Annotated in this window: 51 protein-coding genes (1 of these 51 running past the window's edge); 22 read left to right on the top strand and 29 right to left on the bottom strand. The window is 42.6% G+C overall.

Going from position 1 to position 57,671, the window contains the following annotated elements; translation table 11 throughout:
* Window positions 1–1,248 precede the first annotated feature (1,248 nt).
* The 17 genes from B143_RS0106495 to ndk form a co-directional block, all read right to left on the bottom strand.
* Window positions 1,249–2,232, bottom strand: a complete 984-nt coding sequence (locus B143_RS0106495) for a toxin-antitoxin system YwqK family antitoxin (protein ID WP_008315648.1) — start codon at window positions 2,230–2,232, stop codon at window positions 1,249–1,251.
* 30 nt (window positions 2,233–2,262) lie between these two features.
* On the bottom strand, window positions 2,263–3,696 hold the full coding sequence (locus B143_RS0106490) for an HlyD family type I secretion periplasmic adaptor subunit (protein WP_008315649.1): 1,434 nt from the start codon (window positions 3,694–3,696) through the stop codon (window positions 2,263–2,265).
* Window positions 3,697–3,708: 12 nt separating this feature from the next.
* Window positions 3,709–5,850, bottom strand: a complete 2,142-nt coding sequence (locus tag B143_RS0106485; protein WP_018122655.1) for a type I secretion system permease/ATPase — start codon at window positions 5,848–5,850, stop codon at window positions 3,709–3,711.
* 198 nt (window positions 5,851–6,048) lie between these two features.
* Complete coding sequence (locus B143_RS0106480) at window positions 6,049–7,611, bottom strand: Tn7-like element transposition protein TnsE (RefSeq protein WP_008315651.1); 1,563 nt, start codon at window positions 7,609–7,611, stop codon at window positions 6,049–6,051.
* Window positions 7,608–9,164 carry a TnsD family Tn7-like transposition protein gene (locus B143_RS0106475; RefSeq protein WP_008315652.1) on the bottom strand — a complete coding sequence of 519 codons (1,557 nt, stop codon included), beginning with the start codon at window positions 9,162–9,164 and terminating at the stop codon, window positions 7,608–7,610. Before B143_RS0106475 ends, B143_RS0106480 begins: the two co-directional genes overlap by 4 nt.
* 2 nt (window positions 9,165–9,166) lie before the next feature.
* Entirely contained in the window at window positions 9,167–10,843 is a 1,677-nt protein-coding gene (locus tag B143_RS0106470) for an AAA family ATPase (RefSeq protein WP_008315653.1), read from the bottom strand.
* An 18-nt stretch (window positions 10,844–10,861) separates the two neighbouring features.
* Complete coding sequence (locus B143_RS0106465; protein WP_018122654.1) at window positions 10,862–12,964, bottom strand: Mu transposase C-terminal domain-containing protein; 2,103 nt, start codon at window positions 12,962–12,964, stop codon at window positions 10,862–10,864.
* Window positions 12,948–13,763 (bottom strand): heteromeric transposase endonuclease subunit TnsA, encoded by an 816-nt coding sequence (locus tag B143_RS0106460; RefSeq protein WP_008315655.1) that lies wholly within the window; start codon window positions 13,761–13,763, stop codon window positions 12,948–12,950. The genes B143_RS0106465 and B143_RS0106460 overlap by 17 nt, the downstream gene beginning before the upstream one ends.
* 151 nt (window positions 13,764–13,914) lie before the next feature.
* Window positions 13,915–15,705: a glutamine--fructose-6-phosphate transaminase (isomerizing) gene (gene glmS, locus B143_RS0106455; protein ID WP_018122652.1), complete on the bottom strand. Its 1,791-nt coding sequence runs from the start codon at window positions 15,703–15,705 to the stop codon at window positions 13,915–13,917.
* Window positions 15,706–15,726: 21 nt separating this feature from the next.
* Window positions 15,727–17,178 carry a ribosome biogenesis GTPase Der gene (der, locus tag B143_RS0106450; RefSeq protein WP_018122651.1) on the bottom strand — a complete coding sequence of 484 codons (1,452 nt, stop codon included), beginning with the start codon at window positions 17,176–17,178 and terminating at the stop codon, window positions 15,727–15,729.
* Between the two features lie 3 nt (window positions 17,179–17,181).
* A complete protein-coding gene (gene bamB / locus B143_RS0106445; RefSeq protein WP_018122650.1) occupies window positions 17,182–18,330 on the bottom strand; it encodes an outer membrane protein assembly factor BamB in 1,149 nt (382 codons plus the stop codon).
* Window positions 18,331–18,365: 35 nt separating this feature from the next.
* Complete coding sequence (locus tag B143_RS0106440; protein ID WP_018122649.1) at window positions 18,366–18,983, bottom strand: YfgM family protein; 618 nt, start codon at window positions 18,981–18,983, stop codon at window positions 18,366–18,368.
* Window positions 18,984–18,998: 15 nt separating this feature from the next.
* Complete coding sequence (hisS, locus tag B143_RS0106435) at window positions 18,999–20,276, bottom strand: histidine--tRNA ligase (protein WP_018122648.1); 1,278 nt, start codon at window positions 20,274–20,276, stop codon at window positions 18,999–19,001.
* Window positions 20,277–20,278: 2 nt separating this feature from the next.
* Window positions 20,279–21,283: a helix-turn-helix domain-containing protein gene (locus B143_RS0106430; protein ID WP_018122647.1), complete on the bottom strand. Its 1,005-nt coding sequence runs from the start codon at window positions 21,281–21,283 to the stop codon at window positions 20,279–20,281.
* 27 nt (window positions 21,284–21,310) lie between these two features.
* Entirely contained in the window at window positions 21,311–22,042 is a 732-nt protein-coding gene (locus tag B143_RS0106425) for a tetratricopeptide repeat protein (RefSeq protein WP_018122646.1), read from the bottom strand.
* A 51-nt stretch (window positions 22,043–22,093) separates the two neighbouring features.
* Window positions 22,094–23,197: a dual-specificity RNA methyltransferase RlmN gene (gene rlmN, locus B143_RS0106420; protein ID WP_018122645.1), complete on the bottom strand. Its 1,104-nt coding sequence runs from the start codon at window positions 23,195–23,197 to the stop codon at window positions 22,094–22,096.
* A gap of 24 nt (window positions 23,198–23,221) precedes the next feature.
* Entirely contained in the window at window positions 23,222–23,662 is a 441-nt protein-coding gene (ndk, locus tag B143_RS0106415; protein ID WP_008315664.1) for a nucleoside-diphosphate kinase, read from the bottom strand.
* Window positions 23,663–23,890: 228 nt separating this feature from the next.
* On the opposite strand from ndk, the gene uvrD reads away from it, so the two are divergent.
* From uvrD to B143_RS0106395, 4 genes are all read left to right on the top strand, one after another.
* Entirely contained in the window at window positions 23,891–26,074 is a 2,184-nt protein-coding gene (uvrD, locus tag B143_RS0106410) for a DNA helicase II (protein WP_018122644.1), read from the top strand.
* Window positions 26,075–26,144: 70 nt separating this feature from the next.
* Window positions 26,145–26,579: a DUF1090 family protein gene (locus B143_RS0106405; protein WP_018122643.1), complete on the top strand. Its 435-nt coding sequence runs from the start codon at window positions 26,145–26,147 to the stop codon at window positions 26,577–26,579.
* Window positions 26,580–26,692: 113 nt separating this feature from the next.
* Window positions 26,693–27,895, top strand: a complete 1,203-nt coding sequence (locus B143_RS0106400) for an MFS transporter (protein ID WP_018122642.1) — start codon at window positions 26,693–26,695, stop codon at window positions 27,893–27,895.
* A gap of 171 nt (window positions 27,896–28,066) precedes the next feature.
* Window positions 28,067–28,447: a YgiW/YdeI family stress tolerance OB fold protein gene (locus B143_RS0106395; protein ID WP_008315671.1), complete on the top strand. Its 381-nt coding sequence runs from the start codon at window positions 28,067–28,069 to the stop codon at window positions 28,445–28,447.
* Between the two features lie 70 nt (window positions 28,448–28,517).
* Here B143_RS0106395 and xseA read toward each other — a convergent pair whose 3' ends face one another.
* Together xseA and mazG are read right to left on the bottom strand one after the other, a co-directional pair.
* Window positions 28,518–29,816, bottom strand: a complete 1,299-nt coding sequence (gene xseA / locus B143_RS0106390; protein WP_018122641.1) for an exodeoxyribonuclease VII large subunit — start codon at window positions 29,814–29,816, stop codon at window positions 28,518–28,520.
* Window positions 29,786–30,547: a nucleoside triphosphate pyrophosphohydrolase gene (gene mazG, locus B143_RS0106385; RefSeq protein ID WP_018122640.1), complete on the bottom strand. Its 762-nt coding sequence runs from the start codon at window positions 30,545–30,547 to the stop codon at window positions 29,786–29,788. The genes xseA and mazG overlap by 31 nt, the downstream gene beginning before the upstream one ends.
* Window positions 30,548–30,662: 115 nt before the next feature.
* Between mazG and yoaA the strand changes: the two genes are divergently transcribed.
* Together yoaA and plsY are read left to right on the top strand one after the other, a co-directional pair.
* Window positions 30,663–32,603, top strand: coding sequence for a DNA repair helicase YoaA (yoaA, locus tag B143_RS0106380; protein ID WP_018122639.1), 1,941 nt, complete (start codon window positions 30,663–30,665; stop codon window positions 32,601–32,603).
* A 25-nt stretch (window positions 32,604–32,628) separates the two neighbouring features.
* Complete coding sequence (gene plsY / locus B143_RS0106375) at window positions 32,629–33,249, top strand: glycerol-3-phosphate 1-O-acyltransferase PlsY (protein ID WP_018122638.1); 621 nt, start codon at window positions 32,629–32,631, stop codon at window positions 33,247–33,249.
* Here plsY and rpoN read toward each other — a convergent pair whose 3' ends face one another.
* Window positions 33,250–34,707 carry an RNA polymerase factor sigma-54 gene (gene rpoN, locus B143_RS0106370; RefSeq protein WP_081601020.1) on the bottom strand — a complete coding sequence of 486 codons (1,458 nt, stop codon included), beginning with the start codon at window positions 34,705–34,707 and terminating at the stop codon, window positions 33,250–33,252.
* Window positions 34,708–34,878: 171 nt separating this feature from the next.
* On the opposite strand from rpoN, the gene B143_RS0106365 reads away from it, so the two are divergent.
* The 10 genes from B143_RS0106365 (at window position 34,879) to B143_RS0106320 (ending at window position 43,798) form a co-directional block, all read left to right on the top strand.
* A complete protein-coding gene (locus B143_RS0106365; RefSeq protein ID WP_018122636.1) occupies window positions 34,879–35,559 on the top strand; it encodes a response regulator transcription factor in 681 nt (226 codons plus the stop codon).
* Window positions 35,552–36,943, top strand: a complete 1,392-nt coding sequence (locus tag B143_RS0106360; RefSeq protein WP_018122635.1) for a HAMP domain-containing sensor histidine kinase — start codon at window positions 35,552–35,554, stop codon at window positions 36,941–36,943. Before B143_RS0106365 ends, B143_RS0106360 begins: the two co-directional genes overlap by 8 nt.
* Window positions 36,944–37,018: 75 nt before the next feature.
* Window positions 37,019–38,059, top strand: a complete 1,041-nt coding sequence (rluB, locus tag B143_RS0106355) for a 23S rRNA pseudouridine(2605) synthase RluB (protein ID WP_018122634.1) — start codon at window positions 37,019–37,021, stop codon at window positions 38,057–38,059.
* Window positions 38,046–38,996, top strand: a complete 951-nt coding sequence (locus tag B143_RS0106350; protein ID WP_018122633.1) for an ABC transporter ATP-binding protein — start codon at window positions 38,046–38,048, stop codon at window positions 38,994–38,996. Before rluB ends, B143_RS0106350 begins: the two co-directional genes overlap by 14 nt.
* Window positions 38,989–39,762, top strand: coding sequence for an ABC transporter permease (locus B143_RS0106345; RefSeq protein WP_018122632.1), 774 nt, complete (start codon window positions 38,989–38,991; stop codon window positions 39,760–39,762). The genes B143_RS0106350 and B143_RS0106345 overlap by 8 nt, the downstream gene beginning before the upstream one ends.
* 31 nt (window positions 39,763–39,793) lie before the next feature.
* A complete protein-coding gene (locus B143_RS0106340) occupies window positions 39,794–40,546 on the top strand; it encodes an MlaA family lipoprotein (RefSeq protein WP_018122631.1) in 753 nt (250 codons plus the stop codon).
* A 2-nt stretch (window positions 40,547–40,548) separates the two neighbouring features.
* Window positions 40,549–41,466: a lysophospholipid acyltransferase family protein gene (locus B143_RS0106335; RefSeq protein ID WP_018122630.1), complete on the top strand. Its 918-nt coding sequence runs from the start codon at window positions 40,549–40,551 to the stop codon at window positions 41,464–41,466.
* Between the two features lie 3 nt (window positions 41,467–41,469).
* Window positions 41,470–42,207 (top strand): 16S rRNA (uracil(1498)-N(3))-methyltransferase, encoded by a 738-nt coding sequence (locus B143_RS0106330; RefSeq protein WP_018122629.1) that lies wholly within the window; start codon window positions 41,470–41,472, stop codon window positions 42,205–42,207.
* A 72-nt stretch (window positions 42,208–42,279) separates the two neighbouring features.
* On the top strand, window positions 42,280–43,248 hold the full coding sequence (gene gshB / locus B143_RS0106325; RefSeq protein WP_018122628.1) for a glutathione synthase: 969 nt from the start codon (window positions 42,280–42,282) through the stop codon (window positions 43,246–43,248).
* Window positions 43,238–43,798, top strand: a complete 561-nt coding sequence (locus B143_RS0106320; protein ID WP_018122627.1) for a YqgE/AlgH family protein — start codon at window positions 43,238–43,240, stop codon at window positions 43,796–43,798. Before gshB ends, B143_RS0106320 begins: the two co-directional genes overlap by 11 nt.
* A gap of 35 nt (window positions 43,799–43,833) precedes the next feature.
* On the opposite strand, the gene B143_RS0106315 is transcribed toward B143_RS0106320, so the two are convergent.
* Genes B143_RS0106315 through nfo form a run of 3 tightly spaced genes read right to left on the bottom strand, consistent with a single transcriptional unit; the run spans window position 43,834 to window position 46,118 of the window.
* On the bottom strand, window positions 43,834–44,508 hold the full coding sequence (locus B143_RS0106315; protein ID WP_018122626.1) for an HAD family hydrolase: 675 nt from the start codon (window positions 44,506–44,508) through the stop codon (window positions 43,834–43,836).
* 9 nt (window positions 44,509–44,517) lie between these two features.
* Window positions 44,518–45,270, bottom strand: a complete 753-nt coding sequence (locus tag B143_RS0106310) for a class I SAM-dependent methyltransferase (protein ID WP_248647511.1) — start codon at window positions 45,268–45,270, stop codon at window positions 44,518–44,520.
* Window positions 45,267–46,118: a deoxyribonuclease IV gene (gene nfo / locus B143_RS0106305; RefSeq protein ID WP_018122624.1), complete on the bottom strand. Its 852-nt coding sequence runs from the start codon at window positions 46,116–46,118 to the stop codon at window positions 45,267–45,269. The genes B143_RS0106310 and nfo overlap by 4 nt, the downstream gene beginning before the upstream one ends.
* Window positions 46,119–46,258: 140 nt before the next feature.
* On the opposite strand from nfo, the gene B143_RS0106300 reads away from it, so the two are divergent.
* On the top strand, window positions 46,259–47,032 hold the full coding sequence (locus B143_RS0106300) for a hypothetical protein (RefSeq protein WP_018122623.1): 774 nt from the start codon (window positions 46,259–46,261) through the stop codon (window positions 47,030–47,032).
* On the opposite strand, the gene nagZ is transcribed toward B143_RS0106300, so the two are convergent.
* The 6 genes from nagZ to rimO form a co-directional block, all read right to left on the bottom strand.
* On the bottom strand, window positions 46,977–47,936 hold the full coding sequence (gene nagZ, locus B143_RS0106295; RefSeq protein WP_248647510.1) for a beta-N-acetylhexosaminidase: 960 nt from the start codon (window positions 47,934–47,936) through the stop codon (window positions 46,977–46,979). The two genes, B143_RS0106300 and nagZ, sit on opposite strands and share 56 nt — an antisense overlap.
* The gene (gene ruvB / locus B143_RS0106290; protein WP_026165744.1) at window positions 47,933–48,940 is read right to left on the bottom strand and encodes a Holliday junction branch migration DNA helicase RuvB; all 1,008 of its coding nucleotides are present in this window, start codon (window positions 48,938–48,940) and stop codon (window positions 47,933–47,935) included. Before ruvB ends, nagZ begins: the two co-directional genes overlap by 4 nt.
* Window positions 48,941–49,378, bottom strand: coding sequence for a D-aminoacyl-tRNA deacylase (gene dtd, locus B143_RS0106285; RefSeq protein WP_008315696.1), 438 nt, complete (start codon window positions 49,376–49,378; stop codon window positions 48,941–48,943).
* Complete coding sequence (locus tag B143_RS0106280; protein WP_018122621.1) at window positions 49,375–49,884, bottom strand: LPS-assembly lipoprotein LptE; 510 nt, start codon at window positions 49,882–49,884, stop codon at window positions 49,375–49,377. Before B143_RS0106280 ends, dtd begins: the two co-directional genes overlap by 4 nt.
* Before the next feature lie 10 nt (window positions 49,885–49,894).
* Complete coding sequence (locus B143_RS0106275; RefSeq protein ID WP_018122620.1) at window positions 49,895–51,982, bottom strand: EAL domain-containing protein; 2,088 nt, start codon at window positions 51,980–51,982, stop codon at window positions 49,895–49,897.
* A 64-nt stretch (window positions 51,983–52,046) separates the two neighbouring features.
* Window positions 52,047–53,363 (bottom strand): 30S ribosomal protein S12 methylthiotransferase RimO, encoded by a 1,317-nt coding sequence (gene rimO, locus B143_RS0106270; protein WP_018122619.1) that lies wholly within the window; start codon window positions 53,361–53,363, stop codon window positions 52,047–52,049.
* Between the two features lie 123 nt (window positions 53,364–53,486).
* On the opposite strand from rimO, the gene gpt reads away from it, so the two are divergent.
* The 5 genes in view from gpt to fabB are tightly spaced (at most 47 nt apart) and all read left to right on the top strand, a layout consistent with a single transcriptional unit that may run on beyond the window.
* Window positions 53,487–53,963 (top strand): xanthine phosphoribosyltransferase, encoded by a 477-nt coding sequence (gene gpt / locus B143_RS0106265; protein ID WP_008315700.1) that lies wholly within the window; start codon window positions 53,487–53,489, stop codon window positions 53,961–53,963.
* Window positions 53,964–53,965: 2 nt separating this feature from the next.
* Complete coding sequence (gene lpxL, locus B143_RS0106260) at window positions 53,966–54,868, top strand: LpxL/LpxP family Kdo(2)-lipid IV(A) lauroyl/palmitoleoyl acyltransferase (protein ID WP_018122618.1); 903 nt, start codon at window positions 53,966–53,968, stop codon at window positions 54,866–54,868.
* A complete protein-coding gene (locus B143_RS0106255) occupies window positions 54,861–55,880 on the top strand; it encodes a glycosyltransferase family 9 protein (protein ID WP_018122617.1) in 1,020 nt (339 codons plus the stop codon). Before lpxL ends, B143_RS0106255 begins: the two co-directional genes overlap by 8 nt.
* A gap of 47 nt (window positions 55,881–55,927) precedes the next feature.
* On the top strand, window positions 55,928–56,443 hold the full coding sequence (gene fabA, locus B143_RS0106250) for a 3-hydroxyacyl-[acyl-carrier-protein] dehydratase FabA (RefSeq protein WP_008315704.1): 516 nt from the start codon (window positions 55,928–55,930) through the stop codon (window positions 56,441–56,443).
* A 17-nt stretch (window positions 56,444–56,460) separates the two neighbouring features.
* Window positions 56,461–57,671, top strand: the 5' portion of a protein-coding gene (fabB, locus tag B143_RS0106245) for a beta-ketoacyl-ACP synthase I (protein ID WP_008315707.1). The gene runs 10 nt beyond the window's last position; the window shows 1,211 of its 1,221 coding nt (coding positions 1–1,211); its start codon is at window positions 56,461–56,463; its stop codon lies beyond the right edge, outside the window.

The raw sequence follows: 57,671 nt of genomic DNA, 5'->3' as shown, positions 1-57,671 counted from the left end.
TCTAACAGTGGTATTTAATATTAAGTTATCTGACTGATCTTCAAGATGATATTTTGCTAATAAATCCAAATACGATAATCTAGCCGAAAAAAAATTCTGGTTAAAAATATTATTATCTGAAAGTTTTAAATCCTTATGAATTCCTTTGTCATCATAATTAATACCTGTAATTATAAAAAAGTTTCCTTTTAATAAGGCATATCGATAACTTAGTAATTCTTTTTGTTTATCAGATAATTCAATTATTCCATCTTGTACTATCAACGTGTCAATTGTATATTCACCACCTTGCACAGCAATTTTGTTAAATAAACTTTCTAGTTTATGTTTATAGTAATAAGCTTGCTCCCTTTTCGGTGGGTCATTAACTTTCTTTTCACCAAAAATTTCTAATAAAGCATTCAACATATTGAAAGGTTCGTTTGAAATAGTACTAATACCAAACAAAAACGATGCATAATCTAGGCCTGTAGCGTTTAAAGATCCTAAATATTGACTTAATTTTTTAGCAGCATCAAATTCTGCCACAGTAATTTCTTTTCCACTCGAATTACCCTCCTCTTTATTCAGTAAAGATAATTTAACCACAAAAGCTGCAAATGGCTCTGTGATAGACCAATTGTCTCCAACATATTTTTGGCTATTTGTATCACTTACAATATCAGTAAGATCTTTTTCTATCCTCAGATTATGATCTAAATAAAATTGTTGTAATTTAACTTCAGTCTCTTTTAGTTGAGCTTCATATTCATCAAGTCTATGCGTGGCTAACATACCGAGTAAAGTTACTGCAACGTTAATTGTTTTTATTATGGGTGTTGATGACAATCCAGGCATGCTAGTGATAATTTCAGCAGACTTTGTTAATACTTGTATAAGTTTACCTTGTGCCCTATAAGATAATTTATAGTTATTAGTATTCTCTGCATCTTTAATTAAAAATACATTTAATTGTGCTACATCATCTAATAATTTCTTAAAATCAAATGCTCCTTTGAGAATAGTTAGAGAATCCGCAATATGCGGCTGCATTTTATACTTTTTGATTATGTCTAACTCTGATAATTCAGCTATATCTTTATACAACCCCATAAGGTCTATAGATAAAGAAAGAATGGCAAACATTCTATCATCCTCTGAAATGCCATTTAATTTTGCCCAGTCATTTAAAGCACCTTTTGAGCCCAAGGCTAACTGCATTAATTCTTGATATGAATTCATCTTATATTACCTTTTTTAATTTATAAATTATATTTGATCAAAATCTTTAAGCGGAGGGACTTTCTGGCACTTCACATCAGGTCTATAATTAACAGCTTCACGACTATGTTGCTCCCTATTGTTTTGCAAAAAAGCTTTACGAATTAGCACGCCATTTTCATCCCATTGTTGACACCAACCATTGGCATATCCAAAATCATCGAAGAGAATTTCGGCATATTTTCGACCAGATTCATACCAATAAGTTGCAATCCCCTGTATTAATCGATCTTTATAATTGGCTTCAAAATATTTTTTACCCGATTTGTACCAATAAGTTGTCTTCTGTTGCTTAGCCTGATACCTATCTTCAAAATACTTGTACTGGGGCTCTCCTGATGGATAATATCCAATAACAACAGTTAAATCTAAATCTGGATCAAAAAATGTTTCATATTTAAGAGTCCCATCTTCACGCCAAGATTTTCTGTACTCTTTTTCAAGTAACCGACTGTTTTTATATGACTCTTCACGCTTATTACCATTGATATACCACTGAGTATTGTGCTCTCCAAACGATCGATTTTCATCAGTGCGATCATATTGAGAAATTGAACTAATTGTATGTTGTGAATTGTCAAAATAATTTTTTCTCTCACCCACTAAAAAGCCATTTCTGTAGGAAGCTTCACTTGAAATTAAACCATTTTTATACCAGAGAATATATTTTCCTTCTTTTCTCCCTTCAAGAAGTACATACTCCTCTTTTTTCTCACCAGTATCATAATGCGTTACAATCTTTTCAACTTTACCTTCGCCTTTAGCAATGCGTTCTAACCGAGCCTCTTCTTCTAATTTACGATTAATGGCATCTTGTCTATTTTCTTCTATCATTTTTCGAATACTTTGATTACGCTCTTGCAATAAACGAGCATATTCACGTTTTTGATAATCTTGATACTGCGAATATCCAAAATATCCACCACCTAACACAGTGATAATTGCTAATCCTATTAAACTTTTCTTCAACATATATTCTTCCTTTCAGTTTTAATTTTATTTCTATAATTCACGCATACTCTCACCCACCTTCGTTTGAAGTGGGCTCAAGAAATAATCTATTACTCGGCGTTCTCTGATCTTAATCTCAGCCGTCACATTCATGCCTGCTGTGAGCGGTATTTTCTTTTCATTAATCATTAAAAAGTCTTTATCCAGTTTAATAATCGCTTGGTACACCAATCCATAATCTTGATGCTCGATTGCATCAAAGCTGATGCTTTTCACTCTACCTGTAATATAGCCATATCGAGTATATGGGAAGCTTTCCACTTTGATCACAACCTCTTGGTTATGTTCAATAAAGCCAATATCTTTATTGGGCACTAATGCTTCCACTTCCATAAAGTCACCTTCAGGCACAATCACCATCAACTCTTCACCATGGGAAACCACACCACCTTCTGTATGAATATTCAGCTGTTGCACTGTGCCATTGGCTGGCGCTTTAATGTGAGCTTGATCCATGCGGTGCTTTGCTCGTTGGCTATCTGCTAGATATTGAGGAACCAGCTCTTGAGCTTCTCGCAAGCCGTTTAATATCTCTTGTTTGAGTTGGTATTCAGTGTATTGACGCTCTTTCTCTAACTGAATTTTCCCTTCATTGATCTCAATGAGCCGGCTCTCTTGCGAAACCAATTCATGTTTAGCATTGATATGATCTTGTCTCTTTTGGTTATATTGATGTTTAGAGACACCTTTACTCTTATTATTGCTGAGCTTTTCATAGTCCTGTAGCTCTTCTTCGATGAGTTCAATGTTTTGTGTGAGCTTTTCCACTTGGGCATTGGTGGTACGATACTCTGCATCTTTCTGACGAATGGCTGAACCATAACGATCATCTTGAGATTGCCACAGCTGATACTGGTTTTGTACCAATTGCTCAGCCTGTTTGAGTTCATCGATTGTGATGCGTTCTGTGGCTTCTTCTGTGATGAGTGGCATTTCTTGATTTTGCAGTGCTTTAATCAAAGCTTCAGAGCGGTATTTTAAAAGCGTTGCCGCTTCTAATGATTGCTCTGCTTTTTCATAATCTTGATCCGCACCTAAGAAATCTAACGTGACTAAAGGGTCATCTTTTTTAACCTCATCACCATTCTTCACATAGATTTTAACAATCCCACCATCTTCTAGGCTTTTGATGGCTTTACTGCGCCCGCTTAATACGGTTTTACCTTGCGCAGTTGCCACAACCTCCATATGACCTAAGATGGCCCATAGAAGAGTGATGACAAAAAAGAGCATGATCAATCGTGCAGCCCATTTAGGTGCATTGGATAAAGGGGTTTCCACCAACTCTAATTGAGCAGGTAGAAATGCACGTTCATCCTCATCACGTTTTGGTGGATCTAATTGTTCTCTGATATTCCAAACGGCTTTCCAAATCTCTTTGTAACGTTTGAACATGGCACCTAAGCCTTCTTTCCATAATCCCATGGTTTAATCTCCTTAGCCATTCTGTAACTGGTGGAGATAGGCGTAGTAACCGTTCTCTTTTTTCAATAAGTCATCGTGTTTACCTTCTTCCACAATGACACCTTTATCCATCGCAATGATTCTAGTTGCCATCCGCACTGTGGATAGGCGATGGGCAATGATCAATACTGTACGACCACGGCAGATATCTTTCATATTCTTCATGATGGCATGTTCAGATTCATAATCTAAAGCACTCGTTGCTTCATCAAAGATTAATATTCTAGGATTGCCAATCAATGCACGAGCAATGGCGATGCGTTGTCTTTGACCACCTGACAGTGTGGAACCATGTTCGCCTACCATGGTGTCATAGCCTTCTGGGAGTTCCATGATAAAGTCATGAGCACCTGCCAATTTAGCAGCAGCCATCACACGTTCTAATGTCATACCAGGATCAGAGAGTGCAATATTATCTTTGACGGATCGATTGAATAATAAGTTCTCTTGCAGCACTACACCAATCTGACGGCGCAGCCATGCAGGATCAGCCAAAGATAGATCATTGCCATCAATGAGCACTCGCCCTCGCTCAGGGACATAAAGCCGTTGGACTAATTTGGTTAATGTACTTTTACCTGAACCTGATCGACCTACGATGCCGATGATCTCACCTGCTTGAATGGTAAGGTTAGTATTTTTTAAAATTTCAGGGCCATCGGGACGATAGCGGAACACGATATTTTCAAAAGTGATGTCACCTTTAATGGGTGGCAATGCCAACTGGCTTTTAGGATTTTCTGTCGGAGTATTTAAAATATCCCCTAAGCGAGCAACCGAGATACCTACTTGCTGAAAGTCCTGCCATAGCTGAGCTAATCTTACAATCGGTGCTGCCACTTGCCCTGCGAGCATATTAAAGGCAATCAATTGACCCACTGTCATTTCACCTTTAATAACAAGTTGAGCCCCTAACCATAGTGTCATCACAGAGACAATCTTTTGAATCAGTTGCACACCTTGTTGACCAATGGTGGCTAAACGCGTAACACGAAAGCTTGAGTGAACATAAGCAGCTAACTGTTTATCCCACTGTGTGGTTGCTTGTGGTTCAACTGCCATCGCTTTAATGGTGCCGACACCACTGACTGATTCCACCAAAAATGATTGGTTATGAGCACTCTTTTGGAATTTATCATGTAAACGCGCACGAAGAACTGGGCTGATGAAAGCAGACCAAATTGCATAACAAGGTAATGAAGCCAAAACCACCATCGTTAACCAAACGCTGTAATAAAGCATCACAGCAATGAATATGAATGAGAACAATAAGTCCAATAAAGAAGTTAAGGCCTGCCCTGTTAAGAAGTTACGGATCTGTTCTAACTCACGAATACGGGCAACAGTTTCACCCACACGGCGTGATTCAAAATAAGAGATGGGCAAAGCCAACATATGTCTGAATAGTCGAGCACCCAATTCAACATCAATACGGCTTGTGGTATGGGCAAAGATATAGGTTCTTAAACCATTCAACACCACATCAAACAATGTAATGACAACTAAGCCAATGACAATGACATCTAAAGTAGTTAAACCACGATGTACTAATACTTTATCCATCACCACTTGGAAAAAGAGTGGCGTCACTAAAGCAAATAACTGTACAAATACAGAAATTAATAGAACTTCACCTAAAATTTTACGGTATTTAATGACAGCAGGAATAAACCATGTGAAATCAAACTTACGGAGTTCGCCTAAAATAGAGGCACGAGAAGCCACAACAATGATGCGACCTTCATAACAAACATCAAACTCCTCACGGGATAACATCTGAGGCTTGCCTGTTCTTAAATCATGAATCAATACTTGTTCATCATCTACCCGGGCAATGATGAAGTGTTCACCATCTTCTCGCCATGCTAACGCTGGGAGCGCTGCTAAGTGTAAGCGACTGTTGAGTTGTTTAATGCATTTTGCTTTAAGTTCGAGGTGTTTAGCCGCTAACAACCATTGCGATTGTGTGAGCCCTTTACCTTCAACATCATACTGATGGCTAATATCTTCTGCATTAACAGCAATGCCATGAAAACCTGCCAATAAAACCAATCCTCGTAATGCCAAATCAATGGGTTGATCTGACAGTGAATCCTCTACTTCTGATACTGACATATTTATTATACTTCCGATTTATATTGAAAAATTTAATAGAATAATGGTCTTTTACTAGTTAAATATTTTTTATAATTATAACTAAATCAATCAATCAATCAATCAATCAATCAACACAAATAATAAGTTTTATTTTTAACAATCAATAATATAATATCTTAAGTAATCACAGAATGTATAAGCCCTATAGTCATACTGCTAAACAATACTCAAAACTTGACATAATCTTCTTTGCCAATTAATAAAATCTTCGCTAGCCTCGGTTAACTCCAAGATGCCTTGAGGATGATTTAAAGTATGAACGGTGCCGAATTTTTCTAAACAACTAACTTTCGGCCATCCTAGCGACTTCTGGACTATAGCTTTCAATATCTCATCAATATTCTCATTCCAAACATTGATATCATCAATCTTTAATATCAAAGTTGATACTGACTTATAGTTATCCCTCGTATCTATTTCTAAGATGATAAATTGAGCAGCACCTGTCTCAACTCTAACCTCAAGCACAGATCGATTATTACCGTCTATCGTTCTATGTAGCCGAGAACGCCCAACAGCAGATAAAAAATATAATTTTTCAGTGCAGTGAATATTAGGTCGTTCTGCAAGTCTTTTAATGAGTAGTTTAAATGCTTCAAATCTTTTCATATAAAGTTCTAAAATATCACTATCATCGTCTAGACCAGAAAAGTCTGCTTGACATGCAGTGCCTTCAATCGTAGCTTCATCTGTACTGACATCTAACTCTACAAATTCACTATGTTCTTCATTTTCTGTTCCTTGTGCACTTGACACTCTTTTTTTGATAACCTTTCGAGTTTCGACAGGACTAGCAAAACTAAAGGAGGTTGTTGGAATATCTATCGTTTTTGACTTAGTATCGATATCTGCTTCTTGTTGATCATCAATCGTAGTACTATCCAATGAACCAGTTGGCCTAGATCCACCACTCGCCCTCCCGCCCGTACCAATTTTGAATTTCTCACTAAAAAAGTGTACTTTTTTAGGCAGGTGAGATGGAATATTGCTGATACTTATAATTTCATAAACATGGTAGTTACCAGTCTTCTTATCCATCCAGCCTCTAACCTCTAATGAAATATTTTCTAATTTCGGAGGATCAAATTGAAAATACCATACCTTTTTATCTTTATTGTCTTTAGCATCTTGTATAAAATACCTAGCGATGCTTTCATACGAACAACGAGCATTATCATCTAGTAATATCCATGCTAATAAACGCCTTTGACCTTCATTCTCAAAAATTTTTAAAGGCAAAGTTCCTATGGGCAATACATTTACTAACACTAAGTCATCTTGTCTATCTTGAACCCAAAATTCTCTATTCAATAGCCCATGATCTATACAGTTTCGCGCAAGATAAGTATTATGGAAAAATAAAACTCGTGCAAACTCTATGTGAGGTATGTGAACGGTTATAGCTGGTTCGTCTGATGTAATATAGTCAAATACAAAGGTATTGCCTATACACTCTGAATCAACATCTATACGCCAATTAGAAGTAGAAATATTTTTCAAAATAAATGGATATCCTCCTTTACGAGATTGCCCATCTGATGGATTTATAATCCTTCTCTTTGCAATAGCTGGTAAATTTGACAACCGAGTATGCAATATCTGATCTTTTCCATCACTTCTTATACATAGCTCAATATTCCACGATTTTAAATCACGAAACTTAAAAATATTAGCAATATACCGTATTTGGGAGTCTTCTGGGCAGCCTTTTACTTTCATATACTCACCTTTTTAATTTGTTGATTCACAATATTATGTACCTCAGCTAAAAATTGATTGGCTTCAGGACTAATTCTCTCATCACTTAATCTAGCTAGTCGTAACACTTCCCAACGCTGTAGATATTCTTTGTTTAAAAAGCTATCAATTAAAACTCGACTTAACCGCCTTATTTGATAATCACTAATATCTTCACTACATTGACCTAAAAATTTGGATACTTTGGGTAGCTTATCCAAATTTTTCTCAATCAGAGAAACAGCACCAATTTGTTGCATCCACCATTTTTTGGATTTACGAGGCAATATTAAATCCATATAAATTTGCTTATCTAGGCTAATCAAAGATTTTACTAACTCAACATCTCGCTTTTCCCAGTCAACTATGAGTCCTTTAGGTATATAATACTGATGATATCTTTTATTAGTCTTCATAAGCCATTGCTGATCATTTCGATACAACCAGGCATACAGTGCTTGATGGGCTTTCCTAGCTTCTTTAACAGAAGACTTATTATTCTCTATCAACTTTAACCAAAGATTACGATTTTCTTCAATCATTGCCATATCAACTTTATGTATATTTTTAGTTTGGTCTTTATATAGAAGCTGTTTAAATGGCTGATTTTTTACTTCAGCGATAATTTCTGAAAAAGTCCATGCCTGACCTTCTAACATAGATTCAATAGCAATAATATGTTCCATATAACTAAATGACTTACGATGCTTTCGAAAAATACCTCGAAGCCAGCCTGTTTCACAATCAAGCTTATTTAAGTTATTTTGCTCTAAAAATTCTAACGACCACCTTTTCTTTACTTTCTCTATAATACGCTGATGATCTATATGTTGAGAACCCTTAATACAATCATAGGAGCGAGCTAAACCTTGATAAAAGGCTGTCCATTGCATTAAATCAGGAGAAACTTGAACACCTAAAGATAATAGTTCAGCTATCTTAGATGTAATAAACAGATCATATTCACTAGCACTCTCTTGCTTATATATTAGACAATTTCTAGTATTAGGTGCAATAAAATCATGCCGAGAAGCTGGTCTATACTCGATTAACGAATCTACTAATTTATTGCCATGTTTGATACAGCAATTAGCTCCTGAAATCTGCCAAATACGCGCCCAATACCATTCACCATGTATTTTAAACTGCTCATCAAAACATTGGGGACAGTAACGAATATACTTTAAGGAAGGAAGCCTAGATGCATTGCGACCAATAGATAAATGTATTGCACCTTGCGAATATCCAGACATCCATTTTAAACACTCCTGCCTTCTATTTTCAGGAATAAATGGAGCGTACAAAAGAAAAAGAGTATGCTGATGTACTAAATGATGTAGGTTAAAAATATTTTGAGGATAATGACTAAGAATCTTAGATAAATGACAAGGCAAATCAACGGTTGCAACCACACCTCTATCTTCAAAAACATCATCTAACAGCTGCTTTGGACTAATCAGCCCTGTCCTAATTTTATACCTTGCAACTGTACTATAGATTAATTCTTCAGGATACGGCATAGGAAGATTGATCATATTTACCCTACTTTAGGTAGCCAATCGTCAATCTCAAAAATTAACGACGTATTATCTCTTAAATACTCATAAAATGGCTCACCTTCTTCTCTTTGAGTAAACTGAAAACGTAAGTCATCAGAATCTAATGTATGCCACTCTTTCTGCTTAATAGGTTTTGAGATTTTTGTCCCCCCTTTTGCCTTCACATTGCTTTTTAATGAAGTAATTTCTATCTTATCTTCTTTCAGCCAGTCTAAAATGATGGGTATTAAATCAGCAATACCTGCTTCAGGCAACTCAAAAACAGCCCTGTTAACTGTGGGAATTAAAAGACGAGAGTCCAATCCCATTTCTACTAACATACGATGTAATCTAATACTTAATTCATGGCCTTGATATTCTGATATCTCATCAAACTCCGCACTTTCTTGGCCTAACTTACTTTGAAGTTGTAATAACTTTTTATCTATATCTGGCACTACCAAATCTGAAAATTGAGCGATTCTATCAGCTCTTCCAGACTTTAAGGCCTCAATCATAGAATGAATAGGCTTCAAATCCTCATCATAAGTTGTTTGCAATAATTTAACAGTAATGCGTTCTATCCCCGAATCAATAGCTCTTAACTGAGCAAGAACAAAAAGCTTAACAACAACATCTAAAATACCTTGAGATAACTCATACCAACGCTCTCTGATCTCATCAGATAATGTAATATCTACTTTTTTTAACCATTGGTATTTCCATAGATTATCTGTAAAACTATTCCATTCGGATTTATATAGTCTACCATCTGGCAAAGTCATATTAGGTTCTTGAGCCATCTGCTCCCAGAAAATAGAGCCAAAACCTACACCACGACGAGCTGATCTTAAATCTCCCTCAAAAATAAATCTAGCTTTGGGGGTCCCCACCATAATCACTGGAAGACCTACAGTATTTACTAGTGTCACAAAAAAATTTAACATTTTTTCAGCACCACCAGATTTATTAACACTAAGATGCTGAATTTCATCTATGACTAAAAGTCCTATGGCATGATGATTAGAGATTTGGCGCATTAAATTGAGTAGGGTTTCTACACTGTGACGCTTTAAGGCATATTTCTGTTCATAATTAGAATCTAAGGCTTGATCAATAGCTCTAAAAAAGTGAAGGCAAAGGCTTTTAAGAGAGCCATCATGAGGACAATCTATTCTTAGGTAAACTATTTGGGTGAAATTAAACTCAGGATGATAAATGACCTGAGGATAAGTTGATAGAATTTTGTTAAGCGTAGTTGTCTTGCCACTACCAGAGCAACCTATAAATGCTAAACTAAGAGCCGTAGAATTTACTTGAGGAAAACAAACAACATCATCTTTGCCTGACATCAAACGTTCATAACCATTCTGAAGTCGAGTATTCAGTGATCCATCTTTAAGATTACGCCCCACATAGCCTTGGCGAATCATTATTGATAATTTTTTCTCAAGATCAATATGTCGGTCAATAGGTTGGAAAAATTTTCCCATCATCTGAGAAATCAAATGGGCTCGTGCAGATGAGGACGCTTGGCAATCAGATTGATTAAAGTCAATATGACCCTTGAGGATTTTAGCCACCTGTACTGGCTCTAAAATATGAGGTAATGCCTCGATAAATGGATTCCCCTTGTAATCACCAAAACTTTCTTTATAAACTGCATTAATCATCATTATCTTGACCTTCTCTAATCAATCATCTTCAGACAAAATATCATGATAAATAGGAAATTTAAGTGCTAAATCTTCATCACTCAAGTCTACTTTATTATCACTATCTACCTTCCTTGTAGATAACCTAATTAACGTCCCTTGTTGACTTTTATTTTTTCGTCTATCTTTACGCTCATCATCTTTTGCTTTCTTCCTATTATTATTAATATTTGCTAACTGATCTGCTTTGGTTTTAACTATTCTTGGCTTGGCATTGATGGCTTCCTGAATGATTTTTTCATTTTCTTGCTCAAGCATTTCCAATGCTAAACTACTTTTAAGTTCCTGATAAGCTGCTGTTTTTTTCTGTTCTTCTTGTATTTGCCACACTTCCCAAAAACTACAACCTTTAAACTCTCTTGAGCGATCAGATAGATGAGCCTTCCAGTAATTAAGACTATTTTGCTCATAAAATATATAAATTGTATCCGCATCTAAAGGATCATACGCAACTTCAAGTGACTTGGGTCTATTAATTGTATTTTTCCGATGTAACCACCCGTGCTCTCTAATTTCAGAGCAAATATAATAATTACCAAAGAGCTTAATACCTAAATCTGAAAATGTAGCTTTCTTTCGAGGTAATAACGCAATATATAAAGCTTTCGCCGACACCGAACGAAGCCTGCCTGTGCGATTCTGTATCCCCCAATTCCATAATTCAATAGGAACTAAGGGTAAATCAGCAGGCATATCACTATCTCTGTCGTAGTAACTTAATTGATGAGTATTGTTATGCATTAAAATTGAATTAATAATAATTTTCTTAAAATCTGAGATTGTTAAAGCAGCATCTAAACGATAATCATTTCCACCCTTTTTTTTCTCTTTAACCCCCGTGACTACTCCAGGAGCAAATGGCTTAAACTTTGCCTGCATGGTTTTAAAATATCGTTCTACAATAGGTTTTAAATCACCACGATAAGGCGGTGTATTTTCTATTCGAACTGAAAAATTCTTTTCCAAGGTCTCAATTTGATGTCCCAATAGCTCACCACGATCTGCAAGAATAGCATCAGGTAAACCTATACATGGCCAATTATCATCTGTGATGTTTATGCCATATTTGCTACAGTAACTTTGTTTATCTGATACCGCCATTTCTAAAGCCTGAATACTTGTAGCATAGGAAGGATTTTCAAATCCAATATAAAAACCTGCTACCATACGACTGAATACATCTGTAACAAAATAAATCACTGGACGACCTACAATGCTCTGTCTATCTGAATCAGATACCAGATAAATATCTGCAATTGTAGCGTCAATTTCATATCGTGAACCAGGGCCGAGAACTTGCATATTAACTGTTGACTTTAACTGCCTCACATCTTTGTTATAGCTAATCTTGTTATACCTAGCTTTAAGTTTCTGAACAGAAGTAAAATTCTTGCTATAAAAGTATTTAAATTGCCAGATGCTAGGAAAATCTTCTTCTTTAGCTTCGGAATTTAGAGAACGATACATTACCTTAAATTTTCGGTATGCATAAACAACGGGAAACTTCTTATCGTTTAATAGGTATTTATTGATGATGATAGAAAAAAGCCTTTCTATATCTTCGTTAATCACAGCAGTCATCCCTTTCTTATAAACTCTAGGCCTACCTAACTCTTTATTTTTGGCAATACGTTTCTTACCTTTTGCCCCAGAATTTTTATAATTTGGAAGTAGTGCATTAGGCACTTGGCCTCTTTGCCAGTACATTCTGATAAGACGGTAAAGTGTTTGATTTGTACACCCATCATTGCTTACAATATTATTAATTAATCGAGATCGTGTCTCTGGTTGATAATACAAAGCATCTGAAATAACAGGTTGTATTAGCTGAAAATTTTTATCTCTTTTAATTTGAGCAGTAGTACCTTCTTTTGGAGACTCTAATAATAAATAACTAAAGGGATCATCTATTAAATAACAGCTTCCATCTTCTATCAATTCAACTAAATTTCTTAAAGAGATTAATTCTGGTAGCGCTTTGGCTTTTTCGATGTCTATCCAAACTAGAGTATCTTCAGACAAGTATTTTAAAATTCTAAAATTTTTACCTTGGTTATTGTAAACATCATTGATTCGCAGCATATCTAAGCTCCTCAGATATCAACTCCCAATAATGAGAGTTACTTATTTGAATATCATTACATTTCAATTTTCTAAAATCTATACGAAGATCAAATGTAAAAAATCTCAACCCTAGTAGAGTTCTTAGCTCTTTTAGAGATTTACCTGCCTCATGGAAGTAAGCAGTATCTATGGTTTTACACAAATCAATAAATTTTTTATCTGGATATTTAGCAAGTTCATTAGCGTAAAAAATTAAATTACCTTGAGCATCAAAGGACCTGTCTTCTCTCACCTCTGGATAAAGCCATTTAATATTATTTTGAATAGCTTTCGGTATATCTTTTTCAGTAACTATCTGCCATGGAATACCTTTAGAATTCCAGTATCGACGTTCTATCTCTAATTTCTCTATGACTCGGGGTTTCTTTAGTTCATTTGCATATTTTGCCTGCAAAACAAGTTGACTAAATTTTTTATCAGAGCTAACAACATAAAAGTCTGATGTCATAACATGAACATTGCCTCCAATTGCAGGATGTTTTACCTGTATGTACTCTGCAATTTCAATAGTCTCATCAAATTTAAGAGGAAATTGCTCTCGGATATCTATAACTTTAGAATTCCACTCGAGAAATAAAAATATTGCTAATTCTAAATCTGACATCAAATGATGAGTACGTCTTGTTTTATGTCCAAAAACACGATGTGATCGGCCTGATGAAGATATATCAGAAATTTTTATCCAAGGTTTATAATCAGCTAGTTCACCTTGACCTCGACCTTCTTTAAGCCACTTTTCTTGATTCTTTGAGAGCATAAAAAAACCTCTTGCCATTATTACAATAAACAATAGCAAGAGGTATTCATTGCGTCAATAGAATGATACTTTATTACCTAAGATGATACTTTATTACTTAAGATGAAACTTTATTACTCGCTTACAACTGAGTCAATAGAATGATATTTTCTTACTCAACCGTCACAGATTTAGCGAGATTACGAGGTTGATCCACGTCTGTGCCCTTAATGCAGGCAACATGATAAGAGAATAATTGTAAAGCAATGGACACCAAAATGGGTGCACTCATTTCTGGCATTTCTGGCAACTCAATCTCATGGCCAAAGCCGATGGTTTGTGTCACAGAACGCTCTTTGAAAATATACAAGCGACCATTGCGAGCATTGATTTCTTCAAGGTTGGCAATCATTTTATCCGTTAACGCATTTTTTGTCACAATGGCAATGACTGGCATATTTTTGTCCACCAACGCCAATGGACCATGCTTTAATTCGCCGGCAGGATAGCTCTCTGCATGAATGTAAGAGATCTCTTTTAACTTCAATGCACCTTCCATCGCAATCGGATACAAAATTCCACGTGCCACAAATAAAGCACTGGTGGATTCTGCAAACTCTGCGCTGATTTTTTCAATCGTTTCATCAAGTGCCAGCATGGATTCTGCATAAAATGGCAATGAGGTTAAAGCATCACTCATCGCATGATCTTTGTGATGAGAAAATGCATCCGCAAGCATCAATAAAACCGTCAATTGCGTGGTGAATGCTTTTGTGGATGCCACACCAATTTCACGCCCTGCATGGGTTAAAATGGTCCAGTTAGACTCACGCGTAATGGCGCTGTCTGCACTGTTTGTAATCGCTAAATACCCTAAAAATGGCTTTTGTTTCGCCAATTTTAATGCCTCAATCGTATCTAATGTTTCCCCTGATTGAGAAATGGAGATAAAGAGCGTATTTTTCGGCGTCACGCTTTGACGATAGCGATATTCACTCGCCACTTCCACATGGCACGCAATGCCAATGGATTCAAACCAATATTTTGCCACCAAACCTGCATGATAACTTGTGCCACATGCGTTAATGTGCACCGCCTCAATTTGATCAGCCATTTGAGCATCACAACCAAGCAATTGCGCTAAATCCACTTTGAGACGATTTTGCAACGTATCACTGAGGGCTTTAGGCTGCTCATAAATCTCTTTGAGCATGTAATGCTTATATAAACCTTTATCGGCCGCATCATCAGAAGCATACAATTGCTTAACTGCACGCTCCACAAAGCGCCCTGCTTTATCTTTAATCACCAACGCATCACGCTTTAATTTCACACAATCAAAATCTTCTAAATAGATGAATTGATTCGTAACAGGCAACAATGCAAAAGGATCAGAGGCAATGAAGTATTCACCAATGCCAATGCCCACCACAAGTGGTGTCCCTTTTTTCGCAGCAATGAGTTCATCTGGCACGGTTGAATCCACCACCGCAATGCTAAATGCGCCCTCAAGCTGCTCAAGCGCCGCTTGCACGGATTCATACAACGACATGCCTTGCGCACGATAATGATGAATCAAATGGGCAATCACCTCAGTATCGGTTTCAGAATCAAACTGATAAGCACTCACCAACGTCGCTTTTAATTCTTGATAATTTTCAATGATGCCATTATGCACCACCGCAATCGTACCGCTGACATGCGGGTGCGCATTGCGCTCATGAGGAATGCCATGTGTGGCCCAGCGCGTGTGAGCAATGCCAAGAGAGCCTTTGATGCCATGCTCAAACACTTTCGCTTCTAATGCAGCCACTTTACCTAAACTGCGTTCACGAAAGAGCTCATCATGATCGATCAATGCGACCCCTGCTGAGTCATATCCACGATACTCTAATCGCTTCAAACCGGATAATAACACAGGGCAAATATTACGCTCTGCGATGGCGCCAACAATTCCACACATAGACTGTTCCTTATTATTGTATTACTTACGTTTTTGTTTCAAATGCTTACCCTTACTATTGACAAGCTTTTGTTTATCGGCCTGCACTTTAGTTTGCGCTTTTTCCACCGCATATGGATTGTCGCCCGAACGGAAGTCTAAACGCACTGGTGTGCCTTCTAGCTTCAATTGTGATAAATAAGTATTGGTTAAATAACGCACATAATCCGGCTTCACATGCGTGATGCGCGAACCATGAATCACGATGCGTGGCGGATTTTTACCCCCTTGGTGCGCATAACGTAATTTTGGCGCTAAACCTTGTACCACTGGCGGATGATGCTTGTGCACAGCAGCTTCTAGAATGTTTGACAATTCATTGGTGGTGAATTTCTTCATGGCATTGTCAAAGGCATTGATGGCCATTTTCAATACTTTATCCACATTTGAACCATGCAAAGCGGAAATGAAGATCGGCTTTGTAAAGTCAATGAAGGCAAACTTACGCGTGAACTCTTGCTTGATCCATTCGCGTTCATCATCCGGCAGATGATCCCACTTATTGACTGCAAGCACCAACGCACGGCCAGACTCTAACACATTGCCAAGTAAGCCCGCATCTTGATCCGATAAACCTTCGTGAGCATCAAACACAAACACCACAACGTTCGATTTTTGCATTGCCTCTAAGCTTTTGATGACGCTGAATTTTTCAATTTTGTCATCAATGCGGCTGCGACGACGAATCCCTGCGGTATCGATCAAGATGAACTCACGCCCTTCTTTCTCGAACGGAATTTCAATGGCATCACGCGTTGTACCTGCAACATCACTGGCAAGCACACGCTCTTCACCTAAAATACGGTTAATGAGTGTGGATTTACCTGCATTCGGGCGACCTAAAACCGCTAAGCGAATCGGACCTAAATCCTCTTCTTCATCTTCATCATCAAACTCTTCGCTTTCAGCTTCTTCTTCGTAGGCTAAATCAGGGTAACGATCAAATGTGGAGTGAACCAAATCCAAAATGCCACGATTGTGCGCTGCTGAAATGGCAATCGGATCGCCCATGCCCAAGGTATAAAAAGGTGCAATGGCTAAATCTTCATCTTTGCCTTCAGATTTATTCACCACAACAACCACAGGTTTATTCGTGCGACGAATCATCGCTGCGATCTCTTCATCATAGCCCGTCACATCGTTGCGACCATCTAAAATAAAATAAATTAAATCAGCATCTTCCACCGCTTTCCACACTTGGCCTGCAATGAGGTTATCCATGTGATTGCTGTCATCACCTGATAAACCACCGGTATCAAGCACAATGTACGGAGATTCTTCAGAGCCCACACGCCCCATGCCGTAACGACGGTCACGGGTTAAACCAGGCTGATCGGCCACAAGCGCATCACGCGTACGGGTCAATGCATTGTATAACGTAGATTTTCCGACATTCGGACGCCCTACAAGCGCAATAATTGGTAAGTCTTTCATAAATTAAATCGTAATACGGTAAACGTTACCGGAATGATCCTGGAAAATCACATCGTTATTGAGCGGCAATACATCCGGCATGAAACCAGATTTCGCCACTTTCGTCGAACCAAGGCGCTGACCTGTGTGTTTATCTAACACATGGACATAACCTTCATTATCGCCCACAACGATGCGATCATTAATCAATACAGGGTTGGTTAAGTGGCGGGCATATAACGCCTCACTTTTCCACTCTTCTTGCCCTGTTCTCTTCGATAATGCACCCACATTGCCATCATCATAAGCAACGTATAGTCGTGATGCATCCACCGCTAAACCTGCATAAGCGCCTGCGGCTTTGGTTGCCCAAAGTTTACGGCCATTGTTCAGAGCAACAGCACTCACACCAGAGCGCGCCACAGGAATATAAGCAATATTTTGGTCAATCACGGGTTCAGCATCGATGTCCACAATGCGTGCCATCGCTGTACCCCCACGGGATTCACCCACTTTTTGACCCCAGACAACAGCGCCTGTGTCCACATTTAAATAGCCAATGAGCCCTAAATCCGTTGGCACCAATAGATGCTTGCCCACTACAACGGGGGCTGCGCCACCACGGAGTGCAATTTCTGGCACTTGTACCATATAAGCCCAAGATTGATCACCTGTTTGTGCATCAAAGCTTTCCACAGAGCCGCCAATTGTACGGATGATCACGCGATTGTCCGCCACCACAGGTGAGGTGCTTGCAGCGCCGTATAAATCAGCACTCCACACTTTTTTACCATCTTGAGCAGACAATGCCACCAACTTACCAGATTGCGTGCCCACAAACACTAAATTGCCATTTGTGGCTGCGCCTGTATATAAGGCATCCACTTTTGTGGACCAGCGTTTTTGACCACTGCTGCTGTCAATGGCAGAAACAGAACCATTGGCATTGGCGACATAAATCACGCCTTGACCATCGGCCAATGTAAAGCGCAAACTTGTTTCTTGTGAATTGCCTAAGCCCGATGCGCTCCAAACGGTGCGCACCATTGAAGCATTAACAGAAGCATCAATGGGCGCTGGCACCGGCGCATTACTTTTGCCCACAAAAAATCCTGAACAACCGGTCATGGCGATGCTGGCCATCAATACTGCGGAAATTTTTAATTTATTCATTGTCAATCCTTCAATTTATCGGCTCAAGATCAGCGTTAGGATTTTGCGCCAAGCTGATTAATTTTTCGTTGAATGATGGGCGATTGTAAAAGTTCATACGCTTTTTGATAGACAGCTCTGGCATTGTCTAAACGTCCTTCTTTCACATACACATCACCTTGTAAGGCTTTCACTAAGCCTTGATAGCTCTCTGTTTGAATGTTGCTCAGCTCATTCAATGCCTTCTCGTAGTCGCCTTGTGCATACAAAGCTTTTGCTAAGCGATAACGGTATAAATCCTTCATCACAGGCTCTTTAATGTTCGCAATTTCAGCCGTTAAGCTTGCAATCGCTTGATCTAACTGATCTTGACTCGCTGCTAAACCCGCTTGCTGCAACACCGCTAATTCCACAAATCCTGTGGCTTTATCTTGCTGCAACGCTTTGAATGCATTGTCATTGATTTTGCCATCACTCAAAGCTTGTTCAAAATGATAATAATAAGCGGCCTCTTTGATCAATTGTTGGCGCTGATGATCACGATAATAATCCCAACCAATAATGCCACCAAATACCACAACCAAAGCGACAAAAATCAGTAGGCCATTGGCTTTTAGCCAATCCACGAGGGCTTCTGCGCGCTGCTCATCTGTCTCAAGTTGATTTAAACTCATCTCGACCCCTTAAAATTATGCTTGAATGTTCTTTAACCAATCGATCACATCACTCATGGCCACTTCTGTTTGCTCACCACTTTGACGCAAATCTTTCATGATCACGATGCCATTGTTGAGCTCATTTTCACCCAAAATCATGGCATAACGCGCGCCACTTTGATCCGCTTTTTTCATTTGTGACTTCATGCCTGCTTCACCGAGCACCGTCGTCACTAAATAATTTGGATACGCTGAGCGAATGTTTTCCATCAAAGGCAAACCTGCTTTTTTCGCATCTTGCCCGAGCAATACAGCCACTAAATCTGTCGTGTGCGTTGCGCTTAAACCTTCCACTTCTTCACACAATAAGTAAAGACGTTCCATCCCTAAACCAAAACCAATGGCAGGTGTTTTATGACCGCCAAGCTCTTCCACCATGCGATCATAACGACCACCACCACAAATGGTGGCTTGGGCACCGAGTTTATCGGTTGTCCATTCAAACACTGTACGCGTGTAGTAATCCATGCCACGTACAATGCGGTGATTGATCACATATTGAATGCCCAATTCATCTAAATATTGACACAATTTTTTAAAGTGTTCTGCTGAATCTTCTGTCAAATGATCCAATAATTTTGGTGCATTGTTGAGCAATGCTTGCATCGCAGGATTTTTGGAATCCAAAATGCGAAGCGGATTCGATTTTAAACGGCGAAGGCTGTCTTCATCTAACAATTCAATGTTGTCTTCAAAATATTTAACGATCACCTCACGGTAACGCTTGCGGCACTCTTCTGTGCCCATTGAGTTGATCTCTAAGGTCACATAATCAGCCACGCCCAATTGTTGCCATAAACGGTTGATCATTGCCAAAATTTCGGCATCTGCATCCGGCGTTTCAATGCCAAAGACTTCAATGTCTGCTTGATTAAATTGACGATAACGGCCATGTTGTGGCTTGTCATAACGGAACACCGAACCGATCTGCCACACTTTTTGCACTTGATTATAAAACAAACCATGCTGAATGCCAGAGCGCACAATGCCCGCCGTCAATTCAGGGCGCAAAGCTAAACTGGTTTTTTCATCACTGTCGGCAAAGATGTACATCTCTTTTTCCACAATGTCAGTCACTTCACCTAAAGAGCGCGTGAATAAACGGGTCTCTTCAACGATCGGTGTGCGAATCTCACGATAACCATACTGAGCAAATAGATGGCGCAATAAACTCTCAATATATTGCCATTTCGCTGTTTGTGTGGGCAATGCATCGTGCATCCCTTTGACTGATTGAATCTTCTGACCCATGATTAACTCTCTTCCTTAGCTTCTAACTTAATTTTTGACACAGTTGTTCGGGCAGTCGGACGATACACTTTTTCATCCACCACCTCACCATTTAAAACCATTTGATCGATCGCTTTGGCATTGCCCATGTGTACAAAAAAGGGCGCTTTTCCTTCAATATGATATGTGGCATTACCTGCGAGCACTTCATTCATCACCACTTTTTGATTTTTATCTTTGATCTGAATCCAACACTCAGAAGGCCCAAGGGTTAAAGACAATGCAGAAAAACCTTCAGGTAACGGAGCTTTTTGCGCTTGATCTACCGCATCTAATGCAGCGTCTGTTTGATTGGCCAACTCAATTTTGCCGGTTTTAATGATTTGATCGAGCTCAAAATCAGACAACGCAGACTTCGTATCAATGGCTGCAACAGGCACGGTTGAAACCGCCGCCACAACGGGCACTTCCACCTCAACTTTTTTAGGGGCGGGCGCAACACGTTCGGTCACGGTTTCTGTGGCGATCGGGGCTTCGATCTCTGAGGTCACCGTTTCAGCTGGCACCTCTGCCTCTGTCTCTTGATAATTGATGATGTGATCGGGTGTTGGTTTAATGTTAAATAATTCTGCTGTTTTCTCACCATATAAGAAATAGGCAGCGGTGCCAATCACACATAAAATCAATAAAATCCACATGTACCATTTGAAAAATGAACGCTGAACCATGCGCTTTTCTTCATTGAGCTGCGCGCGGATCAAACTTTCATTGTGCATATTGTTAGCAAATGGATCGTCAACTTTTGCAAGCAACGCTTCGATCTCATCACGATCAAGCTTTAAATAATCGGCATACTTTCTCACATAGCGCTTAATGTAGATCATCGCACCTAATTGTTCGTAACGTCCATCTTCTAAATCTTGCAGCACTTGAACACGCAGTGAAAGGACGCGGGCAGCATCTTGCAATGAAACATTGCGTGCTTCACGAGCCTCTTTGAACTTGTGCATCAACTCTTCTTTTGCCATAAGGTCTCTTCTTGTCTATACAAACAGTTATGATTGATAACGGGCTAAGACAGATTCATATTTCTCTGTTTCAGCTTTATTACGGGCTTGTTTTGCCGCTTCTAAACCTAAATATACGCTTGCCGGTTCATAGCCATATTCATCATGATAGCGATCAAGGGCAGGAAACACTTCCTGATAGCGTTTAAGGTCTTTAGCCGCCATCGCTTTAAAGAAATAGCTGTCCCCATAATGAGGATTCGCTGCAATGGCTTTGTCAGCATAGAGATTGGCATTGACAGGATCTTTATGCACCAAATAACAAGCCGCCGCACCGCTGCTCATGCCAGCTTTCACTTCTGACATTGCATTGTCTGCAATCTGCGCTAAATGACTCGGTGCATTTTTATCATATTGATTACACTGTAATCGTGCATAGTGTTTAATCGCCATGCGATCGGTTGGGTTGGTCGCAATGGCTTTTGAATAAAAATTCAACGCATCTGTGCGCTTGCCTTGGCGCTCTTGCACCACGCCAAGCATCACAAACAGCTCAGTAAAATTCGGGTATTTAGGCACGAGGGTTAATAATTTTTCTTCTGCCACCGTATATTCTGCGCGCTCGATGTATTGAACGCCCATTTGATACGTTAAGCGATCATTGTCTGGCAAGGCTTCTGCGGTGATGGTTTTCACTCGCTGACCGCTTTGTCCTGTGCCTTGCGTTGTTGTACACGCTAATAATGTCGATGAAAGCAATAACACTGCGATATAACGCATGAATCTACCCCTTCAATATTCTCTAAAGTGATCAATACCCGAAAGATTGTATCAAGAATTTGTTGTTTTTGTGCGCTTTGTTCGGTCGTTCACACGGCCAGCAAGCTGACCACACGCAGCATCAATGTCTTCGCCACGGGTTTTACGAACGGTTGTCACAACGCCTTGGCGCTGCAAAATTTCACGAAAACGGTTGATGCGGTTCATGGATGAACACTCATAACCTGAATTCGGAAATGGGTTAAATGGAATCAAGTTCACTTTACCCGGAATGTCTTTAATGAGTTTTGCTAAGGCAAATGCATCCTCTTCGCGGTCATTGACATCTTTAAGCATCACATATTCCCAAGTGATCTTACGATACGCAGAAGATTCAGTGATGTATGCCTTACACGCTTCTAAAAGTTCTGCAAGCGGATATTTTTTATTAATGGGCACAAGCTCATTACGCAAGGTATCATAAGGTGCGTGCAATGAGATGGCTAAAGAGACATCTGAGACCTCTTTTAAGCGATACAATGCAGGCACAACGCCAGATGTACTGAGCGTCACACGGCGTTTAGATAAGCCAAAACCATAATCATTGAGCATGATGTCAATCGCTTGGGTGACGTTGGTAAAGTTCAAAAGGGGCTCGCCCATTCCCATCAATACCACATTGGTCACACGTCGATTTTGACTCTGCTGCACATCGCCTTCATATTCGCCTAATAAGCGTTTAGCGAGCATCACTTGCCCGACGATTTCAGCGGTGCTTAAGTTGCGGTTAAAGCCTTGGCGCGCAGTTGAACAAAATGAGCACTCAAGGGCACAACCGACTTGTGAAGATACACACAGTGTCCCACGATCATCCTCTGGAATGAACACCATCTCGATGGCATTGCCAGATTCTAATTGAATGAGCCACTTATGTGTACCATCGTTAGAAGGCTTGTCAAGCAAGACCTTCGGCAACTCTAAAACAAGTCGTGACTTTAACTTCTCACGTGTTTTTTTAGAAATATCCGTCATATCATCAATGGAGCTTGCCCCTTTATGATAGACCCATTTCATGATCTGCATGGCACGATAAGGCTTTTCACCAATCGCTTCACAGAGCTCGAGCATTGCTGGATATGTTAAACCATACAAATTCTTTTCCACTTCTTTACTCACGACTTATTTCACTTTACCTAAAAATTAACGATCACAGATTTTAACAGGTGCTACAGCATTTGGGCCGAAGAAATATTCAATTTCAACTGCGGCTGTTTCAGGGGCATCAGAACCATGAACAGCGTTTGCATCAATGCTTTCAGCGAAATCTGCACGGATTGTGCCTGGCGCTGCTTCTTTAGGGTTTGTTGCACCCATGATTTCACGATGTTTAGCGATTGCATTTTCGCCTTCTAATACTTGCATCATTACAGGACCTGAGATCATGAATTCTACTAAGTCATTGAAGAAAGGACGTTCTTTATGCACAGCGTAGAAGCCTTCTGCTTCTTCACGAGTCAAATGAACCATTTTAGCCGCAACGATTTTGAAACCTGCGCCTTCGAAACGGTCATAAATTTTACCGATAACATTTTTTTTAACAGCATCTGGTTTGATGATTGAGAAAGTACGTTCAATAGCCATTTTTACTCCTTAAACCTAAACATAGCTAAACAAATAAATTGTGTGATGTTTTTATGATAAAAACCGAGAAATTCTAACACAAAAAAGCTTCATCACTTCAAATTCGTGCAATTATTTATTCCCACCGCCTCAAAGCGCCGCCTTTTAGCGCACTTTCGTATTTATTCTCATCGCATGGTATCATGGGCGCTGGTTTATTTTTTCTCCCCACTTCTTAAGATCTCTGTTATGTCTATGCTTGAATCGCTAAATAATGCTCAATATGATGCCGTCACTGCCCCTTTAGGTCCTGTTCGTGTGCTCGCAGGCGCAGGCTCAGGTAAAACCCGCGTGTTAGTGGCACGCATTGCATGGCTCATTGAAACAGAACAAACAACGCCGCATGGCATTTTAGCCGTGACCTTCACCAACAAAGCCGCCCTTGAGATGCGCACGCGTTTAGAAACCGTCCTCAATCGCCCGTTAAGAAGTTTATGGCTTGGCACGTTCCATTCATTGTGCCACCGTTTGTTGCGGTTACATCCAACAGAAGCGCACCTTGATCCTAACTTTCAGATCATGGACAGCGATGATCAATTGCGTTTATGTAAGCGCCTATTAAAAGAGCGCAATGTTGATGATAAAATCGTCACCGCAAAAACCTTACAAAGCTTCATCAATCACCATAAAGATGAAGGACGCAGAGCAAGCCATATTGAGCGCGGTCACAACTTTGCCCACAATATGATGATTGATCTGTATGCGCAATATCAATCCATCTGCGCACAATCAAGCTTAGTGGATTTTTCAGAGATTTTGCTGCGCACTTTAGAGATGCTCAGAAGCAATGATGCTTTACTCAAACATTATCAGCAGCGCTTTAAATTTGTGTTGGTGGATGAATTCCAAGACACCAACAGCATTCAATATGCATGGTTAAAACTCTTAAGCGGAGAACATCAACAAATCTTTGTGGTTGGCGATGATGATCAATCCATTTATGGCTGGCGCGGTGCGCGTGTGGAAAACATCCTCAATTTTGATCAAGATTTCCCAAATAGCACCACTGTGCGTTTAGAGCAAAATTACCGCTCCACGTCCACCATTTTAGAAGCGGCAAACCACGTGATCGCTAAAAACAGCGAGCGCCTTGATAAAAAGCTCTGGACAGAAAATAAGGATGATTCCCTCATCACGCAATATGCAGCAATGGATGCCTATGAAGAGGCACAATATGTGGTGGATCAAATCAAAATCGCCACATTAAAGGGCACGCCACGCGCTGAGCAAGCAATTTTGTATCGCTCAAATGCGCAATCACGTATTTTTGAAGAGATTTTATTGCGTGCTAACATTCCATATCGCATCTATGGCGGTTTGCGCTTCTTTGATCGCATGGAGATTAAGGACATCATCAGCTATTTACGCTTGATTGTGAATCCGCATGATGACATCTCCTTTGAGCGCGCCATCACAACGCCCGCTAAAGGCGTGGGCGCTGCAACCATCGAAAAAATCCGTTTAGAGGCAATGCAAACAGAAGTGTCACTCTGGACTGCAATGCAAAATACACTCGAAAGCCAATTGCTCGCAAAACGTGCACAAAACGCGTTGATGAGCTTTAAGCTATTGATTGAAAACTTAGCCGATGCCCTTTCTGATTTAACGTTAGATCAATTCATTCAAGAGGTGATTGATCGTGCGGAACTTGAAGCCCACTATAAAAAAGAGCCCATGGGACGCGGTGCAGATCGCATTGAAAACCTCAATGAATTCATCTCCGCAAGCCGTCAATTTGTGGAGGATTATAACAATGATCCTGCCGCTCAACCTTTGACCATGCACGGTTATTTATCAGAGTTTTTAGGGCGCATCACACTTGATTCCACAGCAAACAGCGATGATGATCAGGCAGACAAAGTCCAATTGATGACGCTGCACAGCTCTAAAGGGCTTGAATTTGAACATGTCTATTTAGTGGGCATGGACGATGGCTTATTCCCAAGCGAAAGCTCCATGAATGATCCTGCCCGCTTAGAAGAAGAGCGCCGCTTAGCGTATGTGGGCATCACGCGCGCAAAACGTTTATTGACCTTAACCACGGCTGCTTCACGCATGATTCATGGCAAAACCATCCATTTGACGCCCTCATGCTTTGTTAAAGACATTCCGAGCCCGTTGGTGCAGATGAAAGGCGCAAAAGTGAGCATCTCTAAACCGATGACGGCGCGTTCAAGCTGTCATACAAGTGCATCACAAGATCAAGCCATGAATGGCTTTGCCCTTGGGCAAACAGTGACGCATCCGGTCTTTGGTGATGGCGTCATCACGAACTTTGAGGGTGTTGGCAATCATGCGCGTGTCACCGTGAATTTTAGAACCGCAGGACAAAAAACCTTAGTGATGGCATATGCAAAACTCACTGCGATTTGATCAACGTCATTGACAAACTTACGTATCTTTACGATATACTGAATGCATCCCTCATTCAAAGGAGTTTGTCATGAAGCGTTTGATCACGTTCAGCCTCATCGGTGCAATGCTCACCTTCAATGCACCGGTGTTTGCTCAAACCCACCCGAGTTGTAAAAAGAAAGAAGACAATCTACAGTTGCAGCTGCGCTATGCAGAAAAATATGGCAACATCCACCGCGCAGAAGATCTCAAGCGTGCCATTTTAAATGTGCGTGAACATTGCGGCAAAGAGAGTTATCAAGAAGATCCTAACTTTGTCCTCAACAATGCCATTTACAAAGAAAACCTCACAAAAAAAATTGATAAACAGCGAGCAAAAGTTAACAGTGCTGCCGATGAGCTTAAAAAAGCGGAGCACTCTGGCAAAGCAAAAAAAATCCGTGAAAAAACCGAAAAACTCAAAGAACGCCAAATGCGCTTAGATCACTATTTGTCGGAATTAGAGAGTTTATCGGGCAGTTAATCAAGCGTTGCATGCAAGAAGCAACTTTCGTACGGTTTCTTCTTGTTTTTGCCCACAATCTATCCTATGCTCCCTACTATTGAATAAAAAACAATCACTCAAAAGTAGAGCATATGGATACCGAACAAGCTGTGGGCTACACCATCAAAGATCCTGAATTTTGGAAGATTTCCATTCTATTAGGCGCAACGTCCATTTTTATTTTTGCCAATCTCTACTCACTGCAACCGATCCTTCCCATTCTTGCGCGAGACTTTGAGGTTTCCTCCACCTACATCAGCCTCACGTTTTCCTTACCCATTTTAGGGCTCATCATTGGACTCAATCTCTTTGGTGCCCTCAGTGATCGCATTGGTCGACGTAATTTTATTTTAGCCTCCATATTTTTTTCATCCATTTTATTGATCCTGATTGCCCGCTCAGACTCTCTACCCTTTGTGCTCTTTTGCCGATTTTTTCAAGGCATGGCAACAGGCGCATTGCCGGCTTCCGCTTTGGCGTACTTAAATGAAGAGATTTGCAAAAATGATCAAAAATTTGCTGTCTCTTTCTACATTGCCGCAAATGCCATTGGCGGCACCTTAGGGCGCGTATTAACGGGCGTGATGACGCACTATTATTCATGGCACACCGCCCTTTTGATCTTTGGGGTGCTCAGTTTAATCACAGCATTGATGATGCTGATTTTACTGCCTAAATCCCAGCGTTTTAGCAAAAGCTCAGGATCATTTAAACACACCTTTGCAGGTTTTGCTTTTCACCTTAAAAATCCTGTGCTGCGCCGCTATTTTTTAATTGGGCTGGTGATTCAACTGAGTTATTCAGGCATTTGGACGTATCTGCCTTTCCATCTAGAAAGCCCACCGTTTTTACTCTCCACTGCTGTGATCAGCTCATTTTATTTAGCGCTATTGTGCGGGATTCCGAGTGCACCGATGGTGAGTTTTATCGCCGCGCGCCAACCCATTAAAGTGGTGTTATCGAGCATGCTGCTGCTCTTATCTTTAGGTGCACTGCTGACGTTGCTTGATTCTATGACTTTCATCATCATGGGACTGGCCATTTTAAGTTTTGCCATGTTCGCTGCCCATTCACTCACCGCCGCCCTCATTAACCTCAATGCACAAGTGTACAAAAGTACAGCTTCTAGCCTCTATTTTGTGGCGTACTACATTGGCGTTGCCATTGGTAGTACACTCTTTGCACCGATTTGGCGTTATTTAGGCTGGGATGGCGTGGTGATCATTGCTGCCATTTTACCTGTGATTTATGTGGTGTGGCTCATCATGGCTTCGCGCCCTTCTCCTTACAAATAGGCGGGATGTGTGCTCAGTGGCACTTTGTCTAAGCTTTGAGATGCCCTGTCAATTGAGATGTCAAATATTGTAAACGCGGCGTAAAACTTATAAAACCCCGTAGGACTTCTTAAAACACAATGCTATAGTACACTCACTGAATCAATCTTAAGTTTCGATACGGAGTAAAGCATGAAGAAGATTGCAATTGTGACATTGATGGCCATGAGTGTATCGGTTGCTTCTGCGCAATATTTTGGTCCCACAGATGGTGAGCCCACCCAAGGCGGATTTAATGGCCCTGCCCTGAGCCAATCGATCACCACTGTGAAAGATGCCATGACGCTGCGCGATGATGCTTATGTGAAATTACGTGGCAAAATCATTAAGCATTCTCATAAAGATAAATACATCTTTAGCGATGATACAGGCAGCATCACTGTCGAGATTGACAAAGACAAATGGCGTGGCCTGACCATCAACGATAAAGATTTAGTGGAAATTGTCGGTGAAGTGGATAAAGATTGGAACTCAATTGAGATCGATGTCGATTACATCACCAAAGTACAATAACACACCAACCTCACACTGTATGATCCTTGTCCGCACGACTTCCCCCGAATAAGTGCGGTTTTTTTTGTCTTTAATTTTTTGGCACAATCGCTTTAACTTCTGAAAGAATCTCGCCATTTGCTAGCCGTGTTACTAAAACATCACCCATCGATGCAGCATTGACATCCTCAATCGCGCGCCCATTGACTTCTGTAATGGAATAACCTCGCCCTAACACTTTCAGCGGACTCAAATTATCGAGCATGCGAGCATTTTTCTGTAAACGCGCTTGATACGTTTTGAATAGATCATCCATGCTTTTAGTCAAGCGTTGATCTAATCTTGCCAATGTTTCTGAATGCCTTTTAAATGGCTGACAGATGAGCTGTGCATTTAAACGCTGACTCAAATGCATCAACGCTGTGCGTTTTTCTGTGATCTGGCGCATGGGATGAAGATAATTCAAGCGCATTTGTAGCGTATCCACCGCTTTATTGGCCAGCGTCAAACGCCCCGCCATCACGCGCTCTAATCGATGTGCTAAATGATCTAATTGCTGAACCACTTCCATTTTAGAGATCGCCGCAAATTTTGCAGCCGCCGTTGGCGTCGGTGCGCGAAGATCCGCCACATAATCTATTAACGTGGTGTCAATTTCATGGCCAACGCCGCTGATGATGGGAATCTTGGACGCAAATGCCGCCCTCACCACAATTTCCTCATTAAAGCACCACAAATCCTCAATGCTGCCACCGCCGCGCACCACCAATAACACATCACAAATATGATCACGGTTCGCGCGCTCAATGGCTGCGGCAATCTTTGGGGCGGCCAAATCACCTTGCACCAAGGTTGGATAAATCACATAAGGAATGTCTCGGCGATGCTCTTTTAACACTTTCAATACATCTTGCAGCGCTGCGGCATTTTCTGAAGTAACAATGCCAATGGCTTTCGGATGCTGCGGCACACTTTTTTTATATTGTGCGTCAAATAAACCTTCAGCCGACAAACGCATCTTTAATGCTTCATAAGCAGCCGCTAAATCTCCTTGCCCTGCTAATGTGATGCGATTGGCCACCAATTGATATTCCCCGCGCGGCACATACACTGTCACTTTGCCGTGAATCTCAAGGGCTGCACCATTGTCAATTAAATGTCCAAAAATGCCTGCTTGTGATCGCCAAATGACGCAACGAATCATGCCGCCATCATCTTTGAGGTTAAAATAAATGTGCCCCGATTGCGCGCGCGTCACATTCGACACTTCCCCCGTCACCAAGCATTGAAAAAAGCCACTTTCTAATTGCTGCTTAATCTGTTGATTGAGGATAGAGACCGTCACGCTTTGTAAAGTCATCATGGATGCACCTGCTTTGATGCTTCCCACAAAGCATCCATCTCTTCTAAGGTTGCATCTGCCATCGGTTGATCTAAATGTTGCTCAATGTAAGCAAAGCGCTGTTTAAATTTATGATTGGTCGTGGCAATCGCTGTTTCAGGCTCAATGCAGGCATGGCGCGCTAAATTGACCACAGCAAACAGTAAATCCCCAATCTCTTTTTGTAAACGCTCAGGATTGTTATTGGCAAGTTCCTCTTTCACTTCATCAAGCTCTTCTTCAATTTTCGCCAAAATGGGCGCAGCATCGTCCCAATCAAAACCCACTTTTGCCGCTTTTGCCTGTAAATCGCGTGCCACTGTTAAACCTGATAAAGATGCTTTGACATCATCTAAAAAGCTCACATTTTCTGCGCGCTCTAATTTTTCTGCTTGCTTAATCGCCTGCCATGCTGCCTTTTGTGCGGCTTCATCTTCATACGTCACGCCCGCAAACACATGCGGATGACGGCGAATCATCTTTTCATTGATGCCACTCACCACATCATTAAAATCAAAGTGCCCAGCTTCTTTGGCAATTTCACTGTGCAGCGCAATTTGCAGCAATAAATCCCCCAATTCGCCTTTTAAGGCTGCGGGATCTTGAGTAATGATGGCTTCGACCACCTCTGCGCTCTCTTCATTGAGGTAGCGAATCAATGTTTCATGTGTTTGAGCACGATCCCACGGGCAGCCATCTGGCGCACGCAAGGCTGCAATGGTTTTTAAAAATTCATTCATCATCCGTATCCTTATGCATTTGGGCATTATACGTCATTGATTCAAAGATTGATGCTCGAAATTCTTGGGAAAGTTCGTATAATGAATCTTTATTTTCCAGCTGTTAGCGAATCGAATGACTGATATTGACGCAATATTTTCCGAGTACGGCCCTCTTGGCACGAACCTTGATCACTACTCTCCGCGTGCGGCGCAAATTGAGATGGCCAAAGCCGTACAACATGCCATCGAAGAAGATGACACCGTGATCATTGAAGCCGGAACCGGGACGGGCAAAACCTTTGCGTATCTGATTCCTGCGCTATTGTCTGGCAAAAAAGTGATTGTTTCCACGGGGACAAAGCATCTACAAGATCAGCTCTATGAAAAAGATTTGCCGCTCCTAAAAAAACTCTTTAAACATGTGCCGGTACAAACTGCGCTGTTAAAAGGACGCAGCAACTATTTGTGTTTATATCGCATTAAAACGATGCGCCAGCGTGGACGCTTTGAGAATAAAAAGCAGCTTGAAGCCTTTTATGACATTGAGCGTTATGCTGGGCAAGATCCAATTGGCGATGTCACCAAAATCGAAAACTGTAATGATCATTCGCTCATCAGCCATGTCACCTCCACAAGCGAAAGTTGTCTGCATTCTGAATGCCCTGATTATGAAGAGTGCTTTGTGTTTAAAGCCCGTAAAAAAGCGATGGATGCGGACATTATCGTCATCAATCATCACCTATTTTGCGCAGATCTTGCCTTAAAGCAAGAGGGCTTTGGGGAATTATTGCCAGAAGCGGACACCATCATCATCGATGAAGCCCATCAATTGGCAGAGATTGCCGGCGTCTTTTTCAGTGAACAAGTGGGCACAAAATCCTTTTTAGATTGGCTTGAAGATTTTAACCGCACCATTGCCGTGGAGGCCAATGACTTTTCTGCCCACGATACTTTAACCGATGCCATTCGTGAATCCATGGTTGGGCTGCGTAAATCTTTACCGGAAGGTTCGCGCCGTTATGCATTGTCTGAGTTTTATCAAGATCCGAAAATTGCCAAGCAATTGGCACACATCAGTGATCAACTGCTCGATTTAGTGGGCATCATTAAACCGCTGCTCATCCGCTCAAAGCCTTTGGCACAGATGGTGGAGCGTGCGGAAGCTTTCTATGATGCTTGGACGCGCATCGCCATCAATTCCCAAGAAAATCCCGATGACAATACTGTGGTGTGGCTTGAAACCTATGCACACCATTTAACCATCGCCGCAACGCCTTTGGACATCTCTGAGATTTTCCAGAGAAACAGCGAAGGCTTAAAAGCTGGCTGGGTGTTCACCTCAGCGACTTTAGCCGTCAATGGTAAATTCTCTTATTTCTGTGGCCCCCTTGGTTTATCCGATCAAAATACATTGTGCCTAAAGAGCCCTTTTAATTACAAATACAATGCGCTCTTTTATCACCCTGAAGCCTTACCTGAGCCGAATCATCCCACTTACATTGAAAAATTTATTGATGCAATGCTGCCTGTGATCACTGCGGCTAAAGGGCGAACGTTCATTTTATTCACCAGTTATCGCGCCCTGAATGAAGCTGCAAAATTGCTGAAAAACTTGGTCAGTTACCCACTTTTTATCCAAGGGGATGCCCCTAAAATCACGTTGATTGATCAATTTAGAGAATCTGGCAATGGCATTTTGCTTGGCACCACAAGCTTTTGGGAGGGCGTCGATGTGCGCGGTGAGGCGCTCTCTTGCGTCATCATTGAAAAATTACCGTTCGCATCGCCTGGCGACCCGATTGAACAGGCCAAAATTGACCTCATCAATAAAAAAGGGCTCAATGCGTTCATGACGTATCAATTGCCCAAATCCATCATCACCTTAAAACAAGGCGTTGGGCGCCTCATTCGTGATACGCAAGATTATGGTTTGTTGGTGATTGCGGATCCGCGCCTTGTGACTAAAAACTATGGTAAACAGTTTTTAGCGAGCTTGCCTGAGATGGCAAAAACGCAGAAAATTGAGCGCGTGGAGAAGTTTTTTGAATACGTTGATAAAAAACGCTTAGAATAAGCAAAATTTCATTAAAGGTTTCGATATGTCCTCTGTCACACTCATGATCACTTATCCATTTGTCATCATCTTATCTTATTTAATCGGTTCGCTCTCTGCCGCAATCATTACGTGCCGCGTGATGGGATTGCCTGATCCGCGTACAACAGGCTCAAACAATCCGGGCGCGACCAATGTCATGCGCATTGGCGGAAAAAAAGCCGCCATCATCACATTGATTGGTGATGCGCTCAAAGGCTTCATTCCGGTTTGTTTGGTGGGCATTTTATTTCCAAACGATTCTACCTTGATGGCATGCAGCGCATTGGCCGCATTTTTAGGGCATTTATTCCCCATCTTTTTTGAATTCAAAGGTGGTAAAGGTGTGGCAACCGCGTTAGGCTGCATCATTGCATTGAGTCCATGGGTGGCATTATGCGCCTTTGGCACATGGATTGTGGTGTTTTTATCCACACGCATCTCATCTTTATCTGCGTTAACTGCCGCAATCTTTGCACCGCTCTATTTATGGTTGTTTGATGCGTCTTTATATGTGGTGCTTGCCGTTGTGGTGATGGATGTGTTGCTCATCATTCGCCATAAAGCGAACATTGAGCGCATTTTAAAAGGCGAAGAGAAAAAAATGAGCTTCGGCCAAAAAAAATAATCACACCAATTGTTTGCGCTCTGTGGAGCTCTTGATGCCTAACACATCACGATATTTTGCCACAGTGCGCCGAGAAATCTCATGCCCGCGAGCGGCTAAAAGCGTTTGTAACTTTTGATCACTCAAGGGCTTTTGTTTATTCTCGCCATCAATCAACTCTTGCAAAATGGCGCGAATGGCAACGCCGGACGCTTCATCATCCGTCACTTGATTGGAAAAAAAGAAGCTCAACGGATAAGTGCCCCGCGAACAAATGAGATATTTACCGGCAACTGCGCGTGAAATGGTGGATTCATTGAGCTCAACAGCCTCTGCAATGGTTTGCATTTTCAGCGCCTTCATCGCGCGCTCACCTTGCAAGAAAAAATCAGCCTGCGCCGTTACGATGGCTTTTGCCACTTTAAGTAGCGTATCAAAGCGATCCTCTAAACTCTTTAAGAAAAAACGTGCCTCCGTCAATTGACCACGCAACAAATCACGCTGGGCAATTTTCGCTTGCTGTGCTAAGCGCGCATATTGCCGATTGATCCGAAGCTTTGGCAGCACTTCCTCGTTTAATGTCACCTCAAGTTCCGCGTGCTTTTGCGTCACGATGATGTCTGGCAATACCGTTTCAATGGCATCGGTGCGATACGCCGCAGCCGGATAAGGATTTAAACCCTTAAATCCTTCAAGCATGGTGATCACATCCGCTTCTGTGCATGCATACGTTCGGGCAATGCGTTTTAAATCATGCTGCAATAACCATTTTGAATGATAGCGCAACACATCAATCGCCATCTCAGCCCATGTCGGCGCGGGGTGCAAATGGCGAATTTGCGCAATCAAGGATTCTTCTAAAGATTGTGCCCCAATGCCGGGCGGATCACACTGCTGAAGATGATGAAGCATCACTTTAAGCTCAGCCACTGTGATGTCTAAATCTGGGCGCGCGACATTCACTTCTGCCAAAATATTTTCAAGCGGTTCTGTGCAATAACCATTGTCATCTAAGGCATCGATCAAGATAAGCCCAAGCCAACGATCCGTCTCTGATAAAGGCAGCAATTGCAATTGCTGCCACAAATGCTCTGCTAAAGAGAGTTCAGCCGCATCATGATCAAACGTTTCATGTTCTGAATGATCTAATAAAGGGTGATCCTCATATTCTGCCCATTCATCAATCATTTCTGTGGGAATGAGCTGATCTAGCTCCACCGAGTGATGCATGCTTGAGTCATTTGTTAAATTATTTTGCTCATTTTTTACGCCAAGATGACCCTGCACAAGGGCGGCATCATCCATTTCAGCCTCTGAATTAACATCTTGTTCTAGCATCATATTTTCGGTCAAAAACGCCTCCACCTCATGCGCCAATTCTAATTGAGAGCATTGTAAAATTTTCAAAGCATTCTGCATTGACTGTGTCAATACAATGGCTTGCGTCTGTTTTTGTACTATACTAGAGCGGATTTTCATATCTATCAAAGCTTATCATAAAACGTTTTTTATCGATTGAATCTATCAACATGATGCGAATTTAGGTACAGCTCCCCTAGATATTATTGTATAGTGAAGTGTTAATAAATACTTTATATTATCCTTGCTTATACTTTTGTTTAACCTTTTTGTGATTTATAGGATTGCAGTGTGAATAATAAAAAATTATTACTCGTCGACGATGATATAGACTTTTCTGAGCTTTTATCCACTTACTTATCCGGTGAAGGTTTAGAAGTTGTCGTGGCCAACGATGGCTTTGATGCTCTCGCAATTGCACAAACTTCATCTTTCGATGTTTGCTTACTCGACGTGATGATGCCAAACCTAGATGGCATTGAAACGCTCAAGCAATTACGCCAAACCTATCCGAACTTACCGGTGATCATGCTCACGGCTAAATCTGAACCCATTGACCGCATTTTAGGTTTAGAATTAGGCGCCGATGATTACATCTCAAAACCCCCAGAGCCCCGTGAATTGCTTGCACGCATCAAAGCCATTTTGCGCCGCGCTCAGCAAAATGCCACCCAAGGCGTTGAGAGTTTTGAGAAAGAAAAAATTCATTGGGACAAACAAAAGCGCATTTTCTACATCAATCAGCAACCGATTGATTTAACAGGCATCGAGTATGAAATTCTCGTGGTGCTTGCAGAAAATCCGGGCGCAGTTGTGCCAAAAGATACAATTTCTATGCAAGCGATGCACAAAAAATTGCCACCGTTTAACCGCAGTTTAGATGTGCACATTTCAAACATTCGTAAAAAAATCATTGAACACGATGTGGAAATTAAAAGTGTTCGCGGTCGAGGCTATCAGTTAAGTGTTTAAGCAGAAATTTTCGGGCTTTAAGGAGTTTTATAAAAGCTTCTTATTCAGAGCATGGTTATCTGTGGTTTTAGTCTACAGCATCATTGTACTGAGCGTTCAGCTCGCCTACATTTACATCTCTGATCAATACAATGATGAATGGAAAACCATTTATCATCAAGAGGTCATTCCTGTGCTCTCTGAGCTCGTGATTGCGGGCAATTATGGCACAGATGGCAATCCTGTGTATCGAGTGGAGGCGCTGGCGAAAAAGTATGATCAATACATTTCTCTGCACCTTTTAGGCCCGATTACGCCTGACAAAAACATTTTAACCACCCACACAGAGCTGTTTCAAATGAGCGCCATTAAACAGAATCAGCTCTTTTACTTCACCGATCAAAATGACAATCTCTATTTGATTGAAGTGAAAAATCCGAGCCACTCTATGCTTTACTTTGGCCTCTCCTTTGAGGGCTTTGTGATCCGTGGCATTCCGATCTTTTTCTTCATTCTCTTTTTCACCTTCTTTTGGGCGCGCCGTTTTTTACTGCCTGTGGCTGAAATGATCCGCGCTTCCCAACAAGTGGGTAAAGGCAATCTGCAGCAAATTGCCCCTGAGAGCATTCAAATTGCCACACCTGAGATTCGTGAGTTGTGCCAAAACTTCAACATCATGGTGCAAAATCTCTCTAAATTACAAAAATCACAGCAAGAGATGATCTCAGACATTGCCCATGAGCTCAGATCACCCCTTGCCCGCCAAAAATTGGCCATCAATTTACTCAAAGAGCGCCAATTTCATAAATACGATTATAAAGAGCTGCTTGATCGCATCGAAAATGAAGGCTCACGCCTTAATGAATTGATCGATGAGATCCTAAACTATTTGCGCCCATTGCAAAACCATCAGCTTTCCCTGATTGATACAGGCGAAGAGGTTTATTTAACCGCGATGCTTGAATCGTTGATTGATGATGCCGCCTTTGAATTCTCAAAACAAAATAAAGGCATCGAGTTTGACCTTGATTTTGACAATCACATGGTGGTGCGCGGTGATTTCTTAAAATTAGAGCGTGCGATTGAAAACATCATTCGCAATGCCCTCTTTCACACCAAGCCTTACACAAAAATCATGGTGACTTTAAAACTTGATCCTGCCACCAATGAGGCCATCATTGAGGTGAAAGATCATGGCAATGGCGTGCCTGAAGAGCACATTCCATTTTTAACCAAACCGTTTTATCGCGTGGACAGCGCCCGCAATAAAAAAGATGGCGGCTATGGCTTAGGGCTCACGATTACAAACGAGATCATCAAACATCACAATGGATCAATCTCCTTTGAAAATGGCACAGTCGATGGCTTAATTGTCACCATTCGCTTACCACTTGTGGAAGATTAAATAAATGCAATAGGCTTTAGGCAGTTTTTTCGGTAGAATATAGACCTTTTTCTATCACATTTTATCGGAAGAACTATGAGCGAACGTTTACAAAAAGTATTGGCAAATCTTGGTTTAGGCTCGCGCCGCACCATGGAGGATTGGATTCGCGAAGGCAGAATCAGTGTCAATGATAAAGTGGCCGCCCTTGGCACCACCGTCGATGGTTCAGAGAAGATCCTTGTGGATGGTCAGCCGATAAAATTGGATGATTCCCCATTCGTGCGCCGTATCATCGCTTACAATAAACCTGTGGGCGAAGTAACGACGCGCAATGATCCTGATGGCCGCCGCACAGTGTTTGACAGCTTGCCGCCCATCAAAAATGGTCGTTGGATCTCCATTGGCCGTTTAGACATCAATACACAAGGCTTATTGCTCCTCACCAATGATGGCGAATTGGCCAACAAAATGATGCATCCCTCAAGCGAAATTGAGCGTGAATATGCCGTTCGCGTGCTTGGCACCTTAACAGAAGAGATGGTGACAAACATGAAAAACGGTGTGGAATTTGAAGATGGCCTCTCTAAATTTGATGACATTCTCTACTCTGGCGGTGAAGGCGCAAACATTTGGTATCACGTCATTTTAAAAGGCGGTAAAAACCGTGAAGTTCGCCGCTTATGGGAATCTCAAGGCTTAACCGTGTCTCGCTTGATTCGCGTGCGCTATGGCAGTTTTACTTTGCCAAAATCATTGCGTGCCGGTCACTCCATTGACTTAGAGATCGATGACACCAAAGCCTTATTAGAAGATGCAGGCATGCAATTTAGAATGGAAAACTTCTACGTTGCCCCTGAAAATAAACGCGGCGCGTATCGTGCTAAACCCAACCGTAAATTTGCCCCCGATCGCCCAATGGGAGATCGCAAATCACGCGGGGAACGCACCGATCGCTCAGCGCGCACAGACAGAAGTGAACGCGCACCGCGCACTGAACGCAACGAGCGTTCATCACGCCCATCCTTTGGGGATGCAAAGCGCTTTGATGGCGCAAAACGTAGCGACAGCAGCCGCTCAGCCCGCCCTGCTCGCGCTTCTAATCAATCAAATAATCGTAGATATGACAGAGATTAATGCAAAGCAACCGGCCCTTGCCATTCGTGGATTAGCAAAAACCTATCACAATGGCAAAGTGGCATTAAAAGGCATCGATTTGACCGTGGCACAAGGCGACTTTTTCGCCTTGCTTGGTCCTAATGGTGCTGGCAAATCCACCACCATCAGCATCATCACAGGTTTACTCGATGCATCGAGTGGTCAAGTGGAGATTTTTGGCCATGACCATAAAAAAGAGATGCGCGCCGCAAAATCCTTAGTGGGTCTAGTGCCACAAGAGTTTAACTTCAATCAGTTTGAATTGTGTGAGGACATCCTTGTCAATCAAGCTGGTTACTTTGGCGTGCCACGCAAAATTGCCAAAGCGCGCGCCGCAAAATATCTCAAGCTGTTAAACCTTTCCGATAAAGCCCGCGTGATGGCGCGCAATTTATCCGGTGGGATGAAGCGCCGCTTATTGATCGCGCGTGCTTTGATGCATGAGCCAAAGCTGTTGATTTTAGATGAACCGACAGCGGGCGTAGACATTGAGATTCGCCGCCAAACGTGGGAGCTTCTTCAAGAGATCAATGCAACTGGCACCACGATCATTTTAACGACGCATTATCTAGAAGAGGCAGAATTGCTCTGTAAAAATATCGCCATCATCAGCCATGGCGAGATCATCGAACATTGCTCGATGGATCATCTCTTGCGCCAGCTTCAATCGGAAGCCTTTGTGCTGAGCTTACATGCACCGTTAAACGAAGTGCCAAAAGCAGCACCGGGCATTGACTTTCGTCTCATCAATGAGATGACCTTAGAGGCTGAAATCACCAAGCCCCATACCATTAGCGAGGTGTTCAACACATTGAATGCACAAAACATTCAAGTGGAAACATTGCGTAACCGTGCCAATCGCTTAGAGGAGCTTTTCATCAAACTGACGGGAAACCATGAGGACAGCCATGAATAAACATGTCAATTGGATTGCCTTCCAAACCATTCTCATCAAAGAGATTTTACGCTTTGTGCGCATTTGGCCACAAACTTTATTACCGCCTGCCATCACCACAGCTTTATACTTTGTGATTTTTGGGAAAATCATTGGTGGAAAAATTGGCGACATGGGCGGCTTTAGCTACATTGAATACATTGCGCCGGGCTTAATCATGCTCACCGTCATCAATAACAGCTATGCGAATGTGGTCTCCTCCTTCTTTGGGGCAAAATTCCAACATTATGTGGAAGAGTTGCAAGTCTCACCTGTGTCTAATTTGCTCATCATTTCTGGCTATGTGGCAGGCGGCATCGCACGCGGTGTATTTGTGGGCATCATTGTGACGATTGTTACACTCTTTTTCACACCGATCTCCATTCAGCACTTTGTATTGACGATCACGGTCTTTTTATTGACCTCTGCTGTCTTTGCTTTAGCGGGCTTTATCAATGCAGTGTTCGCCAATTCATTTGATGACATCTCCATTGTGCCAACGTTTGTCTTAACGCCCCTCACCTATTTAGGCGGTATTTTCTATTCCGTGACATTGTTGCCACCGTTTTGGGAAAAACTCTCCTATTTCAATCCGATTTTATACATGGTCAATGGTTTTCGTTACAGCATGCTTGGCATCTCTGACATTCACATTGGTTGGACTTTAGGCTTACTGAGCCTATTATTGGTGGTATTGTTTGCAGCGGCGAATCATTTGATGAATCGCGGGACTGGGTTAAAATACTAAAAATTTCTAAAAACTTTATTTTGAGCATCCCATGACTAAATTAACAACGCTTCTTCTTGGTACTTTGATCCTCGCAGGTTGTGCAGGCAGCAATCCAGCTGACCCTTATGAAAGCTATAACCGTAAAGTGTACGCATTCAACACCACGGTGGATGAAGTTTTATTAAAACCTGTGGCAACGGGTTACCGTGCAATCACCCCAGGGCTCATGCGTGAAGGGGTTTCAAACGCCTTTAACAACATCACTGAACCGCGCAACGTCGTCAATAACCTCTTGCAAGGCAAACCTGTAGCCGCGCTAGAATCGATGCATCGCTTTGTCTTTAACAGCACCTTTGGGCTGGCAGGACTCATTGATCTGACTCACACCTTTAAATTGCCAGAGTATCAACAAGCGGATTTTGGGATGACGCTTGCCTATTATGGCTGGAAAGACACCAACTATTTCCTCTTGCCATTCTTGCCACCACGCACCATGCGTGATCAAGTGGGTTTTGGGGTCGATGTCTTTGCCACCAATCCAAAAGGCTACTTCATTGACTTTAAAACGGAAGTGGCACTTGCAGCCGTTGATGCCGTCAATGCGCGCTCTGAATTACTATCAGCCGATAACATCTCTAAGAAGATCTCGCTCGATAACTACACATTCCAGCGCGAAGCCGTTTTACAATACCGCAACAATCAATTGCGTAAAGCAGGCATCGACATTCCTGAAAAATCCTATGACGATGATGACGAGGAGTTTTCCATCGCGGACATCGCCCGTCAAAACGCTGAGCAATAATCATGAGCGATTCGATACCTTTACGCCGCCGCATTCGTGCAAAAGTGATCACCGCTTTGCTGCGGTTCTTTGCGCGCTTTTCGCTCAAAAGCCTGTATCGACTCTCTGACCTCATTGCCTTTGGGCTTTATCACATCCCGAATCAAACGCGTAAAATCGCTGCGCGTAATCTACAATTAGCATTCCCTGAATTGTCAGATGCCGAACGCCAAAAATTACTCAAAGAGACGCTTCGCCACAACTCAGCCACCCTCTTTGAGATGAGTTTTATGTGGCTCAATCCTTATGAGAAGATTTTGCAATCGGTGACCAACATCACTGTGCCGCCTGAATTTACCGAGGATCAAGCGCGTTATCCGCAGATGATCTTCATCACGCCGCACTTTGGCTCATGGGAATTGAGTGGCTTATATGCCTCATCCTTGTATCCTTTAGCGACACTTTATCGCCCGAGCCGCCTGTACATTGATCCCATCATCATCGAAGGGCGCGGAAAAAATGGTGCAGTGCTTGTGTCCACCACCACGCAAGGCATTCGCGACATGATGAAAGCCATGAAAAATGGGCGCAGCGTTGGCATTTTACCGGATCAAGATCCCGGGCATGGCGAAGGCATTTTTGCACCATTTTTTAATCTGCCCACCAATACGATGGGGCTTGTTTCTCGGTTGGCCAATCGCTTTGACATTCCGGCCTACATTGTGGCCTCAAAACGCGATTTAGCCACGGGCACGTTCACCATTGAGCTCATTAAAATTGATGATCAATTGCGTGATCCGGATACATTGACCTCCGTCACTGCGCTCAATCACGCCATTGAAACAGAGATCCGCAAAGCCCCTGAACAATATTTGTGGACGTATAAACGCTTTAAAACTGCCCCCGAGGGCGAACCTGACCGTTATCAGCATTTGGATTAATTCATGCGCATTTATACTCAAGAACCGCTAGCACCTCACGCAACCGTTGAACTTAAAGACCCACAATTCAATCACATCGTGCGTGTGATGCGTAAAAAAGTGGGCGATCACCTTGTGCTGTTCAATGGCAAAGGCGGCGAATATCCTGCCGTCATCAGCGACATTGGCAAGCGATCCCTCACTGTGACGCTGCATGCGCACATTGCCATTGATCGCAGCGCACCGTTTGATGTGCATTTAATCCAAAGCTTTGCAAAGTTCGATAAAATGGACTTTGTGTTTCAAAAAGCAGTGGAGCTTGGTGTCAATCGTATCACGCCCTTCATGAGTGAACACAGCAGTTTTAAGCTCAATGACAGCGACAAACAAGAGAAAAAACTCAGTCATTGGCAAGGCATTCTTGAAAGCGCTTGTGAGCAATCTGGCTTAAATAAAGTTCCAATGCTGACGCCTTTTGCGTCCCTTAAAAACATTGAGTCCTTATTGTTAGATCGCCCATATTTAATTCTCTCGCCCACTGCGGAATGTTCCCTTGGCCATTGGATCAAAAATCATCAGACAGAACATGCATTTGGCATCATCATTGGCCCTGAAGGCGGTTTCAGTGAGGCTGAACTTGCCTGGTTATCCTCACAAGACAATTGCCATCCTGTGACCCTTGGCCCGAGAATTTTGCGCACAGAAACCGCCGCCCTCTCTGTCATCAGTAGCTTACATGCACTCTTAGGAGATTGGGCATAACCCTTGTTTTTTCTTCACGCAAGCCCCATAGTATTTGGCAACGGAATTTTATTCTCAATTTAGGAAATTGCCATGAGCTTGCCTCGCATATTCTTCGTCATGGATCCGCTCCATACCCTTAACATTCACAAAGACAGCACATTGTCCATGATGATGGCTGCTCAAGATTTGGTGGATGAATGCTTTTACGTGAATCCTGCCCACATCTTCATTGACGAAGGTGTGGTTAAATCGACCGTTCAAGCCGTTACAATCGATTTGACAGAACACGATTGGTATCAGCTCAAAGAAGCTGAAATCGTGACATTTTCAGATCAAGACATCATCGTGCAGCGTAAAGATCCACCCTTTGACATGCATTACATCTATGTCACTTACCTTTTAGAGCTCGCGCAAAAACAAGGGGTACTTGTTTGTAATGATCCGCGCTCCCTTCGTGATTGCAATGAAAAATTGTTCACTGCATGGTTTGCGGATGTGTGCCCCATTACGCTTGTCACCAGTCAATATCATCTCTTAAAAGCCTTCATTGAAAAACATGAAGACACCATCATCAAGCCCCTTGATGGCATGGGCGGCACGGCAATCTTTAGAATCCAAAAAGATGATCCGAATTTAAATGTGATTTTAGAAACCTTAACTGCCCAGCAAACCACCACAGTGATGATGCAAAAATATTTACCTGCCATTAAAAATGGTGACAAACGCATCCTCATCATTGATGGCGAACCTGTGCCTTATGCGATGGTGCGCATTCCACCTAAAGGCGAAACCCGCGCGAACTTAGCGGTCGGGGGGACAGCGGTGGTTGAAGCTTTAACTGAACGTGACTTTGAGCTCTGTGCGCGCCTTGCACCTGAACTCAAAAAACGCGGTTTAACCTTTGTAGGCTTAGATGTGATTGGCGGTTATTTAACAGAGATTAACGTCACAAGTCCCACGGGCATTCGTCAAATTGAAAATGCCACCGGCATTCCGGTCGGGCGTGATTTAATGACCGTGCTCATTGATCAATGGAAAGCTCAGCGACATGTCAGTTAATTTTCGCGGCCAATTTTTGATCAGCATGCCCCACATCGACGATGAAGTGTTTCATCGTTCGGTGATTTTCGTGCTCGAACATACGGATCAATTTGTGTTAGGCGTCATCATTAATCAACAAAGTTTACTCTCAAAAGATGAGATCTCTGCCCAATATGATCTAGCCATTGACCCTAAAGACATTGATAAATTAAATTTCATTTCAGGCGGTCCTGTGCGCTTAAAAGAGCTGTTTGTGCTCCATGAACACATTCAAAAATGGCACAAAGCTGTCGAAATTGCGCCAGGTGTGGACATTACAACCTCTGCCGATGTACTTGCCACCATCATTGAATCGTATCCTGAGATTTCTCACTCCATCATTGACAGCTATTCTGTGTGGAGCACGGATCAATTCAACGAAGAGTTAAAGCGCAATGTCTGGATGCCGCTGCCTTTTGATAAGCAGTTTCTCTTCTCGCGTGATGAGCGGGAATTGTTATGGAATGATTTATTTGAGAGCTCCGGCGTGAAAATCCAAAGTTTATCTCAAGAAATTGGCACCGCCTAAGAAAAAAGCGAACATCTGTTCGCTTTTTTATCCTCTTACCAATGATAATGCTGCTGAATAAAGTCAGAGGCATGCTTTAAGCTTTCGCACTCTTTGAGCAAAGAGGGACGAAGCGCATCCGGCGGCGGCAACATATCTGGCACCATAATCACCGGTACATTTGCCGCAATGGCAGCTTTAGCACCATTTGTTGAATCCTCAAACATCACCACATCACTGTGAGATTGCCCTAAAAAATCCACCGCTTTATGCACAATTTCTGGGTGCGGCTTTGGATTTTCAATGTGATCAAGCGCATAAATGTGCCCAAAGTGCTCGCGAATGCCATGATGTGTGAGCATCGCATCAATGAAATGGGCATAATTATTTGAAGCGATCACGCACGGAATGTCACGCGCTGCCAAAAATGCCAATAAATCGGTAGCACCGGGCTTAATCGCCACATCGCCAGCCAATAAATATCCTTCGGCAATCGATTGCACTTCACGAATGAATTGATCAACATCCTCAACACTCAAAAAAGGAAAATCTTGCTGATAAATGGCATATAAATCTTGATTCGATGTGCCCAAATAACGGCGATAATAGTGCTCATCATATGTAGTGATGCCATATTTAGGTGCCACCTCAATGCAGATGTCACAATAAAGTTGCTCTGTATTAAACAGCAACCCATCGACATCAAAAATTGCCCCGTGTAATTGTTTCATGTTGACTCCTTAAGGCACATAGACATCAAGGCGCGTATTGGGCGCTTCAACGCTGTAACTGGGTTTAAAATCGCCCAAATATTCTGATTTTGCAGGACGCTTAACCACCACGCGCTGCATACCGCGCCCGCTTTTCAGTAAATCAATGGCCAATGATAATAACTCAGCACTGTCCGGATCATCGCCCACTAAATCACGCACCATGCGTAAATCTAATTTCACCAATGCTGATTTTTTACGGTGCGGATACATCGGATCCATATAGCAACTGTTTGGCAATGGCATGGTGTCATCTTTCAATGCCAATTTTAAATGATCAATCGAGCTCATAGAGTTTAATGTAATGCGGGCAGCCATCTCTGGCATCTCTGTTTGAAGGCTAAAAATCGCCTCAGAGAGCAGAATTTGCAACGTGGGATTGCGCTCAAAGAATGTCACCGTACAACCAGAATATGCCAGCAATCCACCATCGCGCCCAAGACCTGCCGTTAAATCCCACACCGCTTGCCCTTCGCCATTTTTCCACTTTAATGCACGTAAAATGGGCTCTTGCGCTTTATTGAGTTTAGAAAAGCGCCACAATTGCTTTGGGGAGGCAAAATCTACGGTTAATTTCTGTTTCGCTTCATCTTGCCAAAAGAGTGATTGCCCATCCCACACAAAAGAGGGATACGTCAATGGTGCACTTTGCACCGTGTATGTATTGGCCAAATCTGGCATTTGCCCATCTGCTGGCAAAATCAATGCTAATGAATCCATCATGCTTCCTGTGTAAAACTGCGCAATAAACCGATCTCTTGATCCCAAATGTCAGGATTGGTGGTTTCTAAAATTAAAGGAATGCCTTCAAATTGTGGGTGCTGCATAATGTATTCAAACGCCCCTAAACCAATGGTGCCTTGTCCTAAGCTTGCATGGCGATCCACACGGCTTTCAAAGTCTGTTTTCGCATCGTTGAGATGCATCGCACGCAAATATTGATTCCCAACAATCTCATCAAAGGCGGTAAAGGTTTTTTCACACGCTTCAAACGTGCGTAAATCATACCCTGCCACAAAGGCATGACAAGTATCAATACACACGCCCACGCGACTTTTATCTTCCACATGGTGAATGATCTCAGCAAGCTGCTCAAATTCAAAGCCTAAATTGGTGCCTTGCCCTGCAGTATTTTCAATCACAGCCACCACATTTTTGGTTTGATCCAACGCAATGTTAATGGACTCGCCAATGCGTGCTAAACAGTCCGTAATATTGATCTTATTTAAATGGCTGCCCGGATGAAAGTTCAGCAACTCAATGCCCAATTGCTCGCAGCGCTGCATCTCATCTAAAAAAGCATCGCGGGATTTAGTGAGCCCCTCTTCTTCCGGATGCCCTAAGTTAATGAGGTAACTGTCATGGGGTAAAATCTGATTGCCTTTAAAACCGAGTTTAAAGCACTCTTTTTTAAAGTTGGCAATCACTTTTGGCTCAAGTGGCTTGGCCTTCCATTGGCGCTGATTTTTCGTAAATAAGGCAAATGCATTTGCCCCAATATCTTTCGCTCGCTGCGGTGCTAAATCCACACCACCTGATGCGCTGACATGTGCGCCCACAAAATAGGTCATACCTTTCAATCCCATCAACAAAAGTTTACATTTTAATGCAGTTAAATGTTTTTTAAAGCAAAAACTGTCACCAGATCAAAGTATTTTTTTTAATTCTCCGTAAACTAGTGAGCATTGTTACCAAAACGGAGACGATCGCTGTGTTAAAAACAATACATACAAAAGACAATGCCATCTTTGAAGCGCTGGTTGATGAATTAAAAACCCGATCTTACCAAGATTTTTTAGCCATGCCAGAGCGCATGCAGCCATCACCTGAAGGATTGTCTGAACACACCACCATTGAAATCTCGCGCCGTTTTGACCCCATTGATGCTGCATTGCACATTGTGGTGTCACAATTTTTGTGGCTCAGTGAAGAAAATGATCCCACCCTCATTCAAGGCATGCACACAATTGCCGTGCCATTGCCAAATCGAAATCCTGCACTCTTTTATTCAGGGCATTGTAAAACAGAATTCTTTTATGTGCTCAAAGATGATTTCATCACCGATGATGTTTTTGAGCGCAATGAACGCGCTGAAGCGTCTGTCTTAGAGATGGCTGATTGGTTTGGCACCACAGGCTTAACAGATGAAGAAGAGCGTGGCATTGCTGCTTTTATGCGCTATGAATATGGGGATTTATTGATCGATGAAGATGGACTCAAAGCCCATGACTTAGAATTTATGGGCTGCTTTCACCTCAATAAAACTTTAACAAAAAAGCTGAAAATTGAGGCTAAATTCCCGATCACTGCGCTTTATGTGTGGCACTATTATGATGATCATTATGCCTATGCTTATCGCGATCCTGAAGGCGTTTTACACTATGATTTAGGAACGCGCTTTAACCCTGAACAGTTCAAGCGCCTACCCATCAATCCTGTAAATGTGCACGCATCACTTCACAACGAAAACGCACATCCTCACTGAGCACGCGCTCTGTTGTGAGGGATAAAAGATCCTCAATCGCCGCAAAGTCATTGCAGCACAAAATAATGTCAATGCCTGCATCAAAGCAGGCTTGAGCTTTTTCTATGGCACTGCCTAAATGCGCTGCCCCTTTCATGTCTAAATCATCACTAATGATGGCGCCTTCAAAATGCAACACGTCCCGAAGATACGTGAGCCATGTGCGTGAAGTGACCGCTGTATGGGCATCATCCAACGCTGGATAGATGATATGCGCAGGCATCACGCCTTCTATTCCGGCATCAATCAATGTGATGAAGGGCAATAAATCCGTGCGTTCGATCTCATCGAGCGGGCGCTCATCAATGCCAATCCCTAAATGGGTATCCACTGACACATAACCATGCCCCGGAAAATGCTTAGCCACACCAATGGAACCAGCGCGGCGAATGCCTTGATAAAATGCCATCACCAATGCCGCCACCGCATCGGGCTCATAGTGAAAAGCGCGATCGCCAATCACTGTATTGTGCCCATAATCAATGTCACACACTGGCGCATAGCTAAAATCCACATTCACTTGCTTGAGCTCTGATGCCATCACATAACCATAATGCTCCGCTTGCATCAGCGCTGAATGCATATTTTGTGCATACAGCTCTTTTAATGATCCCATCGGCGGTAAACGGCTGAAGCCCTCACGAAAACGCTGAACGCGGCCGCCTTCATGATCCACAGAGATCATCAATTTCGGGTTGATCATTTTGATCTTTGCCGTCAACAAAATGAGCTGCTCTAAGCTTTCATAATTGCGGGTGAATAAAATCACGCCCACCACCAAAGGATGCATGAGCCATGCACGCTCTTGAGTCGTGACGGTTGTACCCTGTAATCCGATGATTAATCCACCTGTTTTTTGCATCATGCTTCCATCTCTAAGCCAAAATATTGCCAACACTTTTCAGTGGCCACGCGACCTTTTGGGGTGCGCATAATGAACCCTTCTTGAATCAAATAAGGCTCAATCACATCTTCTAACGTTCCGCGATCTTCCCCTAAGGCTGAGGCAATCGTATCTAACCCCACAGGACCGCCTGAGAATTTTTCCACAATCAACTGCAACAAACGGCGATCATGCTCATCTAAGCCATAGGCATCAATTTCTAGCATGTTTAACGCTTCTTTAGCAATCGCCACATCAATCACGCCATTTGAACGCACCTCTGCCACATCACGCACGCGGCGCAATAAGCGGTTGGCAATCCTTGGCGTACCGCGGGAACGTTTACCAATTTCAGCGGCGCCTTCTGGCATCAATTCCACATTCAAAAGCGATGCTGAACGCAAAACAATGTTGGTCAATTCATCATTGGAATAAAACTGCAAGCGAGACATGATGCCAAAGCGATCACGCAGCGGCGAGGTTAATAAGCCTGCACGCGTTGTCGCACCCACCAATGTAAAAGGCGGCAAATCTATCTTAATGGAGCGCGCCGCGGGCCCTTCCCCAATCATGATGTCTAACTGATAATCCTCAAGCGCAGGATAGAGCACCTCTTCAATCATCGGGCTCAAGCGATGGATTTCATCAATGAACAGCACATCATTTGGCTCTAAATTCGTCAATAACGCTGCCAAATCGCCCGCTTTTTCAAGCACAGGTCCTGAGGTTTGTTTTAACCCCACATCCAACTCATGGGCAATGATGTGGGCCAGCGTTGTTTTCCCCAATCCTGGTGGGCCAAACAGCAATACATGATCGAGCGCTTCCCCACGATTGCGGGCAGCAGTGATGAAAATTTCTAACTGATTGCGCAGCGCCGCTTGCCCTGTGTAATCTTGTAAACGCTTCGGGCGAATGGCGCGATCAATGACGGTTTCTTCGCGTTGTTTTTCACCGCTGATCAATATTCTATCGGATTCTATCATCTACACTTCTAACCAAAATGTGACGGGGCCATCGTTTTCTAAGGATACTTTCATATCGGCCCCAAATTCCCCTTGTGCCACCGTTTGTAGCAATGTTTTGGCATGCATAATACTGTGTTCATACAACGCAATGCTCATTTCAACCGGTGGGCTGTCTGTAAAGGATGGGCGGCGTCCTTTATCGGTATTGGCCAGCAATGTAAATTGCGACACCAATAATAATCCGCCCGCTGTGTCTTGCAGGGAGCGATTCATTTTGCCGGCATCGTCAGAAAAAATGCGGTAATGGATGATTTTTTCCACCATTTTTTCCACCGTTTGTGGCGTGTCATGTTTTTCAATGGCGACAAATGCCAATAAACCTGCATCAATCGCCCCGATGGTTTTTCCATCAACCTTTACACTTGCATGATTGACGCGTTGAATCAGTGCAATCATGGTTGAACTCGTAAGGCAGCTTCTAAACGGCGCATGAACATGCCCGCAAGCTCTTGGCGAAGGGCGTAAGAGACACGTTGACTGTCTGTGGATTTACTGAGTAACGCCGCTTCTTGATAACTAAAGTCACTTTCGCGCATTAATGTGGTCGGCGGCAAAATCTCTTGCCCATCGCGATCTTTCGCTTGCACCACCATGGTTAATGTCACCACTTCTTCTGTGGCGCGATCGACTGCTAAACCTGACACGGCACGTGAAGTTTGCTGCTCTGACAATACTTGAATGATTAAATCTGCTTGCGCTTCATCCGTCACAATTTTAACGCCAGATGGGAAAAAATTCACAACTGCGCTGTAAAACGTCTGACGATCATCAGGGTTATAGCCCACCATATAAACCTTCTGATACTCTTTTGGCCACTGAATGGCACCGCGCAAATGAAAGCCACAACCTGTGACCATTAAAGCCGCTGCTGCCAGTAATACGCCTCGACGTGTCATCGTCATTTTTATCCCCTTACATGATCACTTGTGAAAAATCAAAGTCCAATGACTCTGTCACAGCACCAATCATGGTGCCTGAGGCATAAGGAATGGTGTATTCCCACACAAGCGTCATGCTCGTCGGTGAGTTGACACCCGTTGCCATTAAACCTGCGCCTTTGCGCTCTAAATCTTGTAATAATTTTGGTAATTTGATCATCTCATCACTCGAGATGCTGCGACTCATACGACCAATACAGTTTTCAGACAAGGCCACCATCACCACATCAAGTTCTGTGACCATCGTTGAGGTGATGTCCACCACGTCATACACCATGCCGGCAAAGCCTGCCTCTGCAATCACATGGAAGAAGTGTTTGGCTGCCTCAAAATGCTCATCGACCACCTCTTCTGCCAAACCAAAGATGATTTGATGATCCACACAAGGCGCTTTGGCATTTTGCTCAATCCAATCCATCAAATATTCAGGCTTGGTTAAAAAGTACATGGATAACGGCACTAAAATGCGCTTATTGCCACCCTCGACTTTGGCAAGATTTTCAGCGGCTGTTGAGAGCATGAATTGATCTAAATCACGCATCAAAACATTGTCTGAGGTGAAGGTGAAGCTTCGGTTCCACACCACAGGATTGCCCTGTGCATCGCGCAATGAGAAGCTGGCCACATAATTCTCTTTGCCTTGGGCTAAGAAGTCTGCCACCGGAATATAGGTTTGACGAATGTGCTGATCATTCAATGCAGTAAAGAGTGGCATGTACTCTTCATCGATGTCGCCAACTTCTAAAATTTCAACGCCATGTTGCACCGCTTGAATGGCACGGGTTGACTCTTCTTTTTTATCCGTAAAGACCACGCGGGTTTCTAATAAACCAGATAAATCATCTAAACGCGCACAGGCATCAATGATGCCTTCCACTGAATCGCCTAAATTGGTGTAAGAGAAGGAAAAAGAACCATGAAAACTCACATCCCCTGCTTTAAACACATAACCTTCTGCGCTGGCCACAATCGCCATCCCTAAGCGATCCACTTTTGTCATGTCACTGTTAGTGAGCAAAAGCACCATGCTTTCATCAGAATAACGAGCATAATGCAGATTGCTGATCTGAGCATCTAAATGTTTAGCCAGCCCCAAGAAATAGGACTCTAAGACCTCAACGCCATATTTTTTACGAAAATTAAAATAATCTTCTAAGACTAAACTCACCAACCAAGATGAGCTGCCCACAAAATTTGATAAATTCTCAATGAATGCCAAACGGTTATAAAACTGCGACGCGAGAGAAGGTGTAGCCTCCACCACAACAGGTGCAGTTTGTCCGTCATTGGATTGCGCCACAAAAATTTCAAGGCAAGGCAACTCTTGATGCATTGCAGGTTTAATCGTCACCACTTCTTCAGCGCCATTGCCCGTGCGTGGATTGATGAGATTTAACGTCGCTTGCTGCTCTTTGCCTGTTTTGCTCGCAATCTTCATCATCTTTTTAAAAGATGCCGATTGCTCTGCCCCAATGTATTCAAGCGCCGTGGTGGCCGCTAATTCATTAAAATCTTGCCAACCGAAATACTTTAAAAAGGCTTCATTGGCATATAAAAAGAGGCCATCGGTGGCACCAAAATAGGCAATCAAATCTTCAGATTGCGCGGCCAATTGGGCTGTAATTTCTGCCAATTGGGCATTTTTCTCTAGGGTTTCACGGTAACCTTGCTGATTTTTACGCTCAAAAATGGCACGCACGATCTGTTTAAAGAGCACATCACTTTGTTGCAATGAACCGACATCAAGCGCACCGTCTTGCATCATGATTTGGCGTTTTTCTAAAAATTGCTCTTCTGCCACCAACACAAGCACCGGCACACTTTGCATGCCGATGGCCTCTGTAATTTCTTTCAGATCAGGGACTTTTGGAGAGTCTTGTAACAAAATTAAGTCACAGCCCTCTTTGGTTAAGGCCATTTTAATGCCATCCACAGAATCTGTCGTTGCCACATCAAAAGTGATTTTACTCTCAACACTCGACACACGAATCAACTGCTTGAGTTGAGTGACCTTTTCTGCACTGCTTTCAACATAAAGAATTCTGTAGATATCATTGGCCATTATTAATTACCCATTTCTAAATTTTAACTGTCATAGTGTAGCTTAATTCGGCACAAAACTCATGTTAGATGAGCTCACCATATAAATCATAGGTGTCCGCTTCATCGATCAATACATTGACAATTTTACCAACGCACGATGCATCGGCGCCATCGATGTAAACCAAGCCATCAATTTCAGGGGCATCGGCTTTTGTGCGGCCAATGGCCACGCCATTGTCAGCATCAAAGTCATCCACCAATACTTCTAACGTCTGACCCACTTTAAGCGCCAATTTCTCTGCAGAAATGCGCGCTTGAAGCTCCATAAAGCGACCTAAGCGCTCTTCTTGAATCTCCACCGGAATGAGTTCTGCGATGTCATTTGCTGGCGCGCCTTCCACCGGTGAATAAATGAATGCCCCCACGCGATCTAAACGTGCTTCTTCAATGAAATCTAAAAGCATTTGGAACTCTTCTTCCGTTTCCCCTGGGAAGCCAACAATGAAAGTTGAGCGAATGGTAATTTCAGGGCAAATTTCGCGCCATTTTTTGATGCGCATCAACATATTTTCACTATTGGCGGGGCGCTTCATGGCTTTTAAAATGCGTGGGGACGCATGTTGCATGGGCACATCGATGTACGGCAAAATTTTGCCTTCTGCCATCAATGGAATCAAATGATCAACATGCGGATAAGGATAGATGTAGTGTAAACGCACCCATGCATCCAGTTTACCAAGTTCTTCACAAAGGTTTTGAATGTGCGTTCTGACAGGTGTGCCATCGGCAAAACCTGTTTTATATTTCACATCCACGCCATAAGCGCTCGTATCTTGCGCCACCACCAATAGCTCTTTCACACCTGAATTCACCAATTTTTTCGCCTGTGACAAGACATTTTCCACAGGATATGATTGATGTTTACCGCGCATCGTCGGAATGATGCAGAACGTACAGCTGTGATTACACCCTTCTGCAATTTTAAGGTATGCATAATGGCGTGGCGTCAATTTAATGCCCGCTTGTGGCACCAAATCCATGAAGGGATCGTGCGGCTTTGGCAAATGATGATGCACAGCGCCCATCAATTCTTGGAATGCATGCGGACCTGTCACACTCAATACATTTGGATACTTTTCCAAAATGGTGTCCGCTTTTGCACCTAAACAACCTGTGACAATCACTTTGCCATTTTCATCTAACGCTTCACCAATGGCATCTAAGCTCTCTTGCACCGCTGAATCAATAAAGCCACAAGTGTTGACCACAACGAGGTCTGCATCATTGTATTGTGGAACGATTTCATATCCTTCAGTACGCAATTGCGTCAAGATATATTCGGAGTCAACCAATGCTTTTGGGCAACCGAGCGAAACAAAGCCAATCTTAGGAGTAGTCACTGTCTAACCTTACAAAAAAAGATCACCCGTCAAATCAGCAAATGTTTTGACTGGTGTAATCAAAGAAAAAAAACTATAATAACCGGCTATTTTATATCAGAACCTCATCTACTGGAAACCAAAATGTCGAAAAAATATTTAGTTACTTGGGATATGCTCCAAGTTCACGGGAAAGCTTTATCTCAACATTTAATCGAACGTCAAGAGTGGAAAGGGATCATTGCGGTCAGTCGTGGTGGTTTAGTGCCTTCTGCGATCGTTGCGCGCGAATTGAACATTCGTTACGTGGATACCTTGTGCATTGCAAGCTACCACGAATATCAACAGCAAACAGACATGCAACTCGTTAAAGAGTGCAATTTACCGAATGAAGGCGAAGGCTTTGTCATCATTGATGACTTAGTGGACTCTGGCAATACGGCAAAATTGATCCGTCAATTGTATCCAAAAGCTTACTTCGTCACCATCTTTGCCAAACCACAAGGCAAACCATTGGTGGACTTTAACGTCATCGATGTGTCACAAGATACATGGATCGAGCAACCTTGGGACACAGCCGTACATTTTATTGCCCCAATTTGTGATCAAAACAAACAGTAATCATGCAATACCATAAGCCGAACTGGATTAAAGATCATGCGATTGCCTTAGGCTTCTGGGTTGGCAAATACATTGCGAGATTGCCAATGCCCATCTTATTAGCCGCAGGCAAAGGCGTTGGCAAGCTCTCGTATTATGTGGCGAAAAAACGCCGCCACATTGTGGAGCGCAACATCGCGTTGTGCTTCCCTGATTTATCTCAAGATGCGCAAACCGAGCTCGTTAAAGAGAATTTTAATGCCCTTGGCATGGGCATCTTTGAAACTTTAGCCGCTTGGTTAAAACCTGAGGCACAGGTCAAAAAACTCTTCACCTATGAAGGGTTAGAGAATTTAGACGCCGTGAAAGCCTCAGGTGAAGGTGCGCTGTTATTGACTGTGCACTTTTGCAACCTTGAGCTTGGGGCACGTGCCATTACGCTCAAAACCCCATTTGTGGCGATGTATCGTCAGCACAAAAACCGCGCATATGAAGAGCGCCAATTTAAAATGCGCACCGCTCAATCACAAAATGAGCCCGTCAATCGCAACGAAATCCGCAAAACCATCAAACTCCTTCGCCAAGGCAAACTGCTTTGGTATGCGCCTGATCAAAACTATGGCGGCAGCGATCATGTGTTTGTGGATTTCTTTGGCGTCAAAGCATTGATGATCACCGCGACCTCCCAAATGGCAAAAGTGGGCAAAGCTAAAGTGCTGCCTTATTATTGCATTCGTGAAGGCAATCAATACCGCGTGAAGATCCTCCCTGCTCTTGATCATTTCCCTTCTGAGTCGCCTGTTGAAGATTGCGAGCGTTTGAATAAAATGTTTGAATCATGGATCATGGAGGCCCCTGAGCAATATTTATGGGCGCATCGGCGCTTTAAAACTCGCCCTGAAGGTGAAAAGGATCTCTATGAATAACCTTGTGAAAGATTATCGCCGCATTTTGATCATTCAATGGAGCGCGATGGGCGATTGCGTGCTCGCAAGCAGCACCTTTGATGACATTAAAGCCACATTTCCACACGCAAAGATTGATTTAAATGTGCTCCCGCCGTGGCATCAGCTCTTTGCGCATGATGATCGTTTTCATCAACTCATTGACTTTAAACTCAGAAAACAGGGCTTTGGCGCCACTTGGCGTTGGCTCACCACATTAAAACAAGAAAATTATGATCTGATCATTGATCTACAAAACAGTGATCGCTCCCGCATGCTGCTCTCTGCGGCAAAAACTCTCCGCTTTACTCGCGCAACCATCATTGGACGCAGCCGCCATTGGTGTTATGACAATCACATTAAAACCCATGACATTGAAAACAATCACGTTGTTGATCGTTTTTATGCCGCCCTTAAAAGTGTGGGCGTGGTTCGCACAAGTACGCGCCCCCGCATCATTGCATCGCCTGAAATCATCGCGCGCATCGAAGAGAAAAAGCAGCATTTATTAGAAAATCATGCGTTTGCCGTTTTTGTGCCCGGTTGCAGCCCACAGCATCCCGAAAAACGTTGGCATCCTGAGCGTTTTATGGAACTTGCGCAATTATTGTTCAATCACAATTATGTGACGCGCATTTTAGTCCTTGGCGCCGGCAGTGAAGCGGAAATCTGCAAACAAATCGCCGACAGCGATGAGCGCATCATCAATTTATGCGATCAAACTGCACTGTTAGACATTCCCTATTGGCTCAATGGCGCCGAGCTCATTGTGGCCAATGATACCGGCATCGCACACTTTGCAGCGGCAAGTGATGCGCCCGTCATCGCCCTCTTTGGCCCGACAAATCCAACACAATCGAAGCCTTACGGGGAAAAAGTCACCGTGCTTGAGGCCAAAAATTTTGGAAATGACAATAAAATTGACCAAATCACGGCAAATGACGTCCTTAATCACTACCAAACCATTTTCAATCCATCCGATAAAACAGTATAATCATCGGATTTTATAATTGAATATCCACTATTTTCAAAGGAATTGATGTGACAAAACAAGCAAGTTATACCAAAGAAGAACTGATTGAATGCGCAAAAGGCAACTTATTTGGTGAAGGCAATGCACAATTGCCAATGCCACCAATGTTGATGTGTGATCGCATTGTGGAAATCACTGAAGATGGTGGCAACTACAATAAAGGTTTAATCGTCGCTGAACTCGACATCAATCCCGATTTATGGTTTTTCCCTTGTCATTTTATTGGCGATAGCGTCATGCCAGGTTGCCTTGGCTTAGATGCAATGTGGCAATTGGTTGGCTTCTATTTAGGCTGGAAAGGCGGCATTGGTCGCGGCCGTGCACTTGGTTGTGGCGAAGTGAAATTCTCCGGTCAAGTCTTACCCACCGCAAAAAAAATAACTTACCACATTCACATGAAACGTGTTATTTTGCGCAAATTGACGATGGGTATTGCAGATGCGACTTTATCCGTAGATGGTAAAATCATCTACACAGGACATGACCTCAAAGTTGGTCTTTTTACCTCAACAGATAATTTTTAACGTTTAGGAGAAACATTATGAGACGTGTTGTTATCACAGGTCTTGGGATTATTTCTAGTATCGGAAACAACAAAGAAGAAGTATTAGAGTCTCTCAAATCAGGTAAGTCAGGTATTGAATTCTCTCAAGAGATGGCTGATCTCGGTTTTAGATCCCATGTTCACGGTGCGATTCGCATCAATCCTGCTGAGCATATTGATCGTAAAACTTTCCGCTTTATGGCAGATGCTGCGGCATACGCTTATTTAGCGATGGAGCAAGCGATTGAAGACTCAAAATTACCCCCTGAAATGGTTTCGAATGAACGCACAGGTTTAATCGTGGGTTCGGGTGGTGCATCGACGCGCAATCAAATTGATGCCGTCGATAGCATGCGCAAAACAGGTGCCACGAAAAAAATGGGTCCTTACATGGTGACTCGCACAATGGGCTCTACTGTATCTGCATGTTTAGCCACGCCGTTTAAAATCAAAGGTGTGAACTATTCCATCAGCTCAGCGTGCTCTACATCTGCACACTGTATTGGTAATGCTGTTGAGCAAATCCAATTGGGTAAACAAGATGTGATCTTTGCCGGTGGCGGTGAAGAGTTGCACCCATTTATGAGCGCAATGTTCGATGCAATGGGCGCATTGTCTTCTAAATACAATGACAATCCATCTGTGGCATCGCGTCCATATGATCGTGACCGTGATGGTTTTGTGATCTCTGGCGGTGGCGGCATCGTGGTGGTTGAAGAGTTAGAACACGCATTAGCGCGTGGTGCACACATCTATGCAGAAATCACCGGTTACGGCGCAACGTCTGATGGTTATGACATGGTTGCCCCAAGTGGTGAAGGCGCAGAGCGCTGTATGCGTCAAGCATTGGCCACCGTTGAAGGCCCGATTGATTACATCAATGCACACGGCACATCAACACCTGCCGGTGACATTCCTGAAATCATGGCCGTTGAGCGTGTATTTGGGGATAAATTCCCAATGATCTCTTCAACAAAATCACAAACAGGCCATGCGTTAGGCGCAGCCGGTGTGAATGAAGTGATCTATTCCCTTCTGATGATGGAAAACAATTTCCTTCAAGCAAGCATGCACATTGATCACATTGATCCTTTATTGGAAAACTTCCCAATCATCCGCAAAAAAGTGGAAGATGTTGAGATCAATAACATCATGAGCAACAGCTTTGGCTTTGGTGGTACAAACGCAACTGTGGTGCTCAGCCGTTA

The sequence above is a fragment of the Wohlfahrtiimonas chitiniclastica DSM 18708 genome (assembly GCF_000375345.1).
GTDB classification, from domain to species: domain Bacteria; phylum Pseudomonadota; class Gammaproteobacteria; order Cardiobacteriales; family Wohlfahrtiimonadaceae; genus Wohlfahrtiimonas; species Wohlfahrtiimonas chitiniclastica.
The sequence above is the reverse complement of the archived record's forward strand: the minus strand, read 5'-3'. Positions and strand labels throughout refer to the sequence as shown.

Coding starts and splice junctions, on each gene's coding strand:
- B143_RS0106495 (WP_008315648.1), bottom strand. CDS start 2,232: ATGTTGAAGAAAAGTTTAATAGGATTAGCAATTATCACTGTGTTAGGT.
- B143_RS0106490 (WP_008315649.1), bottom strand. CDS start 3,696: ATGGGATTATGGAAAGAAGGCTTAGGTGCCATGTTCAAACGTTACAAA.
- B143_RS0106485 (WP_018122655.1), bottom strand. CDS start 5,850: ATGTCAGTATCAGAAGTAGAGGATTCACTGTCAGATCAACCCATTGAT.
- B143_RS0106480 (WP_008315651.1), bottom strand. CDS start 7,611: ATGAAAGTAAAAGGCTGCCCAGAAGACTCCCAAATACGGTATATTGCT.
- B143_RS0106475 (WP_008315652.1), bottom strand. CDS start 9,164: ATGATCAATCTTCCTATGCCGTATCCTGAAGAATTAATCTATAGTACA.
- B143_RS0106470 (WP_008315653.1), bottom strand. CDS start 10,843: ATGATGATTAATGCAGTTTATAAAGAAAGTTTTGGTGATTACAAGGGG.
- B143_RS0106465 (WP_018122654.1), bottom strand. CDS start 12,964: ATGCTGCGAATCAATGATGTTTACAATAACCAAGGTAAAAATTTTAGA.
- B143_RS0106460 (WP_008315655.1), bottom strand. CDS start 13,763: ATGCTCTCAAAGAATCAAGAAAAGTGGCTTAAAGAAGGTCGAGGTCAA.
- glmS (WP_018122652.1), bottom strand. CDS start 15,705: ATGTGTGGAATTGTTGGCGCCATCGCAGAGCGTAATATTTGCCCTGTG.
- der (WP_018122651.1), bottom strand. CDS start 17,178: ATGAAAGACTTACCAATTATTGCGCTTGTAGGGCGTCCGAATGTCGGA.
- bamB (WP_018122650.1), bottom strand. CDS start 18,330: ATGAATAAATTAAAAATTTCCGCAGTATTGATGGCCAGCATCGCCATG.
- B143_RS0106440 (WP_018122649.1), bottom strand. CDS start 18,983: ATGAGTTTAAATCAACTTGAGACAGATGAGCAGCGCGCAGAAGCCCTC.
- hisS (WP_018122648.1), bottom strand. CDS start 20,276: ATGGGTCAGAAGATTCAATCAGTCAAAGGGATGCACGATGCATTGCCC.
- B143_RS0106430 (WP_018122647.1), bottom strand. CDS start 21,283: ATGGCAAAAGAAGAGTTGATGCACAAGTTCAAAGAGGCTCGTGAAGCA.
- B143_RS0106425 (WP_018122646.1), bottom strand. CDS start 22,042: ATGCGTTATATCGCAGTGTTATTGCTTTCATCGACATTATTAGCGTGT.
- ndk (WP_008315664.1), bottom strand. CDS start 23,662: ATGGCTATTGAACGTACTTTCTCAATCATCAAACCAGATGCTGTTAAA.
- uvrD (WP_018122644.1), top strand. CDS start 23,891: ATGTCTATGCTTGAATCGCTAAATAATGCTCAATATGATGCCGTCACT.
- B143_RS0106405 (WP_018122643.1), top strand. CDS start 26,145: ATGAAGCGTTTGATCACGTTCAGCCTCATCGGTGCAATGCTCACCTTC.
- B143_RS0106400 (WP_018122642.1), top strand. CDS start 26,693: ATGGATACCGAACAAGCTGTGGGCTACACCATCAAAGATCCTGAATTT.
- B143_RS0106395 (WP_008315671.1), top strand. CDS start 28,067: ATGAAGAAGATTGCAATTGTGACATTGATGGCCATGAGTGTATCGGTT.
- mazG (WP_018122640.1), bottom strand. CDS start 30,547: ATGAATGAATTTTTAAAAACCATTGCAGCCTTGCGTGCGCCAGATGGC.
- yoaA (WP_018122639.1), top strand. CDS start 30,663: ATGACTGATATTGACGCAATATTTTCCGAGTACGGCCCTCTTGGCACG.
- plsY (WP_018122638.1), top strand. CDS start 32,629: ATGTCCTCTGTCACACTCATGATCACTTATCCATTTGTCATCATCTTA.
- rpoN (WP_081601020.1), bottom strand. CDS start 34,707: ATGAAAATCCGCTCTAGTATAGTACAAAAACAGACGCAAGCCATTGTA.
- rluB (WP_018122634.1), top strand. CDS start 37,019: ATGAGCGAACGTTTACAAAAAGTATTGGCAAATCTTGGTTTAGGCTCG.
- B143_RS0106350 (WP_018122633.1), top strand. CDS start 38,046: ATGACAGAGATTAATGCAAAGCAACCGGCCCTTGCCATTCGTGGATTA.
- B143_RS0106345 (WP_018122632.1), top strand. CDS start 38,989: ATGAATAAACATGTCAATTGGATTGCCTTCCAAACCATTCTCATCAAA.
- B143_RS0106340 (WP_018122631.1), top strand. CDS start 39,794: ATGACTAAATTAACAACGCTTCTTCTTGGTACTTTGATCCTCGCAGGT.
- B143_RS0106335 (WP_018122630.1), top strand. CDS start 40,549: ATGAGCGATTCGATACCTTTACGCCGCCGCATTCGTGCAAAAGTGATC.
- B143_RS0106330 (WP_018122629.1), top strand. CDS start 41,470: ATGCGCATTTATACTCAAGAACCGCTAGCACCTCACGCAACCGTTGAA.
- gshB (WP_018122628.1), top strand. CDS start 42,280: ATGAGCTTGCCTCGCATATTCTTCGTCATGGATCCGCTCCATACCCTT.
- B143_RS0106320 (WP_018122627.1), top strand. CDS start 43,238: ATGTCAGTTAATTTTCGCGGCCAATTTTTGATCAGCATGCCCCACATC.
- B143_RS0106315 (WP_018122626.1), bottom strand. CDS start 44,508: ATGAAACAATTACACGGGGCAATTTTTGATGTCGATGGGTTGCTGTTT.
- B143_RS0106310 (WP_248647511.1), bottom strand. CDS start 45,270: ATGATGGATTCATTAGCATTGATTTTGCCAGCAGATGGGCAAATGCCA.
- nfo (WP_018122624.1), bottom strand. CDS start 46,118: ATGACCTATTTTGTGGGCGCACATGTCAGCGCATCAGGTGGTGTGGAT.
- nagZ (WP_248647510.1), bottom strand. CDS start 47,936: ATGATGCAAAAAACAGGTGGATTAATCATCGGATTACAGGGTACAACC.
- ruvB (WP_026165744.1), bottom strand. CDS start 48,940: ATGATAGAATCCGATAGAATATTGATCAGCGGTGAAAAACAACGCGAA.
- dtd (WP_008315696.1), bottom strand. CDS start 49,378: ATGATTGCACTGATTCAACGCGTCAATCATGCAAGTGTAAAGGTTGAT.
- B143_RS0106280 (WP_018122621.1), bottom strand. CDS start 49,884: ATGACGATGACACGTCGAGGCGTATTACTGGCAGCAGCGGCTTTAATG.
- B143_RS0106275 (WP_018122620.1), bottom strand. CDS start 51,982: ATGGCCAATGATATCTACAGAATTCTTTATGTTGAAAGCAGTGCAGAA.
- gpt (WP_008315700.1), top strand. CDS start 53,487: ATGTCGAAAAAATATTTAGTTACTTGGGATATGCTCCAAGTTCACGGG.
- lpxL (WP_018122618.1), top strand. CDS start 53,966: ATGCAATACCATAAGCCGAACTGGATTAAAGATCATGCGATTGCCTTA.
- B143_RS0106255 (WP_018122617.1), top strand. CDS start 54,861: ATGAATAACCTTGTGAAAGATTATCGCCGCATTTTGATCATTCAATGG.